This window comes from Sunxiuqinia dokdonensis (assembly GCF_001270965.1).
Lineage (GTDB): Bacteria > Bacteroidota > Bacteroidia > Bacteroidales > Prolixibacteraceae > Sunxiuqinia > Sunxiuqinia dokdonensis.
In genome coordinates this window covers 1-43,643 of the sequence record NZ_LGIA01000027.1, presented here as the reverse complement: position 1 = coordinate 43,643, position 43,643 = coordinate 1, and the positions used below count along the sequence as shown (strand labels likewise).

34 protein-coding genes are annotated in these 43,643 nt (G+C 45.0%); 11 read left to right on the top strand and 23 right to left on the bottom strand.

Annotated elements, in window-relative coordinates; genetic code table 11:
• Positions 1-120: 120 nt before the first annotated feature.
• Complete coding sequence (locus NC99_RS03445) at positions 121-708, top strand: 1-acyl-sn-glycerol-3-phosphate acyltransferase (protein WP_157624408.1); 588 nt, start codon at positions 121-123, stop codon at positions 706-708.
• A 33-nt stretch (positions 709-741) separates the two neighbouring features.
• Here the strand turns inward: NC99_RS03445 and NC99_RS03440 are convergent, their stop codons facing one another.
• Positions 742-1,863, bottom strand: coding sequence for a glycosyltransferase (locus tag NC99_RS03440; protein ID WP_053179893.1), 1,122 nt, complete (start codon positions 1,861-1,863; stop codon positions 742-744).
• A 71-nt stretch (positions 1,864-1,934) separates the two neighbouring features.
• On the opposite strand from NC99_RS03440, the gene murB reads away from it, so the two are divergent.
• Together murB and NC99_RS03430 are read left to right on the top strand one after the other, a co-directional pair.
• The gene (murB, locus tag NC99_RS03435; RefSeq protein ID WP_053179891.1) at positions 1,935-2,951 is read left to right on the top strand and encodes a UDP-N-acetylmuramate dehydrogenase; all 1,017 of its coding nucleotides are present in this window, start codon (positions 1,935-1,937) and stop codon (positions 2,949-2,951) included.
• Positions 2,952-3,339: 388 nt separating this feature from the next.
• Positions 3,340-4,203, top strand: coding sequence for an alpha/beta hydrolase (locus tag NC99_RS03430; protein WP_053179889.1), 864 nt, complete (start codon positions 3,340-3,342; stop codon positions 4,201-4,203).
• A gap of 24 nt (positions 4,204-4,227) precedes the next feature.
• Here the strand turns inward: NC99_RS03430 and mltG are convergent, their stop codons facing one another.
• Positions 4,228-5,289: an endolytic transglycosylase MltG gene (gene mltG, locus NC99_RS03425; RefSeq protein WP_053179887.1), complete on the bottom strand. Its 1,062-nt coding sequence runs from the start codon at positions 5,287-5,289 to the stop codon at positions 4,228-4,230.
• Positions 5,290-5,581: 292 nt separating this feature from the next.
• On the opposite strand from mltG, the gene NC99_RS03420 reads away from it, so the two are divergent.
• Positions 5,582-6,772 carry an FprA family A-type flavoprotein gene (locus NC99_RS03420; RefSeq protein WP_053179885.1) on the top strand — a complete coding sequence of 397 codons (1,191 nt, stop codon included), beginning with the start codon at positions 5,582-5,584 and terminating at the stop codon, positions 6,770-6,772.
• Between the two features lie 854 nt (positions 6,773-7,626).
• Here NC99_RS03420 and NC99_RS03410 read toward each other — a convergent pair.
• Positions 7,627-9,114, bottom strand: coding sequence for a UxaA family hydrolase (locus NC99_RS03410; protein WP_053179880.1), 1,488 nt, complete (start codon positions 9,112-9,114; stop codon positions 7,627-7,629).
• 17 nt (positions 9,115-9,131) lie between these two features.
• Positions 9,132-10,649, bottom strand: coding sequence for a tagaturonate reductase (locus NC99_RS03405; protein WP_082326284.1), 1,518 nt, complete (start codon positions 10,647-10,649; stop codon positions 9,132-9,134).
• 247 nt (positions 10,650-10,896) lie between these two features.
• Here NC99_RS03405 and NC99_RS03400 point away from each other — a divergent pair, with 247 nt between their 5' ends.
• The gene (locus NC99_RS03400) at positions 10,897-12,180 is read left to right on the top strand and encodes a DUF4493 domain-containing protein (RefSeq protein ID WP_053179878.1); all 1,284 of its coding nucleotides are present in this window, start codon (positions 10,897-10,899) and stop codon (positions 12,178-12,180) included.
• A gap of 252 nt (positions 12,181-12,432) precedes the next feature.
• Entirely contained in the window at positions 12,433-13,431 is a 999-nt protein-coding gene (locus NC99_RS03395) for a GDSL-type esterase/lipase family protein (RefSeq protein WP_082326282.1), read from the top strand.
• Between the two features lie 230 nt (positions 13,432-13,661).
• Here NC99_RS03395 and NC99_RS03390 read toward each other — a convergent pair whose 3' ends face one another.
• The 5 genes from NC99_RS03390 to NC99_RS03370 all read right to left on the bottom strand — a co-directional run bounded on the left by NC99_RS03390 (position 13,662) and on the right by NC99_RS03370 (position 20,594).
• Complete coding sequence (locus tag NC99_RS03390) at positions 13,662-15,686, bottom strand: transketolase family protein (RefSeq protein ID WP_053179876.1); 2,025 nt, start codon at positions 15,684-15,686, stop codon at positions 13,662-13,664.
• A 164-nt stretch (positions 15,687-15,850) separates the two neighbouring features.
• Positions 15,851-17,020: a phosphoglycerate dehydrogenase gene (locus tag NC99_RS03385; RefSeq protein WP_053179874.1), complete on the bottom strand. Its 1,170-nt coding sequence runs from the start codon at positions 17,018-17,020 to the stop codon at positions 15,851-15,853.
• Positions 17,021-17,200: 180 nt separating this feature from the next.
• On the bottom strand, positions 17,201-17,782 hold the full coding sequence (locus NC99_RS03380) for a DUF2179 domain-containing protein (protein ID WP_053179872.1): 582 nt from the start codon (positions 17,780-17,782) through the stop codon (positions 17,201-17,203).
• 77 nt (positions 17,783-17,859) lie between these two features.
• Entirely contained in the window at positions 17,860-19,434 is a 1,575-nt protein-coding gene (locus tag NC99_RS03375; RefSeq protein WP_053179870.1) for a peptide chain release factor 3, read from the bottom strand.
• A 56-nt stretch (positions 19,435-19,490) separates the two neighbouring features.
• The gene (locus NC99_RS03370) at positions 19,491-20,594 is read right to left on the bottom strand and encodes a gamma-glutamyl-gamma-aminobutyrate hydrolase family protein (RefSeq protein WP_082326281.1); all 1,104 of its coding nucleotides are present in this window, start codon (positions 20,592-20,594) and stop codon (positions 19,491-19,493) included.
• Between the two features lie 125 nt (positions 20,595-20,719).
• Between NC99_RS03370 and NC99_RS03365 the strand changes: the two genes are divergently transcribed.
• Entirely contained in the window at positions 20,720-22,135 is a 1,416-nt protein-coding gene (locus NC99_RS03365) for a glycoside hydrolase family 16 protein (RefSeq protein WP_053179865.1), read from the top strand.
• 13 nt (positions 22,136-22,148) lie between these two features.
• Here NC99_RS03365 and NC99_RS03360 read toward each other — a convergent pair whose 3' ends face one another.
• Together NC99_RS03360 and NC99_RS03355 are read right to left on the bottom strand one after the other, a co-directional pair.
• Positions 22,149-24,437: a patatin-like phospholipase family protein gene (locus NC99_RS03360; protein WP_053179863.1), complete on the bottom strand. Its 2,289-nt coding sequence runs from the start codon at positions 24,435-24,437 to the stop codon at positions 22,149-22,151.
• Positions 24,438-24,521: 84 nt separating this feature from the next.
• Positions 24,522-25,445, bottom strand: coding sequence for a YitT family protein (locus tag NC99_RS03355; protein WP_053179861.1), 924 nt, complete (start codon positions 25,443-25,445; stop codon positions 24,522-24,524).
• A 174-nt stretch (positions 25,446-25,619) separates the two neighbouring features.
• Here NC99_RS03355 and NC99_RS03350 point away from each other — a divergent pair, with 174 nt between their 5' ends.
• Positions 25,620-26,042, top strand: a complete 423-nt coding sequence (locus NC99_RS03350) for a hypothetical protein (protein WP_053179859.1) — start codon at positions 25,620-25,622, stop codon at positions 26,040-26,042.
• A 160-nt stretch (positions 26,043-26,202) separates the two neighbouring features.
• Here NC99_RS03350 and rplS read toward each other — a convergent pair whose 3' ends face one another.
• Together rplS and NC99_RS03340 are read right to left on the bottom strand one after the other, a co-directional pair.
• The gene (gene rplS, locus NC99_RS03345; protein ID WP_053179856.1) at positions 26,203-26,550 is read right to left on the bottom strand and encodes a 50S ribosomal protein L19; all 348 of its coding nucleotides are present in this window, start codon (positions 26,548-26,550) and stop codon (positions 26,203-26,205) included.
• Between the two features lie 108 nt (positions 26,551-26,658).
• Positions 26,659-28,341, bottom strand: a complete 1,683-nt coding sequence (locus NC99_RS03340) for a dipeptidase (protein WP_053179854.1) — start codon at positions 28,339-28,341, stop codon at positions 26,659-26,661.
• Between the two features lie 325 nt (positions 28,342-28,666).
• On the opposite strand from NC99_RS03340, the gene NC99_RS03335 reads away from it, so the two are divergent.
• Entirely contained in the window at positions 28,667-29,407 is a 741-nt protein-coding gene (locus tag NC99_RS03335) for a flavin reductase (RefSeq protein WP_053179852.1), read from the top strand.
• A gap of 92 nt (positions 29,408-29,499) precedes the next feature.
• On the opposite strand, the gene NC99_RS03330 is transcribed toward NC99_RS03335, so the two are convergent.
• Positions 29,500-30,996: an IMP dehydrogenase gene (locus tag NC99_RS03330; RefSeq protein ID WP_053179850.1), complete on the bottom strand. Its 1,497-nt coding sequence runs from the start codon at positions 30,994-30,996 to the stop codon at positions 29,500-29,502.
• A 167-nt stretch (positions 30,997-31,163) separates the two neighbouring features.
• On the opposite strand from NC99_RS03330, the gene NC99_RS03325 reads away from it, so the two are divergent.
• Positions 31,164-31,817, top strand: coding sequence for a hypothetical protein (locus NC99_RS03325; RefSeq protein WP_157624406.1), 654 nt, complete (start codon positions 31,164-31,166; stop codon positions 31,815-31,817).
• A 571-nt stretch (positions 31,818-32,388) separates the two neighbouring features.
• Here NC99_RS03325 and gnd read toward each other — a convergent pair.
• The 9 genes from gnd to NC99_RS03275 all read right to left on the bottom strand — a co-directional run bounded on the left by gnd (position 32,389) and on the right by NC99_RS03275 (position 42,609).
• Positions 32,389-33,843: a decarboxylating NADP(+)-dependent phosphogluconate dehydrogenase gene (gnd, locus tag NC99_RS03315; RefSeq protein ID WP_053179843.1), complete on the bottom strand. Its 1,455-nt coding sequence runs from the start codon at positions 33,841-33,843 to the stop codon at positions 32,389-32,391.
• Positions 33,844-33,940: 97 nt separating this feature from the next.
• Positions 33,941-35,092 carry a 4-phosphoerythronate dehydrogenase PdxB gene (gene pdxB / locus NC99_RS03310; RefSeq protein ID WP_053179841.1) on the bottom strand — a complete coding sequence of 384 codons (1,152 nt, stop codon included), beginning with the start codon at positions 35,090-35,092 and terminating at the stop codon, positions 33,941-33,943.
• Between the two features lie 429 nt (positions 35,093-35,521).
• On the bottom strand, positions 35,522-35,965 hold the full coding sequence (locus NC99_RS03305; protein WP_053179839.1) for a GxxExxY protein: 444 nt from the start codon (positions 35,963-35,965) through the stop codon (positions 35,522-35,524).
• Positions 35,966-36,545: 580 nt separating this feature from the next.
• Entirely contained in the window at positions 36,546-37,583 is a 1,038-nt protein-coding gene (locus tag NC99_RS03300) for a Gfo/Idh/MocA family protein (RefSeq protein ID WP_053179837.1), read from the bottom strand.
• A gap of 190 nt (positions 37,584-37,773) precedes the next feature.
• The gene (locus NC99_RS03295) at positions 37,774-39,063 is read right to left on the bottom strand and encodes a lactate racemase domain-containing protein (protein WP_053179835.1); all 1,290 of its coding nucleotides are present in this window, start codon (positions 39,061-39,063) and stop codon (positions 37,774-37,776) included.
• Between the two features lie 29 nt (positions 39,064-39,092).
• Complete coding sequence (locus NC99_RS03290; RefSeq protein ID WP_053179833.1) at positions 39,093-39,473, bottom strand: four helix bundle protein; 381 nt, start codon at positions 39,471-39,473, stop codon at positions 39,093-39,095.
• A 46-nt stretch (positions 39,474-39,519) separates the two neighbouring features.
• On the bottom strand, positions 39,520-40,602 hold the full coding sequence (locus NC99_RS03285; RefSeq protein ID WP_053179831.1) for a PfkB family carbohydrate kinase: 1,083 nt from the start codon (positions 40,600-40,602) through the stop codon (positions 39,520-39,522).
• 107 nt (positions 40,603-40,709) lie between these two features.
• The gene (locus NC99_RS03280) at positions 40,710-41,561 is read right to left on the bottom strand and encodes an SDR family oxidoreductase (protein ID WP_053179829.1); all 852 of its coding nucleotides are present in this window, start codon (positions 41,559-41,561) and stop codon (positions 40,710-40,712) included.
• Positions 41,548-42,609: a LacI family DNA-binding transcriptional regulator gene (locus tag NC99_RS03275; RefSeq protein WP_262509299.1), complete on the bottom strand. Its 1,062-nt coding sequence runs from the start codon at positions 42,607-42,609 to the stop codon at positions 41,548-41,550. The genes NC99_RS03280 and NC99_RS03275 overlap by 14 nt, the downstream gene beginning before the upstream one ends.
• A 166-nt stretch (positions 42,610-42,775) precedes the next feature.
• Here NC99_RS03275 and NC99_RS03270 point away from each other — a divergent pair, with 166 nt between their 5' ends.
• Positions 42,776-43,609, top strand: a complete 834-nt coding sequence (locus NC99_RS03270) for a tagaturonate epimerase family protein (protein WP_082326279.1) — start codon at positions 42,776-42,778, stop codon at positions 43,607-43,609.
• Positions 43,610-43,643: the final 34 nt, after the last annotated feature.

The following is a 43,643-nucleotide window of genomic DNA, read 5'->3' as shown; positions in this document are numbered from 1 at the left end:
ACTCAAATGCATAATCCGGGATAAAGATGAGCCAACGATGAGTCAACTAACTTTGTGCTTCTTGTACCTTTGTGGGAAAATAAGCTGTAGCTTGGATAGTTGTCAACAATTGTGGTTTTATTGCATAATTCATCATACGAACAGAAAGTGAAACATATTTGCCGGATTATTCTCAAACTCTGGGGCTGGAAAACGATCAATGGCGTAATGCCCCACAAGAAAGCCATCATTATTGGGGTGCCCCATACCAGCGCGTGGGATTTTGTGATTTCGTATTTGTATTATACATCGGTGGGCGGCGTGGCTCATGTGATGATCAAGAAAGAGTTTTTCTTTTGGCCGGCGGGTTTTTTTCTGCGGAAAATGGGCGCGCTGCCCATTGATCGGTCTAAAGGCGCAACTGTGGTTAAGCAGGTCATTAATGAAATGAATAGCAGAGAGGAGATGCACCTGGCCATCACGCCCGAAGGAACCCGGCAGTTGAATCCGCGCTGGAAAGCCGGATTTCACACGATTGCCAAAGCAACCGGCGCCACCGTTTATTTGGGCTTTTTTGATTTTGGAAGAAAGGAAATTGGTTGGCTCGAAACCCTGCCGCTTAGCGATGATCCGCAGCAAGATATCAATCGGATGAAAGCCTACTACCGGACGCGAGAAGTGAAGGGGAAATACCCGGACTTGTTTACCGCTGAAGAGTGCGGTGGATAATTGGTCATTGGATGATTGTCCAATCCCCAATGCTCATCGCGAATTACTTTTCAACGCCTCAAAAACATCAAACAGCACCTGTTCTTCGTTTTCCCAGCACAGCTCGTGCGCAGCCAGGCGCAGGTTTTCGTACCATTTCTCACGAAGCTCCCGATTGAATAGAGCTTCATGGAGTTGCCCGGTCATTTGCTGTGGTTCATGGCTTTCCAAAATCATCCCAATTTGGTATTGGTCAACAATCTTTTTCATTTCGGGTAAGTTGCTTACCAAAACCGGAACCTGCTGCTGGATGTAATCGAACAATTTATTGGGCAGTGCAAAGCGGTAGTTCAAACCCAGGTCTTCTTCAATCGATAGTCCTAAATCAGCCTGGGCGGTGATATATTTCATGTCTTCCATCGGAATTTTCCCCAGAAAAGTGATCCGGTCCGCCAAGTCCAAATCGGCGACCAATTGTTTTAAAGCCAGGGCAATGTCACCATCGCCGGCAATCAGGAGCCGTGTGTCATCAATATACTGCATGGCTTTGATGGCGAATTCCAGGCCCCGGCCGATGTTCAAAGCACCTTGGTATAAGATGGTTTTTCGGTCGTCGGTGGCCAGACTTTTTTCGTGTGGCACAATCATCAGTTCTTCGCGGTGTGGCAGGTTGCGCACCACCCGGAATGGGATCCCGTACTTTTTCTGGTAGCTGGCCGCAATCGATTCGGAAACCGTATAGGCATATTTCAATTTGGGCAAAATAGCCCGCTCAAGGCGTTGCCAAATCGCTCGTTTAAAAGGCCGGTCCATGAGCTCGGGAACTTCCGTAAAAAACTCATGACTGTCGTAAACCAAGGGTTTGCCTTTCAATTTCGAAGCCAGATAATTGGCCAGCAGACTGTCCAGGTCATTTGCCACAAGAATGTCGGCTTTCCGTATCCTGAGAAACAAAAAAAGCCGAAAATTATATTCGGCATAAAACAGGGGGCCTTTCTTGAAAAAAAGCTTCATCCGGTGAGTTCTGTACGGACGATGACCCAGCTTTTTGCTTTTCGGAAGCTTGCGACCAACCAGCAACACTTTGAAATCCATTTTCTGTAAGCTCAGGGCCACCTTATGCACCCGGCTGTCGGTCACCAGATCATTCGTAACAGATAGAATAACTTTTTTCAAGGCGGATTTTTACTTTTGTACAAAATAAACGAAATTGAAACAGCTTCTATTATCTTTGCCAAAAAAATTCTATGATCCGTTTTTTCGAAGATTTCTCCCTTAAAACCTACAATACCTTTGGCGTTGAAGCCAAGTCCCGCTATTTTTTTGAGTTTACTGAAATGGACGATTTAAGTGAATTTCTGCAAGGGAATCGTTCGTGGAAAGAGGAGAGCATCTTTTTGCTGGGAGGGGGAAGCAACCTGCTTTTTGTGAACAATTTTGATGGTTTGATCATTCATCCGAATGTGCCGGGAGTGCAGGTGGTTCGCGAAACACGGAACCAGGTTTGGCTCGAAGTGGGTGCTGGTGAAGATTGGGACCGCTTTGTGGATTACTGTGTGAAGTCGGAGTACTACGGACTCGAGAACCTATCGCTGATTCCCGGAACAGTTGGTGCCGCGCCTGTGCAGAATATTGGCGCCTATGGCGTAGAAGTGAAAGATTTTGTGGATACCGTCAATGGCTTCGACCTGGAAACCATGAGCACGTACTCCATTCCTGCCGAACAGTGCCGCTTTGCCTACCGGAACAGTATTTTTAAACAAGAATTGAAGAACCGCTTTATTGTGACTTCAGTTGTTTTTCGGCTGGAAAAGTTTCCGGAGTTCAAGCTTGATTACGGCACATTGAAAGCCGAAGTGGAGGCGCGTGGCGAGCTGCATCCCATGCATGTGCGCGAAGCCGTTGTGGCTATTCGCCAGGCAAAGTTGCCCGATCCGGCCGAGCTGGGCAATGCCGGAAGTTTCTTTAAAAATCCGGTTGTTGACAGTGAGCTGGCTGAAGGCCTGAAAGCGGAGTTTCCTACCATGCCAAGTTATCCGGCTGAAGAAGGGAAAACCAAGCTCGCCGCCGGTTGGTTGATCGAGCAATGCGGATGGAAGGGATTTCGCGAAGGCGACGCCGGAGTGCACAAACACCAGGCTTTGGTTTTGGTCAACTATGGGCAGACAACCGGGAAGGAGCTCTTTCTTCTTTCAGAAAAGATCAAGGCGTCGGTGGCCGAAAAATTTGGTGTCGAACTGGAGCCGGAAGCGAATATCCTGTAGAAGCTAGCTTGAAGGCTCCGGAGAGCGACACAGTTAATTGAACACTCTCACGGAATGCTGCAACACACTGGCGGAAAAGTCCACCACTCAGGCGGACAGCTCCACCACTCGGACGGAAAGCTTCGCAACTCACGCCGAAGCCTCCAATACTGAGGTAAAAACCTTCTCCATTCAGGCGGAAACCTCCCCCCCGAAGGCGGAAAGGTCCACCACGAAGGTGGAAACCTTCCCCACGCACCCGGAAAGCTTCTCCTCGAAGACGGAAACCTTCAACAGTCAGGCGGAAAAAGTTTTAGCTCGGGTTTCGCGGTTGTTTCGTGTTTCGAAAATGGTTTATTCTGTGCCGAAGTTGTATCTTTAGTTCCTCGAACCAACTAAATAAGTTATTATGAAGAAACTGTTCACCATCCTGACTCTAAGTATTCTCTCCGCTTCAGTGTTTTCCCAAACCGGAAAAGTCTTCGACAAGCTTACGATGAAAAGCGAAATCCTGAATATGGATCGCCATTTTGCCATTTATCTGCCGCCTGATTATGAAAGTTCGGAGCGCAGTTATCCGGTGTTGTACCTGCTGCATGGTGCGGGCGACGACCAAACCGGCTGGGTACAGTTTGGCGAGGTGCTGCGCATCACCGACGAAGCGATTCGAAATGGTTCGGCCACAGCAATGATCATCGTCATGCCCGATGCCAATACCGGTCGGCGGGGATATTTCAATGACATGAAAGGGGAGTGGCGCTACGAAGATTTCTTTTTTGATGAACTCATGCCGCATGTTGAAAAGAAATACCGCATAAAAAGCGAGAAGCGCTATCGGGCGATTGCCGGCTTATCGATGGGTGGCGGCGGCACCTTGATGTATGCATTGCATCACCCAGAGTTGTTCTCGTCGGCCTGTCCGTTGAGCGCCGCAACCGGCCCGCTCTCGAAAGCGGACGCCCGACGGTATTTTGAGCGTTGGGGCGACACCGGCGCTTCAGACGCCGAAGTGGAAGCGCATTACGCGCAACATAGTGCGCTGGCTTTGATTGAAAATATGCCGGATGAGCAGAAAAAAGCCGTGCGTTGGTTTATCGATTGCGGCGATGATGATTTTCTGTATGAAGGCAATTCGTTGCTTCACATTGCGATGCGGAAAAAAGAGATTCCCCACGAGTTTCGCGTCCGGCAGGGCGGCCATACCTGGACGTACTGGCGTGAGTCGTTACCCACGGTACTTTCGTTCGTTTCCGACGCTTTTCATCAGCATTAGCCAGGAGACCAATAATAGTTTCATTTATTTCCATATTTTATTTGCATTCAGTGCTTCCTGGTAGCGCCGGGCATTGATGTTGTGTTCGCGCAGGGTTTTGGCAAAATTGTGGTAACCATTGAATTCGTCGCTGGCGCACATGTACAGGTAGGCATGCTCTTCGGCGTTTAACACCGCTTCAATACTCGAAATTTCGGGGAAGTTGATTGGCCCCGGAGGCAATCCGGCGTAGATGTAGGTGTTGTAAGGCGAATCAATCTTCAAATGCACGTTAAGCACCCGCTTGATTCCGAAATCGCCCAAGGCAAATTTCACCGTCGGGTCGGCTTGCAGCAGCATGCCCCGTTTGATTCGGTTCAGATAAAGACCGGCTACGCGGGCTTTTTCGTCCGCTTTTATGGTTTCTTCCTGAACGATAGAGGCCACCGTTGACACTTCAATTGGTGTTAAGCCCAGCGATTCGGCTTTGGCCAGTCGTTCGTCATTCCAAAAGCGACGGTACTCCGATGCCATACGTTCTACAAATTGTTCCGGTGTGGTGGTCCAGTAAAATTCGTAGGTGTTTGGGATGAACATGGCGTGAAACGAATGTTGGTCGAAACCGTGTTGGCTGATGACAGTACTGTCATTCAGATACTGAAGCAGCTCCAGCGAGTCGGGCTCAATTCGTTGGGCAACCGATCCGGCCAGTTCATCGATAAAACGCAGGTTGTTAAAGGTGACTGTTACGGGCTCTTGATCGCCGGCCCGCAAGCGGTTCACAATCTGGTTGGTGTTCATCCCCTTTTCAAAAATATACTTTCCGGCTTTAATGCTGGCCGGGTACTTTTTCTTTTTCGCCACCCAGCGAAACGCCTTTTCATTCTCAATAATGTCGCGTGCATTCAGCGAATCCAGCACATCCTGGTAAGTGGCGTCCTTGGCAATGATAATACTTCCAGGGTGGTCAATATTTTCGTCGAAAATATATTGAAAAAGCTGGTAGCCGCGTAATCCGGCAATAATGAAGGCAATGGCAAAAAAAATGATCAGCCATTTGTTGAGCTTTGGAAAAAGGTGCAGGCGGTTATTGGCGTTTAAATTCATCTGTTTATTTTTTTCGATTTAAGTTTCTGAAATTCTTGTATGTTGCTGAATCTCATTGCATTTACTTTAGTAGCGGATGAGACTCCCAATAATCATAGGCCTGTGTGAGCAAAGTCTTGATCACGGTCGTTTCATGTTTTTTCAATTTGAGCTACAAAAATAAACTTTTCTGCGGTTTTAAAGCTGTGTGAGTTTTACCTTAATTTTTGAAGAATTGAAATCGGGACGGCATCGATCTAAACGAAAAACCGTATTTTCGTGACCGGAATTCATTCAAAAAAAATCGAAAATTATGCATCAGGTTAAACTTGCTGAAAATATTTACTACCTGGGTTATAACGACCGCAGAACCAATTTGTTTGAGAATATCTGGCCCATACCACATGGCGTTTCTTATAATTCCTATTTGATTGTGGATGAAAAAATTGCTTTGGTTGATACCGTGGAACGCCAGTTTATTGACGATTATCTCGACCAGATTGAGGAAATTATTGGCGACCGGCAAGTTGATTATTTGATCATCAATCACATGGAACCCGACCATTCGGGAGCAATCAAAGCCGTGAAAACCAAATATCCGAACATCACCTTGGTTGGAAATAAAAAGACCTTTGGTTTTGTGGAGAGTTTTTATTTCAAACCAGACAACACGCTGGAGGTTTACGATAACGACACCCTTGATCTTGGAAAGGTGAAGTTGCAGTTTCAGATGATTCCGATGGTGCACTGGCCCGAAACCATGGTCACTTACGATGAAACGCACAAAATTCTGTTTTCGGGCGATGCTTTTGGAAGCTACGGAACGCTGGACGGCGGTGTGTTTGACGACGAGATTAACCTCGATTTTTACGAAGTGGAAATCATGCGCTACTTCACTAACATTGTGGGGAAATATTGTCCGCATACGCAACGTGCCATTAAAAAGCTGGCACCGCTCGATATCCAGATGATTGCTGCGACTCACGGGCCGATCTGGCGAACTGATTTGGACTGGGTGTTGAGCCGCTATAACAAGTGGAGCACTTACGATACGGATAATGGGGTGATTATTGTCTATGGTTCGATGTATGGCAACACGCAGAAAATGGCCGAGGTGATTGCCCGTCAGCTAAGTGAACGCGGCATTAAAGACATTCGCGTGTACGACTCGTCAAAAACGCACGCTTCCTATATTATCAATGATATTTTCAAATACAAAGGTTTTATCGTTGGTAGTTGTGCCTACAACAATGCCATGTTCCCCAACGTGCAGACTTTGCTGACCACCATTGAGCACATGGGCATCAAAGATCATTACCTGGGCGTGTTCGGAAACTTTGCCTGGAACGGGGGTGGTGTGAAAAACCTGATGAAGTTTGCCGAAAGCATCAAGTGGGATTTGGTGTATGATCCGGTAGAAGAAAAAGGCGCGCTGAAAACGGATAAATACCAACAATGCATTGAGCTGGCCAATGCCATGGCTGATAAGTTGCTGGCGGAGTGAAGGTCCAGTGTTCAGTCTCAGTGATCAGTTTTCAGTGGTCATCCCGAACTTGTTTCGGGATCCCTAAGCGGGTGGAGCAGGAGTGAATAAACGATTTGAAATTGAAATGCCGTAGCATACAGAAGGTTCGACCCCTATCATCCGGGGTCGAATTTCTTTCAACCATCCGATATGCTATAAACATGCGATGCCTCGGGTATCCCGATCGATTGGTGATGGTTTTTAGTTCGTACGAAAGCATTGTTCTTACAAGCTATCAACTTAATATTTCCCGCCCAACCGAACTGTCAACACGCTCGATTTGATAGCAAAAATTTAGCTGTTCATCTCATTTATTGCTTCCGTTATGGCATTTACGGCTCTGGTAGGCTCATCTACCACTTCCGTTACGGCATTTACCTCTCTGGTTAACACGTTTACCACTCTGGTGATGGCATTTACCTCTCTGGTTAACACATCTACCGCTCTGGTAATGGCATTTACCGCTCTGGTAATCACATTTGCCGCCTCCGTTATCGCATTTACCTGAAATTTTTGTCCTGGAGAGCCATTTCCCCTAAAAAAGGATAAAAAGCGGGTTCTATCGATCAATTTTTGATCTGTGCGTGGCATTTTTCATCTCAGATAAGCATATTTCAGGCACAACCAAGCTAAAAAGGGTTTCGACGAGACAAAAACCGAAGAATTTCTGTTGTTTTTGCACAAAAACTCGAACTGATTCCTGCTATTGCGCTCTTTTGGAGCTTTCTGAATACGCGAGCCTTAAAAACAAAAACCCTCCGGCATGCCGAAGGGTTTTTTTACTACTACTACTCAATTACTACTAACGACCCCTTCACGAGGGGATATCTTAATTATAAGGTTATTCCGGTTTTAAAGATAGCAATTTCTTTGAACCCGCTAAGCTCATGTTTCAACTTTTTGCCCTCGGCAATGTTGACAATTTCGTTAAATAATTCGCTTGTAAGTTGTTCCATGGTGCAACCTTCAAGCAGTTTGCCGGCATTGAAATCGATCCAGTTTCTTTTCTTTTCGTAAAGCGCCGTATTGGTGGCAATTTTCATGGTGGGCACAAAGCTGCCAAAGGGGGTTCCACGTCCGGTGGTGAACAACACGATTTGACATCCGCTAAAACCAAGGGCCGATGCGGCTACCAGGTCGTTGCCGGGCGATGAGAGCAGGTTGAGTCCGTTTTTTTTCAGCGGCTCGGCATAATTCAAAACATCAACAATGGTGGCCGTTCCTCCTTTTTGGGTGCAGCCCAGCGATTTATCTTCGAGCGTGGTAATGCCGCCCTGCTTGTTGCCTGGCGAAGGATTTTCGTACACCGGCAAATCGTGTTTGATGTAATACTCTTTGAAATTGTTAATCAGGCTGACGGTTTTCTCAAACACCTCCTGGTTTTCGGCACGTTCCATCAATAAATGTTCAGCACCAAACATTTCAGGCACTTCCGTTAATATCGTGGTTCCGCCCTGCGCTACTAAAAAGTCGGAAAATGAGCCCACCAGCGGGTTGGCTGTAATGCCTGACAGCCCATCGGAGCCGCCACACTTTAGCCCAATTTTCAGTTCCGAAACCGGGCAGGCTGAGCGTTGGTCGTAGCGCATGGTTTCGTAAAGCTCCTCCAGCAGTTTCAGTCCGGCTTCCACTTCATCTTCTACTTCTTGCGCCACCAGAAACTTGATCCGCTTGTCATCGTAGTCGCCAATGAATTTTTTCAACTGGCTGATCTGGTTATTTTCGCAGCCCAGTCCCATCACCAATACGCCACCCGCGTTCGGATGATTGATCAGGTTGGCCAGGGCTTTTTGCGTGTTCTCATGGTCATCGCCCAACTGTGAACAACCGTAGCTGTGCCTGAAAACCTGCACATTGTCAATGTCGGTAGCGGGGTTGGCTGCCTTAAACTGACTAATAATCAAATCAGCCTGTCCGTTCACACAGCCAACGGTTGGCACAATCCACAATTCATTCCGAACGCCAACTTTTCCGTTTTCTCTTCGGAATCCCTGGAATGTCAGCGCCTGCTTTTCATGTTGAAGGGCATTCAACTTTTGGTTGAAGGAGTATTTCATGGTTCCCGAGAGGTTGGTCTTTGCGTTGTGCACATGTACCTGTTCGCCCGGCTGAATGTCTTGTGTGGCATGTCCGATTGGGACACCGTACTTAATTACATCTTCGCCTTGGGCAATTGGTCGAATGGCTATTTTATGCCCGCGCGGAACCTCAGCTAAAATCGTCAGTTGTTGATCGCCCACTTCCAGAATTTCTCCACCCAAAAAATCTTTGAGGGCAATCACCACATTGTCCAATACATGAATTTGAATATAATTGGTCATACTTTTTTTGTTTGCTGTTATTCTGTTGCGGCCATCGCTTGTTTGGCTTTTCCCTCAATCGTCATTTCCATCAGTGGGTTCGTGTCGCTCAGCACGGCTTTCACCGCTTTTTTCATGCCAACCTGCTGAATCAGGAACAGGTAGTGGCTAACGGTAATGGTCAGGTTTGGAATGTCATTCAGATTTTGCTTCCACACTTTGTCCAGGCTCAACACTTTTTCAACCAATTGGTAAATTGAAATCGGGCGCCCATCACAGGCTGCCCAAGCTTCCTTATAAAATTCAAGGATCCATTCGTCATCCTCAATGTTGTAGCTTTTGCCTTGCGTTTCGCCTTTGAAATACGCAATCATGGCGGCCAGCGAGAAAACGAGCTTTTGCGGAAGCATGTTGTGTGTTTTTACAAAGTTGAGCAGCGAGGGGAGGTTGCGTGTTTCCCATTTCGACATCGCATTGAGGGCGATGCTTTGCCATTGGTGACGAATGTAAGGATTTGAAAAACGCTCGAGGATTTTTCCGGCAAAATTTTTCAATTCTTTCTCCGAGCCATCCAGTACGGACAACACTTCGTCGTATACCAATTCTTTCATGAAGTTACCGGTTTCCAGGTTTTCATAGGCTTCGCGAACGGTTTCAATGCCGCTCAGATACGAAACGGCGTAGCTGCCGGTGTGGCATCCGTTGAGCACCTGCACTTTTTGCTCGCGGAAACGGGTCATGTCTTTCACAAATTTTACGTCCAGTCCGGCTTTGGTGGCGGGAAATTCATCGGCCACCCACTCGGGCGCCTCAATTACCCACAGGTGAAAATATTCGCCTACAACCACCAAATGATCTTCGTAGCCCAGTTCGGCTTGAATTTCTTGAATGTCGTCTTTTGGAAATCCTGGTACAATCCGGTCGACCAGGGTATTGCAGAAAGCGCAGGCTGTTTCGGTCCATTGCACGAATTCGTCGCCAAGATTCCAGTTTTTGGCGTGCTGCAACACGTATTTTTTCAGCATATCGCCATTGCGATCAATTAGCTCGCAGGTGAAAAAGATCAAGCCTTTGTCGTCAGCGCCTTCAAAAGCCTTGAAGCGCTCATAAAGCAGCGCCGTTACTTTGCCCGGGAAGGAGTTTTGTGGTTGCATATCCAGCGTATCGGCCGGATCGAAGGTGATGCCGGCTTCGGTCGTATTCGAAATCACAAACCGTAAATCCGGGTTGAGAATCGATTTCTTGTAAGAATCGAATTCCGTGTAAGGGTTGATTCCTTTATTCAGACATTGAATGAATTCGTATTCTTTGATAGGGGCACCGTTTTTAATCCCTTTCAGGTAAACATGGTATAGGCCATCTTGTTGGTTGATCAGGTCGATCATTCCTCCCGGAAGCGGTTGAACGACATCAATTCCAGTGTTAAAACCAATTTCATTGTTCATCTTTTGAATCATCCAGTCGGCAAAGGCTCTTAAGAAATTTCCTTCACCAAATTGCAGGATCCGCGTAGGATACTGCGCTGCATTTTTTACGTTTGATCTGTTCAGTTTCATATCTAATCTTTTCCAGTTTGACGTTTCCGTTGTCGTACACGGTATTCCTGTTTTAAAAAACCGTGTTCGTACACGATTTCGATCGGCGAAAGTATAATTAATTTTGAAATCGGCCTAATGAAACTTCTTTTTCAACATTAAATAACTATTAAGCAAACACTTGTTTAGAATGAATCTAAATTTTAGTTCCCTCTTGACTTGCTTTAATAAGAGTGATAATTTGTTTTGTAAAATAAATTTTAATCCCATGAATAATAATCAAAAGTTTGTATTCGCGATAACTATTATCGCCGTGTTCTTTTTATCAAGTGCTTGTAATACCCATGAGCCGATCCCCGAGAAGTCTACTGGGAAGTTAAAACTCAAGGTGGGCTTGTCAATCGTTGTAAACGATGTTGGCAATGCATTGAAATCTGCTACGGTAGAAGATCTCAAAGTTGAAGTCTTTAGTGTCGGAAGTACTGAGGCTGTTGTTTCTTTCGGCAGTGTCTCCGAAATTCCAGATGCGCTTGAATTGTCAGCGGGCGTTTATTATGCCACTGCGTTTTCGGAGAATAGTCCGCCTGCTGCATTCGAAAGCCCATATTATTATGGCGAATCAGAGCCCTTCACCATAACGGAAGGAGAGACAACCCAGGTTGGCATGGTTTGTTCGATGGCCAATATCATGGTAACTGTGGTGTACTCCGAGGAGGTAATCAGCTTTTTTACCGATTACAACACCACAGTGGGTAATGCTGAAGCAAACCTTGTGTTTGGCAAAGGGGAGGAACGGGCCGGTTATTTCAATGCGGGACCTTTAAACATTGAGTCAGTGCTTACATACGGCGATGGAGAAACCCCGCAAATGAAGACGATAAACGGTACAATTGCCAGTCCACAAGTAGGAAAGCATTACGAAATTCATGTGGACGCTTCGGTAATTGAAGGTCGTGGCGTTTTTGATATTTCCTTGAATGAGACTATCGAAAAAGAGGTTATTACGATTACTGATGGCCTGGATGATGATGTTCATGAATTAGGTGTTGGTGATCTGTTGCTTACAGAGATCATGTGTGATCCAGATAACTTACTTGATTCGCAAGGGGAGTGGGTTGAAGTGTTTAATAATTCTGGCTTCTTGATTAATCTAAAAGGTCTCACACTCCGGCGAGGTTCAAGCAGTACTTTTCATCAAATAGCAACTGATGTGATGCTCGCTCCCGGAGCCTACGCTGTTTTGGGCAAAACGGCATTAGCAACCGAACAGGTTGACTATGTATACGGTACTCTTGAATTTACAAATACGGGGGATTTTGAACTGCTCATTAGCACCTATGGGACAGATGGCACGGACGGCACTGTTATTTGTTCGGTTGACTTTGGAGCTGATGGGTTTCCATCCATCCCGGCTGGAAAATCCATCCAGCTTGATCCTGCGGTAAACAATGTTTCGGATGCCCAGATTGGATCGAACTGGTGCCGGGCAACGGTGGAATACTCAACGGGAGACCTTGGGACGCCTGGAGCTGCCAATTCAATTTGCGAATGACCTCTTAGTTTAATTTAAATGCCTGATCTGTGTTTTTACGCTAGCGTCGGTAGGTCAGAATAGCAGGCTGTGGTCATCCGATGAATCCTCAATCAGACGATTGGTTCGTTAGAAACGACATCGTGTTTTATGGGATGATTCATCGGATGACTTTTCTGTGTCAAACCAATTGGGGCAAGTTCATGAAATAGGTAATTTGAGAATTGATCAACAATGAATTATTTCCACTAGTTTTTATGAGTTGCCGTAGAATTGCTCGAGATTGCTAAAAATTATCGTTACTTTCGGGTGGTATTTGTCGCGCCAGCCTGGAAAGAAATTTACCAGCAGGATCAAATCAGAACGGAGCCCTTTGACGAAGCGTGCCAAATACACAATATGATCATTCACACATACCACGAGCTGGAAAATCAGTTGGTTGAATTGCCGCTGGCGACTGTTTCAGAGCGTGTCGAATTTATTCAACAATATCTAACAAAGCTAATGATGAGTTTATCAAGAAGAAAATTTTTTAGGCGTTCTGCTGTTCATGCTGCCGGCATCGCCAGTATTCCGATGATTTTATCGGCTACTTTACCCCAAAAAAAAGAGAAGAAAAAAGATCAGTCCTCAATTTTTCCGAATGGTGGAACAGTACTTTTTCAAGGTGATTCGATTACTGATGCCGGGCGGGAGAAGGAAAAGCAGTTGCCCAATGATGCCCGTTCGTTTGGAAATGGCTATGCCTTGATGGCCGGAGCCAGCTTGCTGGAGAAACTCGCCGACAAGACATTGACGATCTACAATCGAGGAATCAGCGGAAATAAGGTGTACCAATTGCGCGATCGCTGGCATGCAGATTGCCTGGATTTACAACCGGATGTGCTGAGTATTTTGATTGGTGTCAACGATTATTGGCATAAACGAAATGGGAACTACGATGGAACTCCAGAAGTGTATGAGTCGGATTTTAGGGCGCTGATTCAACACACCAGGGAAGTTTTGCCAAACGTGAAACTGGTGATTTGTGAGCCTTTTTCGGTGCCTGGCGGAACAGCCATTGGCGACGGCTGGATGGATGAGTTTGCTCCTTATCAGAAGGCGGCCAAAAATATTGCAGACCAGTTTGACACGTTTTACGTGCCTTATCAGCAAATTTTCGAAGAAGCCTTGAAACACGCTCCTGCAGCCTATTGGTGTCCCGATGGGGTACATCCATCCATGGCCGGAGCGCAATTGATGGCCAATGCCTGGCTGAAGGTGGTGAAGTAAACGGAGTTTAAAATTCTAAATTCCAAGTTTCAAATTCCAAAATCGGCAGAGGTATCCTGGAAATCTGATTGTTGATCAATCAAAAATTGAGCCTTTGCTTGATCGAAATTCCAAAGAATACAGCGGCTTGCTGCATATGTCTGGTTGCAAAGTGATAAGGATTTTGAAGACTTAGTCGCATAAAAAAGGCCGGATCGACCGGCCTTTTTTTATGAAATTATGAAGTGTGATTAAGCCAATAGCTTTTTCACCTGGTTGTAAACATTTTGTCCGTTGAAACCCAGTTTGTCATCCAGCACGGTGTAAGGTGCCGAAAATCCAAACGATTCCATTCCGAAAACCGTTCCATCGGCTCCAACCAACCCTTCGAGGGTCACGGGCAAACCAGCAGTTAAACCGAATTTTTTCACACCTGCGGGTAAAACTTCCGCTTGGTATTCGGCACTTTGTGAGCGGAATAATCCTTCGGAAGGCACCGAAACGATGCGGCATTTGATGTTGTCTTTAGCCAGCAATTCCCCTCCCGCAACCAGCGTAGCCACTTCCGAGCCACTGGCCAGCAGAATCACATCGGGTGTTCCTTTGGTATCGGTAACAATGTAGGCTCCTTTTTCTGATTTCAGGGCTTCAGCGTACCGGTCTTCTCCGGGAAGGTTCGGAATGTTTTGGCGCGATAAGATCAAAGCGGTTGGTGTTTTGATGTTTTCCAAAGCCAGTTTCCATGCTACGGTTGTTTCTTCCGAATCAGCCGGACGTAAAACCAGGGTTGAATTTTCGCCTTTGTGGTTTTTCAACTTCTCGAGCAAGCGGATTTGTGCTTCCTGCTCAACAGGCTGATGCGTGGGTCCATCTTCGCCAACACGGAAGGCATCGTGAGTCCATACAAATTTCACCGGCAACTCCATCAGGGCAGCCAAGCGAACGGCTGGTTTTTGGTAATCGCTAAATACGAAGAATGTTCCGCAAACCGGAATTACACCGCCGTGCAGGGCCATGCCATTCATGATGGCTGCCATGGTCAGCTCGCAAACGCCGGCTTGAAGGAAAGCGCCAGAAAAATCGCCTTTTGAAAAAGCGGTTGTTTTCTTCAGGAATCCGTCCGTTTTGTCTGAGTTGGAAAGGTCGGCCGAGGCCACAACCATATTTTCAACCTCATCGGCAAAAGCTGCCAATACGGTTGATGATGCTGCACGAGAAGCTACACCAGCTTTTTGCTCAATTTTTCCAAAGTCGAAATCAGGAACGTCTTTCGAGAAGAACTGCTTTAGTTTCTTGGCCAATTCAGGATTGGCTTTTTCCCATTCGGCTTGTTCCGCTTTTTTTACGGCAGCAGCAGCTGCGAGTTCTTTATTTCTTTTGGTGAAGAAATCTTCTACTTCAGGAAAAATTTGAAATGGATTTTCCGGATCACCGCCCAGGTTGGCCACAGTTTTGGCCAAATTACCACCAGCTTCTCCCAGCGGCATGCCGTGGGTTGAAACTTTACGCTCAAAACTTTCACCAGCATCGTTCAATGCACCTTTACCCATGATTGTTTTACCAATGATCAGGGTTGGCTTTTCTGTTTCCAGATTGGCGGCTTTTAAGGCTTCGCGGATGGCATCTTGGTTGTTTCCTTCAATGGTAATGACTTTCCATCCCCAGGCTTCGTATTTTTTCGCTGTGTCTTCAGTCGAAACTTTATCTGTCTCAGTCGAAAGCTGGATGTCGTTCGAATCATAGAACATGATCAGGTTATTCAATCCAAGGAAGCCGGCAATACGGCCTGCTCCCTGCGAAATTTCTTCCTGAATACCTCCATCCGAAATGAAGGCGTACGTTTTATGAGCCATCCATTCGCCAAAGCGAGCGACCAGGAAACGCTCTACGATGGCGGCACCAACAGCCATGGTATGTCCTTGTCCCAGTGGGCCCGAAGTGTTTTCGACGCCCCGTTCTACATCCAGTTCCGGATGTCCGGGGGTCACGCTTTCCCACTGACGGAAGTTTTTCAAATCTTCCATGTTGTATTTTCCGGTCAGCGATAAAATCGAATACAACATAGGCGACATGTGTCCCGGATCCAAAAAGAAGCGGTCGCGGTTGGGCCAGCTCATGTCGGTAGGGTCGTAATTTAGAAATTCAGAATAAAGGACACTTACAAAATCGGCACCGCCCATGGCACCACCAGGATGGCCGGATTTTGCTTTTTCAACCATTGCGGCAGAAAGAATGCGGACATTATCCGCAGCTTTTTCAATTAACTTGTTACTCATGATTTAGTTTTTTGCCAGAATTTAATTATCAAGTTTTATTGTGTTTTTTCAAACGTCTGCAAAAATAAAACTATTTGCGACGCAGCAAGAACAAAAACAAAGATACCGGACGGGGAAAGCAAAAAGCTTAACACGGACCGGTACCTTAGCAATGAGATGATGTTTTATTGAATGATTCGCACCATAATAACGCCGCTAATTGCCGCAATTTTATCGGCAAGCGCGGGGTCGGCTTGTTTGCGGTCAACATCAATAATGTTGTAGGCAATTTCAGCTTTGTTGCGGTTAAGCATGTTGGCAATGTTGTAGCCTTCGGTTGCCAGTAAGGTCGAAATCTGACTTACCATGTTCGGAATATTTTTGTTGGCTACAATAATCCGTGCACCTCCGGTGTGTTCCATTTCAGCCGCCGGGAAATTGACCGAGTTGATGATGTTTCCGTTCTCCAGAAACTCCCTCATTTGGTCAACGGCCATAATGGCGCAATTGGTTTCAGATTCAGCAGTTGATGCTCCGAGGTGGGGAATGGAAATGACTTTGTCCATCTTTAAGGTTCCTTCATCCGGAAAGTCCGTGACGTAGCGGGCTACCTTACCTGACTCAATGGCTGCGGCCAGATCGGTATTGTTCACCAGCCCTCCGCGGGCAAAGTTCAGCAGACGAACGCCATCTTTCATCATCTTGAACTTATCTTTGTTGATGAAATTTTTAGTTTCGTCGCTCAGTGGAATTTGCAAGGTCACATAGTCGGCATTGGCCAGCAATGACTCCATTCCTTCGGCGCGGCCAACATTTCGGCTCAGTTTCCAGGCGTGTTTTACCGAAATAAACGGGTCGTAACCCAACACTTTCATTCCGAGTGCCTGGGCTGCGTTGGCTACCAAAACGCCGATAGCGCCCAGCCCAATCACAGCCAGTGTTTTACCACGAATTTCCTGACCGGCAAAATTGTTTTTTCCAGCTTCAATTAATGCCGGAACCTGGTCTCCCTGGCCGATTAAGGTTTTGGCCCACTCAATTCCTCCGGCCACATCGCGCGAGGCCAGCAACAAACCGGCAATCGTTAGTTCTTTCACTGCGTGAGCATTGGCTCCGGGCGTATTGAAAACCACAACGCCTTGGTTGGTACACTTGTCAATTGGAATATTATTAACACCAGCTCCCGCACGGGCAATAGCTTTCAGGTTCCCTGGCAACTTCATGTCGTGCATTTTCATGCTTCGAACAATAATTCCATCGGGATTTGAAAACTCACTGGCAATTTCGTATCGATCCAAGGGAAAGTTTTTTAAACCCTCGGGATCAATCTTATTTAAGGTCTGAATCTTAAACATATGTATTTATTTTTGGTGAATTGATTTTCGCCTTTAATGAGAAGATAAAAAAGTCTGACAAAGATCAGAATTTTATTTAAGAATTGATATTTTTAGGTTTGCTTTTTTTATGATTTCGAATTGCGGAACCATTATTTGTATGAATTAGTTTGTGATAGCCATTTGTGGGCTGAAAACAATTCACTTACCTTTTCGCCAACGCAGGTTTGGCTTGAAATATCCGGATGCTGCCCGGCTGATGGATTTCACTTCTTCGATGGAGTAAAAAGCGTTGGGATTGTAGGTGCGCATGATTTCGAGCACCCGGTTGACTTCGTTGCGTTTGATGATGGTGTAAATGACGGCCACTTTTTCGTTGGCACCCTGCGCTTCGTGGTGGGTAATGCCATAACCACCGGCTTTGAGCTTAGCAATCAGGTTTTGGGCGTTTTGGCGGGTGATGATCTGGAGCTGAACAATGCCAACCGCCAGTTTTTCTTCAATAATTAAACCGATGTAATTGCCCGTGGCAAATCCGGCTCCATAAGCCACGTAAGCCACCCAGTTGTCAATATTTTGGATGATTTTGCTCATGGTAATCAGCCAGATGATGACTTCAAAAAAACCGAGTAGGGGAGCAATCAGTTTCTGCCCTTTTGAAACCATCACAATGCGCAAAGTGCCGATGGTCACATCGCTTATTCGGGCAAAGAAAATTAAAAGCGGCAAAATGAGATACGAAAACAAATTGCCTTCAAAAAAATCAGTGCTTAGAATTTCCATAGTCAGCGTATCAGGTTTTTCCAAAATCAGAAAAAGTACAATTCAAAGCAAACATCCGCCACAAACCGATTTGGCGATTAAAACTCACTGGTGAAATGAAACTTAATATCCTTAAACTCATCTTGAGCCATTTGCAAAATAAAGCTGGAATCGGCCATGAAAACATCGCGCCCACGTTTATCAACGGCCATCTTCTGGTGTTTTCGTTTCTTAAATTCGCTCAGGGTCTTTGGATTATTGCATTCAATCCAGCAGGCTTTGTGCATTGGTAAGTTCTCGAATCGGCATTTGGCGCCATATTCGTGCAACAAGCGATATTCAATGACTTCAAATTGAAGCTGGCCAACCGTTCCGATAATTTTGCGACCATTAAACTGGTTGGTAAACAGCTGCGCTACGCCTTCGTCCATCAGTTGGTCCACTCCTTTAGCTAGCTGTTTCGATTTCATGGGATCGGCATTTTCAATGTAGCGGAACATTTCGGGCGAGAAACTTGGCAGGCCCTTGAAATGAATATCTTCGCCCGACGTGATGGAATCGCCAATGACCAGGTTTCCTGAGTCGGGCACACCAATGATATCGCCAGGATAGGCTTCATCAACAATTTCGCGCTGCGAGGCCATGAATGCCGTTGGACTCGAAATCCGAATCGCTTTACCACTGCGAATGTGCTTGTATGGTTTGTTGCGTTCAAACTTTCCTGAGCAAATTTTTACAAAGGCAATCCGGCTGCGGTGGTTGGGATCGATGTTGGCATGAATCTTAAAAATGAAACCGCTAAACTCATTTTCTTCGGGCTTAACTTCGCGTTCTTCTGTCATGCTGGGTCTGGGCGAAGGAGCGATCTCCACAAAAGCGTCCAACAATTCCTGCACGCCAAAGCTGTATAAGGCACTGCCAAAAAACACAGGAGCCAAATTCCCTTTCAGGTATTCCTGGTGGTCAAATTCTGGATAAACGCCTTCTACCAACTCCAATTCTTCACGCAAAACATCGGCATCGTCGCCAATGTACTGTTCCAGTTCCGGACTGTTCACATCTTCAAAGTCAATGCCTGGATTGATCTCTTGAACGTTTGCCTCAAACAAGCGTAAGCTTTTGTTGTAGATGTTGTAAACGCCCTTAAAATCGGGACCATTGTTGATTGGCCAGCTTAGCGGGCGGGTTTTAATTTGCAGTTGGTTTTCAATTTCGTCCAGCAGTTCAAACGAATCTTGCGTTGGGCGGTCCATTTTGTTGATAAAAACAATGACCGGCGTTTTTCGCATCCGGCAAACATTCATCAATTTTTCGGTTTGGGCCTCCACTCCTTTGGCGGCATCAATGACGATGATTACGCTGTCTACTGCCGTTAATGTACGAAACGTGTCTTCCTGAAAATCCTGGTGTCCGGGCGTATCCAAAATGTTGACTTTGTAGTCGCGGTATTCAAATCCCATGACTGAGGTGGCGACCGAGATTCCCCGTTGACGCTCAATCTCCATGAAGTCGGATGTGGCTCCCTTCTTAATTTTATTGCTTTTTACGGCGCCTGCAACCCGGATGGCGCCACCAAAAAGCAGGAGTTTTTCCGTTAAAGTGGTTTTTCCCGCGTCGGGGTGACTTACAATACCAAAAGTTCTTCTTCGTTTAATCTCGTCTAAAAAGCCCATACAGTTTATTTGAGCTGCAAAAATAGAATTTTTTAGAGAATAAACCGGATTCGCACTTATTGAATGGATCGCGATATGTAGCGCCACAATCGCCTGTGAAATTTCTGGCCATCTTCGCCAATCCGGTCGAAATAGGTTTTTGGCTGATCCGAAGGCGAGAAGATCAACAAGTCGCCAGCTTCGTACAATGCCGGGGCTTCCGGATGAAACTGAACCGCAAAAACATTGGGATACTTTTTATGGCGAATACCTTCAATGACTTTCTTGTCCATTGACCAGGCTGTGATCTCCCAGCAATCGTTCAAATTCTCGATAGCCTGGTGATGTGAGCTTAGCACTGGCGGCGAAATCGCTGGACGCCATTTTACATCATTTCTGAAAAAGCCGTTTTCAACCAGCTCTAACTGATGAAAGTTTGAGGTCATCAATTGATCGCTTTCAAAAATTTCCTGCCAGTAATTGCGGTGAATTTGGTCTTTGTCGAGTTGCACAATTTCCGCCGGATCATCGATACCATAAATTTCCGAGGGGATGTCCTGTACCAGGCTTCCTCCGGTGGCTACATTCATACTTTGCATGCCCAGGCAAAATCCGGCAATAAAATATTTGGGGTTGCTTTCGAGCAAAGGGACAAAATCAGGGTTTTGCGGGCCGCCCAGCAGATGAAATAGCAGCGAAATTTCGAACAAGTGCCGGTATGGATCGGTCACCACGGCGTATTGATTTTCCTCGCCATATAGTTCCGGCTGAATATCAGGCCCTCCAAAAAAGAAGATCCCCAGGGTTTGCTGGAAAAGAATTTCGAAATTGGCCGAAAAATCATTTTCAGTGAAAATATTGTCGGGCCGCAGCATGCCTGTCAGGTGTTGCAGGTGAAAGCGGCTGAGCTCATTGTCACGAATATAGTCGATGGATTGATTGTAGTTGTAACTCTCAAAACTGTAATAAATGCCAACAATTTCGGTCTCACCAACAAAAAAAATATTGTTGTCGATGAGGTATTTCATGGTTTTGATGTTTTCAACGGTAGGGTGGGTTATGAGTATGTAGGTTTTTCCGGGTTCACCACCATTCTTGAAATAGTCTTGAGCCGCTGCTGGCAAATGAGCAAGAAAACATAAGAATAATAAGAAAAACGTAACGAATGTATTCCTTTTCATAAGGACAGAATTGTAGGTTTGACGTGATGAAATTAATATTTTTCTGACAGAAGCTAAAAAATGTTATCAACTAACTTTTTTATTGTTATTTTTAAATCGCATAAACCCGAAGAAAAACGCTTAACATGTCTCTAAAACTGTTTCTGCTAAATGCCTTTGGTGGTATTAAAGCCACGTCAAAAATCGAGTCTGAGAAAGAATCCCTTTGGAATGATTATCAAGTATTTTCAAAAGTTGAGCAGTCGGCTGAACTGAAGGAATTTTTGAATTTGGAACAGCAGGTGACTTCCGAATCGTTTAAAAAGCACAAGGCCGAACTGGCCGCTTTGAAGTTTAAAGGAAGCGCAGAAGAGCGCCAACTGAAGCAGTTTGAAAAGCTCAAACGAAATAAAAAGCTGCAAAAATATTATCAAACGGCCAGCTCGGCAGATTTGAAACGTTACGAAACCCTCAAGGAAGGAAATGAGCTGGATCGATATTTTGAGTTGGAAAAATTGATTCAGGAGGGATTGAATAAATCCGATGAAAAGGCCAAGGAGACGCAAGCCGAATTCAAACGGCTAAAGGCATCTGAATCCGTTCGTTTTTATCACCAGTATCCCAAATCGGCAGCTTTTAAAAATTACCTAAAAATGCAAAACTCCGAAGAAAAGCGAAGTTTTGAAGAATTGAAGGAAGCCGTTGAATCAGAAGGATTTAAAGACAAAAAGTCTTATCTGGAAGATCCGAAGAAGTGGGAGAAAACGCCCGAGTTTGAAGCCGAAAAAAGATACCTTGAACTAAAAAATACTGCTGAAATTTCGCTTTATCTGAAATATCAGAACTCCAATGCGCTGGATTTTCAAAAGCAATGGAAAATCGTATTTGAAGATCGGTTTGAAGCGGGCATGTTGGACAGTTCGAAATGGAGACCAATAAACTACTGGGCAGATAAAACTGTTGGAAAGAATTTTTCGCCGGCGGGTGATTTGCAGGCTTTTAGCGAAGGAAAAAACACACATCTGAAAGGATCGCGATTGCAGATTGAAGTGAAAAAGGAAAAGCAAACCACGCTGGTTTGGAATCCGGTTTTTGGATTTGTTGAGAATGAAATGCAGTATTCTTCCGATACGCTGACAACGGGCGGGCTGTTCGAATCGCAGTACGGCATTTTGGAAGCAAAAATAAAATACAACCCGGACAAGAGTTTTCAGGATGTGTTTTATCTGGCAGGAGAAGATAACTCCTTGCGTGTTAACTTGTTTGAAGGCGGTGCAAAAACGCAGTTCGGACTTAGTAAAACCGAAAGCGGAAAAGTACATCAAGACGCTTTTTCTTTAGCTGGTTTGTCGGCTGGTAAGCTTTATATTTTCAGCCTGGAATGGGACAAAGGCAAGATTAGCTGGAAAGTAAACGATAAGGAGCTTTTTTCGACGAACAACAAGGTGCCCGATTATCCCATGTTTATCAACCTGGCGTCACTCGTCATTCACGAAAGCAACGCCTTACCACATCACTTTGAAGTTGATTGGATTCGGTTTTATCAGAAACGCGTGTCTTAGTTGATGTTCGAAGTTAATAACCACGTTTGTTAAACAAAACATAGCCAAAGCTTAGTACCACGTAAAATTTGGTGTTTTCCTTTTCAAAATAATTGACCGTAAAACTCAACGGCCCGAGTCCGGTATGGTAAACCAATCCGCCCAGTCCCATCAATTTTAAGTCGGAATAGTTGTCCGGATGGTTCACTGCCTGGTAGTTATCGCCTCGGTTAATACTTGTAACCGGGACAAAAGCGTAGCCCTCCATTCTTAAATGAAACTGATCGCTGAGCTCGACAATGGATTTTAAGCCTGAAGCGAGGTACTTGTTGGCCCGGTAATTTTCAAGAAACATGGTTTGACTGAAAGGTGTTGGCGCAAAGGTGTTGGCGCGCAGCAAGGTGGCCGTATAGTTGTTCAGTAGTTTTTTATTGCTGTAAACGCCTTCCAGCGTCAAACCAAGGGTCGAGTGCCGGGTGATGGGGAAGTGGTTGTCGTATTTTCCTTTCAAAGTGAAAAACTTATGAGAGCCGGAAAAAGGCCTGTTAAGCGGTGAGTTTGATCCGGGCTGGTGTTTTTCATCCCCATAAGTATAAATGAAACTGAGTTCAGATGAAACACCCTCAGTTGCATACTGCTTAAAATTTTGCGAGTTGCGTTCAATGCTTATTTTGCTTGAAAAGGCATCAAAGCGGGTTTCTTCCGCATTATCATCGCGTTTGATTGATTCGTTGAAGTAGTAAGAATCCATGGCCGACGAAAAGCTTGTTCCAAGGGTAATTTTTCCGTGGGTTTTTACGGGGAAGCCTAGCTCAAAACGGACATTCGACTCATCTTGAATGATAAAAGGCGAGCTAACATCTTCGAAGAAAAACTCGTTGCTGGAGGTGAAAAAGTCCCAACGATTCAGGGTGAGATAGCCCGAAACATAAAACGGCAGATTGGTTGGAAAATCAATTCGCCCGCCTGCATTGATTGAGCTGTAAAAACGCCCGAAATAGATGTTGGTGCTGAGCGTGTAGGCCCGGTTGTCAAAAAACAGGTAGTCGAGGCTTAAAAAACCCTGGTTGATGGGCTTGGTTGAAACATTGCCACCAAACTTTATTTCCATGGCTTTATCTTTTCGTACCTTCAAGTGAAGGTCGAAATAGCCGGTTTCCCTGTTGTAGTAAGATACCGGACGTACGGATCGGAGTTGCGGATCGGCCACCAGCTTGAAGTATTCTTTGCGTAGTTGACTCAAGTCAATGACATCCGTTTTGTGCTTTACACTTTGAATAATGTACTTGCGCTGCATGGCATCGGTAACACCTTCAACCTGAATATTTTGAAACAAGAGTTCTGGTTTCCGGATATTAAACCCATGCCTTTTTGCATCCATTTCCTGCTGGCTTACCCGCCGGCTAATCAGCATTTTAATGCTGTCCATTTGTTCCAGACCCGTTTGATAGCCTGCATCCTCGAGCGACAGTACTTTGTTGAAATCGAGCAAGCTGACATTGAAAAACGAGGTTTCCAACAAAATTCCTTTATCCGATGGAACCTCATAATCGGTTTTTTGCATGATCATGTTTTCCAATTGGGCCATCACGTCATCTTCGTCTGCACGCTTGGAGTTGTTGGCAACCTTGTGTCCGATCACGATGTCGGGTTTGAAGGCTTCAATCGTATTTTTCACCGGAAAATTATTGACGATGCCACCATCAAAGACCAAGGCACCATCAATTGAAATTGGCTTAAAATACAAGGGGAAAGTCATGGACGCACGAATGGCTTCGCCTAAATCGCCACTTCGAAGTTCCACTTCCTTGTTTTCGTAAACATCGGTGGCAATACATAGAAAAGGAACCATCAAATTGTCGAAATTATTACCACATACGGCATTGGTTGATGAAAACAATTCCATAAAGGCGAAGTCGATTTGTTCTTCGGGAATGATGTTGGTTGGCAACATGATCCGCAACCGATCTTCAGTTTTTCGCAGGTCAAGGTTTAGCCATGCTGGCGTTTGCTCCAGCTTTCTGAAATAGTAGCGATATTCTTCCTGTATCTTGCCGGTAGCCCAAAACTTAAATTGGTCTGACAAGAATAGTTCTTCCATTTGGTCGGGCGTGTAGCCGGCAGCGTAAAGACCCCCGACAATGGCTCCCATTGAGGTGCCGGAAATGTAGTCGATTGGGATGTTATGCTCTTCGAGGGCACGGATGATGCCAATGTGTGCCAATCCTTTAGCTCCGCCGCCGCTCAGAACGAGTCCCACCGATTGCGCATTGGAAAAAGTTGCAAAAAGCGACATCGAAAAGATCAGGAAAAAAGCTTTCATGGCAGTAATAATTCGAATGATTTTTGGCCTTCTAAATTACGAAATTGCCGCTAAATTCCTGAGTCCTGAAGAAATAAATGATCGTTAGGAGTCGATTTTCATTTTCAGGTTTTGAAATCCTTCGCCGAGTATTTCACTGGTATCCATGACGGTAATGAAAGCATCGGGGTCGATTTGACTGATGTATTGCTCCAAGATGGCCACTTCGCGCCGGCTTACAACGGTGTAAATGATTTCTTTTTCCTCACCACTGTACATGCCGGTTCCTTTAAAATAAGTGCCTCCGCGCTCCAGATCAACCAAGATTTTATGTTTGATTTCTTCGTGTTTGTTTGAAATGATCAGCAGCGCTTTGTTGTAGTTTGATCCTTCAATGGTGATGTCGATGGCACGACCGGTAATGTAGATAACCAGCCAGGAATAAAGGGGGATTTGCCAATCGCCAAAGGCCGCCAGCCCGAGTAATACGATGACCGAATCAACATAGATCAGCAGTTGCCCCAACTGCAAGCCAGTGTATTTGGCAATAATCATGGCGATAATATCGGAGCCGCCAGAGGTCGCGCGCGATTTGAAAATTAGTCCGAGTCCGAAGCCAATCAGCACGCCTCCAAATACGCATGAAAGCAACACGTCTTCAACCAAAGGTGCACTTCCATCTACCCGCAGATAGGTTATCAAATCCATAAAAACCGAGGAAAGGACGAAGCCGACAACCGTTTTTACACCAAAGCGCGGTCCCAGAATTTTTATGCCGGCAATGGTTAGCGGAATGTTTAGCACCAAACCAAACAAGCCAATTGGGATTCCATCGGGCCAAAACTCGAAAACTCCTTCCGTCAGGTAGTGCACGACAATGGCAATTCCATAAACACCGCCAGGAACAATTTTGTGAGGCGAAATAAAATAAACGAAACCCATGGCCAAAATGAACGCGCCAATGGTGATGAAGCTATACTCTTTGAACCACCGAAGGGTAAACAATTTTTCTTTTTGAAGGAATGCCATCGCTTTCTTTTTTTTCACAAATTAAGCGGAGTGCGGGCTGATATGCTGTGATTTTTATCAGTAAAAGCATCATTTCTATCGCGGATGAATTGATGCGGTTTTTTGGGTGAATCGGCCCGATGTTTGGTGCTTTATAGTATTTGTAAAGATGATAACACTTAAAATTGACAAACAATGACAGCAATGGAAAAACAATTCAGCACCCCAAACTTATTGGTCGTTTTTTACCCGGAGAATTCGGTGCTGGCCGTTTGGTTTTCCGAATCATGTGGTAATTTGATGGAGGTAGATTTGAAGGAAGAACGGAAGCAAATTGAACGGGCAGTAGCGGAGCACAAGCCTTCTTATCTGCTGGCCGATTTGTCGGCTTGTACTTACTACACCTCGGGTGATCACATCCGGTGGTATGAAAATACGCTATTTCAGCGGTTCAAAAACTTGCCTGTGAAAAAAATCGGATTGGTGGTTCCACACAATCTTTTTGTGCATGCTACGATTGAAGCTGCTCGTATGTCGATGGAGAATCCGCACTCGGTTGTGCAATATTTCATGAGCCGCGAGAAAGCTTTCAGCTGGCTCGACAGCCAACCTTCATGATGGATCGGCGTGGAGTAATGGCAACAACTGTAGATGGGCTTTCCCAGGAAATACCTTATGTAAAAAACAATTTTAAAGCGGTTTGTATAGGAGAGATATCTGGAGGGGAAATGAAAAAAGGCCCTCGTTTGAAGGCCTTTTAATATCGTGAGTTCTAATCTTAGAATCTTTTTTCTTTGATTCTTGCTTTTTTACCAGTACGCTGACGTTGGTAAAAAATACGTGCACGACGCACACTACCTGTTTTGTTAATGTCAATTCCGTCAATAAAAGGCGAAGTCATTGGGAAAATACGCTCTACTCCAATATTTCCAGACATTTTGCGAACAGTAAAAGTCTTGTTTGTTCCGGCACCTTTCACCTGGATCACTACACCGCGGAAGTCCTGAATCCGTTCTTTGTTTCCTTCCTTAATTTTGTAGTGTACCGTGATGGTATCACCTGCGCTAAATTTTGGTAGGTTGTTTTCAACCTCAAAAGCTTTTTCGGCTACTTTAATTAAATCCATCGTTATAAATTTTTAGGGCAATGTTACACAGCTTCAGTGTAAGAGATTGCATAATTTGGCGCAAAATTAGCAATATTTGCGGTCTTACAAAACATTTATGTTTTATTTTTAGTGTGTAGCACCTTCAATTACTTTGAAGTGATCGCCGGTGCTTTTGATGATGGCCTCGTACCACCATTCAGGGTAGCCCGGAAAATCCGGTGACGCTGGCAGCCCATATTCGTTTCTCAGAAATTGGCCGTTTTCTTCTTTTTTCACATTGCCGTCCATGTATTTGACAATGAGGTAGTGCGACAATTCTTTCCAGTCATCCGTCATATTATTGGCTTCATTCACGGAGTATTGGGTTAGAAACTCGCGGGCTTTGGCCGGGCCTTGCTTTTCGTGCAGTAGTTTGGCTGCCTGATCAATGGCCGGTGTGAAAGCAATAAACTTGCCTTCAATTTCGGCCTGACGCTCGCGGATGTGTTCAATCATGGCATCGTAACGTAGGTAGGCAAAATTGGTCACGGTATTGAAAATCCAAAAAGCTGAGGTTTCGGAATAATTCAGCAGGTCGCCATTGCCAACGGCAAAGCATTCAGGAATTTCGGTAATCCCGCAATACATGGGTGCATAGCAGGTGCTGTAAGTATCATCAACACCAAACCAAAGAATCCCGCCAATGACATCGGGTAGCCACGAGCGGCTTTGCGAAACGAATGAAAAGCCGGTTTGCTGAGTTGAAATAGCCCGTTCGTTACAGTATTCAACCGAATCAACTTCCCAAGTCAATCCTCTCCAACGGTAAGGCAATCTGTGTGGACCTGCTCCAAGATCTTGGGTCATATCCAGTTCGGTACCTTCAAAGTGGTCGCGCATCATTTCCATCACATCTTTAACCGAAAGCTTTTTGTCGGGCTTAATCCACAGCGGCATACGGTTGGTGGCAAAATTGTTTGTTGTGTCGTATTCAACCAGGCCTTTGGCATAGTTGATATATTGATCCATGCCATCGGCAACTTTGTTAAATCCGGCCCACACGCGCGCTTCGCAAAAACGGGCACCTCCAAAATCAACCGGTGCATAGACATCGGAAAAACTAAAGTCCTTGTTGATTCCTTCATACCAACCTTTTTCGCGGGCAAAAGAAATGACATCTTTCGAGTACATGCAATTTTGTGAGTCGTTGAGTGGGAAGGTGGTAATCCGGGCCTGGTTGGCGTGACCGCTGATGTAACCGTCGGGAACGCGGACAGCAACCCACACCGCGCCTTTCTCTCCTTCGCCTTTGCCAATCATTTCCAGAATCCAAACTTCATTTGGATCTGCAATTGAAAACGATTCGCCAGAGCTGTAGTAGCCGTATTTTTCAACCAGATCGGTCATGACTTCGATGGCTTCGCGGGCCGTTTTTGCACGCTGAAGTGCCACGTACATTAAGCTTCCGTAGTCCATGATGGCACCCGATTGGCTACCAAGTTCCTCGCGTCCGCCAAAGGTTGTTTCGCCTATGGCCAACTGAAATTCATTCATGTTTCCAACAACACTGTAGGTGTGTGCCACTTCGGGGATCACGCCCAGAAACTTACCGGTGTCCCACTCATGAATTTCCCGGGTCGCTCCGTCGGGGTGGTCGGCAGCGGGTTGAAAATACAGTTCGCCGTATAGGTTGTGTGAGTCGGCGGCATAGGTAATCATTGTCGATCCGTCAACTGACGCCCCTTTGGTAACCAGAAAATTGGTACAAGCCCAGCTGTAAACTGAGCCAATTAAAATAAAAAAGGCAATGGCACTTAGTCTTTTTCTCATTATCATGTTGTTTTAAAATTGTCTTTTTGGGATTTAAAATCAAGGCTCCTAAAAAAGCGAAAAAAAGGCTGAATTAAAAATGAACAAACTCAGAAACGAACCGATTTGTGAATTTTTCATGCGCGTTGGAAGACTGCATATTCGAATATCAGCCCGAGTTTCGGTCATTCTCACCTCTTTCTGTTTCATTTAACGGGTTATTTTTTGTGAAAGTCTTTCAAAATTCCCCAAATTTAGACACTCAAAATGAATTAAACAGAAATTGCGCTTTCGATCGCAACGGTTTTTGTTGATAATAAATGTATGAGAATAAAATTTTAGCAGGATGAAGTACAAAGCTTTTCATAAGATGTCATACGGTATGTATCTTGTAGCCACCGAGTTGAATGGGGAAAAATCGGGTTACATTGCCAATACCGCTTTTCAGGTGACCAATTCTCCCGAACAGGTGGCCATTTCGTGCCATAAAGATAACCAGACGACCAATGTGATTCGTGAGGCCGGTGCATTTTCGGTTTCCATTCTGAAGCAGGACTTAGACGTGAAATTGATCGGAAACTTTGGCTTTATGTCGGGCACCGATCTGGATAAGTTTCAGGATGTAAAAACGCAGGCAGCCAAAACCGGCATGCCCATCGTATTGGATGAATGTGTGGCCTGGCTGGATTGCGAAGTTCGTCAAATGGTTGATGTCGGCTCGCATTGGCTGATTATTGGTGAGGTGGTGGACAGCGATGTGGTTTTGGACGAAGAGCCGTTGACTTACAAGGTTTATCGGGAGAAGTATAAAATGTTTTCACCCAAAAATTCGCCAACTTATATTGAACGCGACACTTTAGACAAGGAAGAAGCCGAAATAAAAAAAGCAGAATCAGTGCATACAGCCGAAGCAGAGAGCAAATCCGAGGCTGAACCGCATGTTTGCCTGATTTGTGGCTATACTTATGATCCCGAAGTGGGTGATCCAAGTATGGGGATTCCTCCGGGAACCCCGTTCGAAGATTTGCCTGACGATTATAAATGTCCGATTTGTAACGCGGCAAAAGAATACTTTAAGAAAGTATAACTCAAACTGTTTTCGCGTTTTAGGGTTTCAAAGTACAAAAAAATCCCAGCTCTTCGAGAGCCGGGATTTTTAATGTCGTTTTTTAGTATGACCTACATGTTGGCATCTTTCAAAATCACGTCGTGTGCACCGCCTTCGACAATGCTGGTTGCTGACACCAATGTGATTTTGGCTTCCTCTTTCAATTGCTGAATCGAAGTGGAACCACAACTGCACATGGTCGATTTCATTTTGCCGATGGTAATGTCGAGGTTGTCTTTCAGCTTTCCGGCGTACGGAACATAGCTGTCTACGCCTTCTTCAAACTTCAGCCCGGTGCTTCCGCCCATGTCGTAACGTTGCCAGTTGCGTGCCCGGTTCGACCCTTCGCCCCAGTACTCTTTCACGTAGCGGTTGTTGACCATCAGCTTGCGCGTTGGGCTTTCGTCAAAGCGGGCAAAATAGCGGCCCATCATCAAAAAGTCGGCGCCCATGGCCAGGGCCAGCACCATGTGGTAGTCCTGCACAATGCCACCATCGGAGCAGATTGGGATGTACGTTCCTGTTTTCTCAAAGTACTCGTCGCGTGCTTGGGCCACTTCGATGATGGAGGTAGCCTGTCCGCGGCCAATGCCTTTTTGCTCGCGGGTAATGCAAATCGATCCGCCGCCGATTCCAACTTTAATAAAATCAGCCCCGGCTTCGGCCAGGTATAAAAAGCCGTCTTTGTCAACGACGTTTCCGCCGCCAATTTTTACCTCGCCATTGAATTCCTTTTTGACATACTCAATGGTTTCGCGTTGCCAGGCCGAAAAGCCGTCAGACGAATCTACGCAAAGCACATCGGCGCCAGCGGCCACCAAAGCAGGCACACGTTCTTTATAGTCGCGACTGTTGATTCCGGCGCCAACCATCAGCTTTTTGTTGGCATCCGACAATTCGTTCGGGTATTCTTTGTGGCTTTCGTAGTCTTTTCGAAAAACGAAATATTGCAGGTTTTGATGTTGATCAATGATCGGCAGGCTGTTCAGTTTATGATCCCAAATGACATCGTTGGCCTCGTTGAGTGTCATTCCAAGCTGGCCGGTAATCATCTTATCAAAGGGAGTCATGAAATCTTTCACCTTCTTATCCAATGGATCTCTGCTTACGCGGAAATCGCGTCCGGTAACAATGCCCAATAGTTTTCCGTTGGGCGAGCCATCTTCGGTAACTCCCAAGGTGGAGTGTCCTGTTTTTTCAATCAGTTCAATCACATCGGCCAGCGCATGTTCAGGCGTCAGGTTCGAGTCGCTGACAACAAATCCAGCCTTGAATTTTTTAACTTTCCGAACCATCTCGGCTTGGGTGTCGATCGGTTGCGAACCAAAAATAAAGGAAAGTCCGCCGTTGCGTGCCAGGGCAATAGCCATGCTATCGTCGGATACAGACTGCATGATGGCCGAAACAAACGGAACATTCAGCTCCATACTTGGTTTTTCACCCTTCTTAAAACTTACCAAAGGCGCTCTTAATGAGACGTTGTCAGGTAAACATGTTTTGTCGGTTAGTCCGGGGATCAGCAGATATTCACTAAAGGTTCTGGAAACTTCGTTTGAGTACTTGGCCATAATCTATCAGCTTTTGGATTAAAAAATTGCGCAAAACTACGATATTTTTACAAAGAACCGGAGCTTTTATTTTAAAAACAAAAAGAAAATGACCGATATACAATAAATTCAAAAAAAATATTTTTTACCTTGAACCAAAATTGTTAAACGAAAAAAAAACTAACCTCATGTTTAGATTAACTGATGATGACTCTAATCCAAGAGTAGAGGATGCTGCCGAACGGCACATGCGCCTTTGTGATCAACTCCCCGGAGGCGATAAGTACAAGCAACTCATCCTTCCTTTTTTTGATGAATTTCTGCTTAAAAAGCAGGTGAAGAAAGCGGCCCGGAGCGCGGTAAATACGGCATTGGATGCAACCCGACTGGCTGATCGTTTTCTGGATGATGTGATCCGTAAAGTACACGGGCGGTCGAAAGAATACGACAATGAGCACCTGGGAAGCAACACGCAGGTATTTCTGTTTCCCAACGGAAATATTACATCGCTGGTTGCCGCGCCTATGGCCGAATCGCCCGCTAAAGCACATGAAGTGTCGGTTAAGCTCGTTTCCCTGGGAGCCGAACATACGCTTTATCCGCTGGCAGCCGAAATAGACGCTGCGGTTGACCGGTACAACGAAAAACTGGTCTCACAAGACGAAGCTGCCATTGCCGACGGCAATGCCAAAACGGCCTTGTATATTGCTAAGACAGCTTTGGTGAAGCAGTACAACGATAATTTTCATTTGGCCGCTGTCGATTTCGATAAAGAGTATGCCGAACGCCTGTATCCAAAGCTGTCGGCTTCCAAGCCGCAAGCTGACGAACCAAAACCTTAGCTTGTTCTTTTTGATATCTTAATATCTTAAGAAAAATCCACCTGTTGTGATCCTGAACGGGCAGTTGAAGGACCAGGTGGATTTTTTTTGCCACGAGATACAAACCCCAAATCACTGAATGGAGCGCGGAAGAGAAAGAAAACCGCTGGAAAAGCCCCATGAGCCGTATCAACGCTTAAAATCGTGACCTGGGAATTCCCACCTGCCCAAAAAAACGTTTTTTGCACCAGCCGGGAATTCGCATGAGCCCCCAAGAAGCGTTTTTTGACTAGATTGGAACACTCAGGTACCCAAAAAAAAGTTTTTTCGCCTTCATGGGTTTTCCCAGATACCCAAAAAAATCTTTTTTTGCATGAATGGGAATTCCCATGTACCCAAAAAAACCTTTGTGGGCCTGCATGGGCTTTCGGATGTACCCCAAAAAACCTTTTAAAGGGTTGTCGGGAATTTCCAAGTGAGGATTTTAACGTTTGTATGGGCTCCTGGTGACCGATCAGGTGAAAAGCAAAGAGCCAGCTCCTGGAATGCAGAAGCTGGCTCTTTTTGTTTCTCTTTCGTGATCGAAAGGCTTTTATACTTCGTAAGTTGACGAAGCCGTATCGCCGCCGCGGCCGGTCCAGTTGGTGTGGAAAAACTGGCCGCGTGGTTTGTCAAGGCGTTCGTAAGTGTGTGCTCCGAAATAGTCGCGCTGGGCCTGCAACAAGTTGGCTGGCAAACGTTCGCTGCGGAACCCATCGAAATAGCAAAGGGCTGATGTGAGTGCGGGCACCGGAATTCCATTGGAAAGGGCTGTAGCACAAACACGTCGCCAGCCTACTTGAGCTGCCTCTACTTTTTCCTTAAAATAAGGATCAAGCAGTAAGTTTGCCAAGTCTGGATTCTTGTCGAATGCGGTTTTGATATCGGCTAAGAAAACGGAACGGATAATACAACCGCCGCGCCACATCAGGGCAATACCGCCATAATTCAGGTTCCATCCATATTCTTTAGCGGCTTCCATCATCAGGTTATAACCTTGGGCATAGGAAATGATTTTTGCTCCGAATAAAGCGTTTTTCAAGTCGTCAATCATTTGAGCCTTGTCGCCTTCAAATTGGGCAGCCGGCCCGTTGATTACTTTTGATGCTTCCACGCGCAGGTCTTTTTGTGCCGAAAGGCAACGGGCAAAAACAGATTCGCCAATCAGGGTCAATGGAATTCCAAGGTCGAGGGCTGAAACACCCGTCCATTTTCCGGTGCCTTTTTGTCCGGCAGTGTCCAGAATTTTTTCAACCAGCGGTTCGCCATCTTCGTCCTTAAATCCAAGAATATCGCGGGTAATCTCAATCAGGTAGGAGTCCAGTACATCGTTGTTCCATGCTTTGAAAACTTCGTGCATCTCGTCTGCACTCATGCCCAGCATTTCTTTCATCAGTTGGTAGGCTTCGCAAATAATTTGCATGTCGCCGTACTCAATTCCATTGTGAACCATTTTTACAAAATGCCCGGCGCCATCTTCGCCAACCCAGTCGCAACAAGGTTCGCCGTCTTCCACCTTGGCTGCAACGGCTTGGAAAATCTCTTTCACGGCCGGCCATGCAGCAGGCGATCCACCTGGCATCATCGAAGGGCCTTTCAGCGCACCTTCTTCACCACCCGAAACACCGGTTCCAATGTAAAGCAGGCCTTTGCTTTCCACGTATTTCGTACGGCGAATGGTGTCAGGAAAATGTGAGTTTCCGCCATCAATAATGATATCGCCTTTTTCCAAATGAGGAATAATTAATTCGATAAAATCATCGACCGGTTTACCGGCTTTAACGAGCATCATGACTTTGCGTGGCTTCTCAAGCGAGGCGCAAAGTTCTTCGATTGAATGTGCGCCGATGAAATTTTTACCAGCTCCACGTCCGTTTACAAACTTGTCGACTTTATCAACGGTACGGTTGAATACGGCTACTGTGTAGCCTTTGCTCTCCATGTTTAAAACCAGGTTTTCGCCCATCACGGCCAACCCAATTAAACCAATGTCTGCTAATTTTTTCATTTTTTTTATTCTTTTAAATAGTTGTTATTTGTTGTTGCTTATTTTGTTTTTATTCAATAGTCATTTAGTCCTAGGGGTCACTAACAATGAATGGCCATCAATGACTATCAATGACCATGATTGACTGTTTTATTCTAAATCCTAACTTCTTTAATTTCTCCAATGTTTCTTTTGCAATATTTTCATATTGAATCGTGAAAACCGGAAACTCTCTTCTTACCGGATAATCACCCCTCAATTTTTCGAATTGATCCGGACTTTGCCGCAATCGTTTATCATCTTGGCGAATGTCGTAAGTGAACAAAATGGCTTCACGGATGATCTCTTCTTCTGTGCGGTTTAAACCGTTTAAATGCAGAATAGTTTGCTTCGGCAGGTCAATTCCTTGCGGTTGCCAATCATCAATGCCCAGTTTGAAAAACCGGCTGATGGCCTGCACGCTCATCGTGGTTCCGTTGGCTTTACCATCTTTCGAATAGCCTGCAATGTGTGGTGTCGCTAGATCAACCAGCTGAAGCAGGTTACGGTCAATATTCGGTTCGCGTTCCCAGCAATCCAGCACCAAGCCCGAGATTTGTCCTCGCTGAATCGCGGTTTCTGCGGCAAAGGTGTCGACGACTTCGCCACGGCAGCTGTTGAGAACGATTGGTTGCCGCTCGAGCGCATTGAAAAACAGGGTGTCGGCCATGTGGAAGGTTGCATCTTCGCCATGCATGGTTAGTGGTACATGAAAGGTGATGATATCGGACTTGGAAATAATTTGCTGAAAACTGACAAACTGTTCCGGTCCTTCCGCCCGTTCTCGTGGCGGGTCATTTAGCAAGACATTCATGCCCAGCAATTCACAAACCTTGGCCACTTTTGAACCCACCTGTCCGACGCCAACAATGCCGATCGTTTTTCCTTTTAATCCAAATCCTTTTTTTTCAGCCAGAACAAACAGCGCTGAAAGCACATATTGCTCTACCGACTTGCTGTTGCAGCCGGGGGCGTTGGTCCATTCAATTCCGGCTTGTTTGCAGTAGTCGGTGTCGATGTGGTCGTAGCCAATGGTGGCTGTAGCAATAAACTTCACAGAAGAATCTTTCAGCAGGTCTTCGTTGCAAATGGTTCGGGTGCGGGTTACAATGGCATCAGCGTCTTTCACCACTTCCGGGGTGGTTTTCGATCCCGGCAAATAGACTACTTCACCAAAAGGTTCGAGCGCTCCCTTGATGTATGGTATTTTATCGTCAATTATAAACTTCATTGTTTTTGTTTTGTCATAATTTTAACTCGTTAAAAGAGTTTGTTTCACAAATCTTTTTTTGAAACCACATAGTCACATAGTACACATAGATTTTTGTGTCGTGTCAGTTCTACTTTTCTACCGTGTTTTTCCATCCATTTCTACTTATTAAAGGAACTTATTCCTCATTCATCTTTTTCCTCTGTGTTCTATGTGCCTACTGTGGTTTTCATTGAATTTTAACTTGTTAAAAGAGTTTGTTTCACAAATCTTTTTAGCAACCACATAGGTCTCATAGGTTTTTGTTTTTCTGTCACTTCTATTTTCTTTTTACTGGTTTCATTTCCTTAAAGGGCTCATTTTCTATTTTGAATTGGCATCGTTTTATTTTTTTATGTGTTCTATGTGCCTATTGTGGTTTTTCATTGAATTTTAACTTGTTAAACGAATCTATTCCTTCGGTAACTTCCTGTAATATTCAGTCACAAACGTCCGCTGTCCTTCCTGAAAAATATTCGTGCAATTGAAATTAATCAAAAGTCCTTTTGGTTTTTTTAACAGTTTCAAGTAGGTCAATAATTGAGCTTCATGGATAGCAGAAAAGAACTCGACGGTTTTCAATTCGACGATAATCAAATCATTTACCAGCAAATCGAAACGCAATTCACAATCAAGATGAAGTCCCCGAAAATTAAGAGGAATCGTTTTTTGTCTTTCTACTCTAAAACCATTTTCAATAAGCAAATGAGTAAGACATTTTTCATAGATACTTTCCAGTAATCCCGGGCCGAGCTCCTTATGAACCTCGATGGCACATCCCAATATTTGATAAGTCAGATCATTGATATAATTTTGACTATCTCTGTGTTCTATGTGTCTACCTTGGCTCCTCATTGAATTTTAATTTAAAAATGAACTTATTTCATAACTTTTTTCAAACTACAACGCTCCAGCTTTTATGTGTCCTATGTGTCTACTGTGGTTTTCTTGAATTTTAACTTGTTAAAAGAATTTGTTTCACAAATCTTTTTTTTTAACCACATAGTCACATAGTACACATAGATTTTTGTGTCGTGTCAGTTCTACTTTTCTACCGTGTTTTTCCATCCATTTCTACTTATTAAAGAAACTTATTTCTCATTCTTCTTTTTCCTATGTGTTCTATGTGCCTACTGTGGTTTTCATTGAATTTTAACTTGTTAAAAGAGTTTGTTTCACAAATCTTTTTAGCAACCACATAGTCACATAGGTCACATAGATGATTGTTTCAGTTCTGAGTATTTTCCTTTGGTATTCATCAATTTTCAACTTTCTAAAGAACTTATTTATTCATTTTTTTTAAAACTCCACGTAGCCCCGCAATGATAGATTTTTCATTTTTTCTCTGTGTTCTATGTGCCTATTGTGGTTTTTTATTGAATTTTAACTTGTTAAAACAAAATAGTCTTTGCTGGACTTGTGAATACAAAATTTATTAGAATCGACAGCTGCCTTTTTCCCTTTTGTTTTCAGAACTTCTGCCTTTGTAATAGTTCTTTACCATTTCATCGAGTACTGCATTTGTTCGTGCGGCTGATTCGCCGGTGCTAACACATTCTCCTTCTCCGCGTAAGGTTTGAACAACCTGTTCGACAAGGTTATGCGAAATGTTTTCAGGATTCTGAAAGCTAAAACTGATGGTTCCTTTATCGGTCGTTAAAAGCAAGTCTTCATGTCTAAAACTCGGAAGATTCAGTTTTCCCTTAGTCCCAATGATTTCCAGATCGTCTTTGGTCGCCGATTCGTCGGCAACAAAACACCAATGGCCTGTTCCAGTCACTCCGTTTTCGAATGCGAAGGTCCCGGTTACAGTATCTTCAGCTTCGTACAAACCAGCTTGGTTGACCGCAATGCCGTGAACTTCGGTAACCGGGCCAAAAAGGAAGTCGAGGAAATCAAACTGGTGGGAGGCCAGATCGAAAAAGTGACCACCTCCGGCAACTTTCGGATCAACCCGCCAGTTATTTGTTTCCGGATCTTGCTTTTGCTCAGTGGCGTTTTTGATGAGCGTAACTGCCACACTTAGCGGCTGTCCAATAATGCCCGAGTCAATAAGTTCCTTCATTTTTAAGAAGGCTGGCAATGTACGCCGGTAGTAGGCTACAAAAAGCGGCATCCCGGTTTCTTTCGACACTTTAATCATTTCGCGGCATTCCGCATAGTTCAGCGCCATGGGTTTTTCCACATAGGCTGGCTTTCCGGCCCGCATAGCCTGAATAGCGTATTTGGCATGCGTGTCGGGTGGCGTGGCAATGTAAATGGCGTTGATTTCCGGATCGTTGATCAGGTCGTCTGCCACGTGATAACACCTTGGCACGCCGTGCCGTCTGGCATAGTCGGCCGCTTTTTCTTTGTTGCGACGCATAACCGCCACCAGCCTGGAGTGTTCCGTTTTTTGAAAAGCTGGTCCGCTTTTCACTTCGGTTACATCTCCACAACCAATGATGCCCCAATTAACTTCTGTAAGTTTCATTGAAAATTCCAAGTTTCAAGTTCAAAATTCCAAACGTTCTCACCACCGGCCTCCCGATAAACCGGGACAGGTTCTCAAAAGGGAGGGGGCAGGATCGTGCAGTTTCATCTTGTTTTTTTATATCAGACACATGGCTTGCAGCCCTCTTTCTTCCCTCCTTCAGAGGGATTGGGGCGCTTTTTGAAGGGCGTCAATACTTAAACCGTTCTTTAAAAGCCCACAAGCCAATCGCCGGGTTCGAGATGTAGAAAATTTCTTCACCATTAGGCAGCGTGTTGTAGCCATCTTTTAGTTTTTTCGGATTGTATCGTGCTGTGATTTCATCGATATCGGCATAGTGAAAACCAACGCTTTCGATTTCTTCTTTAGTCAGATTACCAGGTTTTTTCCCGGGACAGTAGGTAATACTGAACCGGCCTTCGGAAGAACCATGAATCAGGTGAGCTGCAGCACTTAAATTATGCCTCAGTTCCTCGTTTTCATCGCAGGCTTTCAGCGTGGCTGGCGTCCCAAAGTAGCCGTATTTCCGAATGAGTCGGTCAATCTCTTTGTCCTCGCCAAATTCTTTTAGCGCTGGTGCCAAGACAATGAGTTCACCACCGTCGTCAATAGCCATTCGGGTGCGGTAAACCGATTTATTTCCCAGCCAGGTTGACTTAAATTCCGTTGGGTCGAGCCAAACCACAACCTTCTTCAGCGGTTTGTCCAACATTTCAAAATTAACTTGGAGCGAAAGTCTAGCGGCTTTGTCAAAGACTTCATAATCATCGCCGATAAATAGTCCGCGGGCTTTTACTTTGCCATCGGTTTTGTCGAGCCCAACGACGGTTTGCACATATAGAATAGGCATGTGATTGGTGAAATTATCCGATGCGTAATTGAAAATCTTACGAACCGGGGTGTCGGCATGACCCATCATTCGCTCCATGCCATAAGCTGCTCCAATAAAATGACTTTTATTGATTCCTTCCACGCCACCTGTTCCCACAAACACGTTTTTGTTATAATTGGCCATACCCACCACTTCGTGTGGAACGACCTGCCCAATGGATAAAATCAGGTCGAAATTGCCCGACAGCAACAGCTTGTTGACTTGCGCCGGCCAGGGAAATTCTACAGCACCTTCAGATACTTCCTTAACAAACTCGGCCGGGACTTCGCCTACGTTGACCACATCGTTCCGCCAGTCGTGCTCGCGGATCAGTGATTTGGGCAAAGTCCCAAACATGTGGGCAATTTGCTCTTCGGTCATGGGCGTGTGTGTGCCCAAGGCGGGCAGCACATCCGTCAGCTTGTCGCCATAGTACTGCCAGGTGAATTCGGTCAACTCACCCGAACGGCTGGGTAGTCGTGTATAATCCGGCGGAATGGCCAGCACCTTGTTGATACCTTTCAGCTGATCAAAAGCAGCATATAAGCCTTTTTTGAGGTCTTCAGCTGTTAATTCCATATCTGGTGATCCTATTTCGTAATATAACATAGATTTACAATTTTAAAATTGACCATTTACTATTTAGTGGAATTATTCTTATTCGAAGCGAGTTTCTTTTTCATCGTATTAATTGAACTCACAATGATTTTAAATAACTCCTGGTTTTCAGTCATCAAATCATTTAATAATTCTGCTTTAACCAAACCTGATTCAACAATAAGTTCCAGCCAGTAAAGCGTTTCATCGAGTTCTTCTTCAACCATTTTTAGTTTGTTCAGGAAATCTTTGTCTGACTTACCTAAGCAGGCGGCCCGATAGTTTGCGCCCGGAGACGTGCCTGAACGGATAATTTGATTGGCAAGGGTTTTACCTGTCAAGCCGTTTGGCAAGCTCTCGGCCAGCTTAATGATTCGCAAGGCAAAAACCTTCAAACGTTTTTTTAGATCATCAGCGTTCATAACTGGAACAAATTGTAAATGGTAAATAGAAAAATGGTCAATGAATTTATCGTTTTACCCTCGCATTTCCTTCCCAGATGCTCCAAACCATGTCTTCATCGGCTGGTTGGGCATAGTCAGTCAGGAAAGTTGTTGCCATAGCGCCGGTTGCCCAGCCAAATTTTGGCCATTTTTCAGGCGGCCAGCCTATCAATATTCCATATAATAATCCGCCAACAAAACCATCACCGCCACCGATGCGGTCGAGAACATTAATGGTTCGTGGTTCAATGACCTGCCAGTTATTTTCGCCTTCAAGCATGATGGCGCCCCACAGGTGCTCATTCACGCTGACAACCTCACGCAAGGTGGTGGCAAACACAGAGGCGTTGGGGAAGGTTTCCTTCACACGGCCAATCATACCTTTAAAGCCATCAATCTCGGCTTCAATGCCTTTGCCTCCGGCTTCGGGCCCTTTAATTCCCAGACAAAGTTGGAAATCTTCTTCGTTACCAATCAATATATCTGATACGGACGCAATCTCGGTAAAGTTGTCACGCAGCTCCTGCTCCCGGCCTTTCCAGAAGGAAGCCCGGTAATTTAAATCGAAGGAAATCCGTGTGCCGTGCTTTTTCGCTGCCCGGGCAATTTCGAGACAGAAGGTACTGGTTTCGGGCGAAAGAGCCGCAATCAGTCCTGAGAGGTGCACGATCTGTACGCCTTCTTCTCCGAAAATACGCTCCAGATCAAAATCCTTGACATTCAAGGTGCGGCCCACTTCGCCAGCCCGGTCGTTTTGTACCCGGGGACCACGCGATCCGTAGCCACTGTCGGCAATGTTAAACTGGTGGCGGTATCCCCACGGATCGCCTTGAGCCACTTCAGGACCTTCGTAATCCATGTGGCGGCTTTTCAGGTTGCTTTTTATGAATTGTGCAATGGGGCTTCCTTTAACAAAAGTGGTCAGCACTTTTACGGGAAGGCCAAGGTACGACGAAATACTGGCTACATTGGTTTCTGCACTGGTTGCCTGCATTTTAAATGTGTCGCTGCTGTGTACTGGTTGTCCGTTAATTGGGGTAATACGTACCCCCATGCTTGTTGGTACCAACAAGGAATACTTGCAATTTTTCTTTAATTCGAAGCTCATATTTTTGATAATTAGATTACTAGATGTTAGATGATTAGTCATTAGATGATTGGTCATTGGAAGATTAGAGCCGACAAATAACCAATGACTAGTGACCAATTACTAAATTACACCCCTCCAAATGCGCTGTATCCTCCATCAACAGGAAGTACGATTCCCGTGATGAAACTGGAGATGTCAGAGATCAGGAACAAGGTTGCTCCTTGCAAGTCTTCGGGTTCACCAAATTTTCCCATGGGTGTGTTATCCACAATTTTTTGCCCGCGAGGGGAGAAGTTTCCCGTTTTTTCGTCGGTTACCAAAAAGCGGTTTTGGTTGGTAATGAAAAAGCCCGGAGCAATGGCGTTAACACGAATTCCGGTTTTTGCAAGATGCACCGAAAGCCACTCAGTAAAATTATTAACCGATGCTTTGGCAGCCGAATAGGCCGGAATCTTGGTGAGGGGCTTGTACGAATTCATGGACGAAATATTCAAGACCACGCCTTTTTTTGCTTTCAACATGTCTTTGGTGAACACCATTGATGGAAGTAGGGTTCCGGTGAAATTCAAGGCGAAAACTTTGTCGAATCCGTCCATTTCAAGTCCATAGAAGGTATCTTCCAAATTGTCGAGATTTTCTTCCAGTATTTGTTCTACTTTGGTTGTAGCAGATGGATGGTTGCCTCCGGCTCCATTGATTAGGATTTCAACGGGACCAAGTTTTTCCTTAATTTCTTCATTGGCTTTTTCCAGCGATTCCCGGTCCAGAACATTCCCTTCAACCCCGATCACCTGTGCGTTAAACTCGGCTGCGATTTCGGCTGCAACTTGTTCTGCCCGATCTTTCTGAATATCGGCAATCGCAATTTTAACCCCGACTGATGCCATGGCTTTCACCATTTCCAGCCCGATAACACCGGCACCGCCTGTAATGACACAAACTTTACCGCTTAAATCTTTAAAACTAATTGGTTCCATAATTATTCGTATTAAATTCCTGGTAGAAATCCAGGTTTTCTTTGGTTACAATATCAATTGATGTGTAGTTTTCTAAAGCTACTGTTTTCTTCAGAATGAGATGTTGAAACAGGGTAATAATGGACTGGTGCCCTTGTTCTTCGGGACGCTGACAAATCAGAAAGTCAACAATATCTTTACGTAGATAATTCCGGTTGGTTGGAATCAGGTCGTGCCCAATGAGCCGAATGTTTTGAATATTATGCTTTTCCAGATATTCGGCCACTTTGTAGACTTGCGAATTGGTTACAAAAATTCCTTTGACATTTCCGGCTTTCTTGATCCCGGCTTCAATCGGAGCAAAGTAATCATCGCTGGTGGGGTCATTGATTTCGATGGTCGTAATGTTTCTTTTTGAAGGGTTTGCCTTTTGTTTAAAATAATCGTAAAAGCCCATCTCACGCTGCACCAAGTGGTTCTGGTTGTCCATCTCCTTGGCAAAATGAATGACCAAAACGGAAGCATCAGCGGGCACCGAAAAGTCAAGCAGCTTGGCAGCCAGCCTGCCGCTCTGAAATGAGTTCTGACCAATGTAGCTGATTTTGCTGCTGCAATCATTGATGTTCGAATCAATGAACACAAACGGAATTTCGCGCTCTTCCAGTTTCTTGATAAAGGCTTTGGATTCGCGTGAAAAGAAGGGTGCTAATACAACACCATCGTGCTGTTGGTCTAACAGTTCCGTGGCTTTATCTTTGAAAAAAGAAGCATCCGTTTGTTTGAATTGGTAGATTGTTATTTCTACGCCATATTGCTGAATCTCATCAAATGCCTGTCTGATTCCGATCAAGGGTTTGCTCCAGTAGGCTTCTTCCGATTGAGGCTCGGGAATCAGTACGCCTAGCGAGTAAACTTTTTTTGAAGCCAAGGTGCTGGCCAGAATATTGGGCTGATAATCGAGCTCCTCGATGATTTGCATGATCTTGTCACGCGTGGCAGGCGAAACCTCACCACGTTTATGAATCACCCGGTCAACGGTGCCGATTGAGACATTTGCTTTCTCAGCAATGTCCTTAATTCGTATTCTTCTTATGGGTTTGATAGCTTCTTAATTTTAGTTCAACAAATCTCAGGTCAACAAAGCTATGGAATTTTTTTTAGACTCGTGTGCGAACACGGAAAAAACTATTCTATAACATTTTTCGATCGAAATTTGATTTTTTCTATGGATTTGAATGAGAAATGTTCTACTTTCGTGTGCGAACACGGAAACAGCCGTGTCCAAACTTAATTTGAAATGTATTCATAAAATTAAAAAAATATCTATCATGGAATTAAGCAAATATAGTTTTGGAGTAGGCGACCGTTTCTCCCATCAGGGGGAGGCCCAGTTGCGTGCAATTATTAAAGCGAACAAAGCAGGAGTCGATGTCAGCCCAGTCTGGAATAAGTCGAATCGGGAACATGGGATCGTGAAAACAAAGCCGGAGCATGTCCGGACCGAAGCCGATGCAGCAGTAAAAGCATTGGGTTGGGACAAACTGTATTTTGTTGATGCCGATCATATTAATCTGACCACGGTAGCACCTTTTGTGGAGTCTTCTGATTTTTTCACTTTGGATGTTGCAGCGTTCATCGGAGACGAGAGCTCCAAAGAAGCCATCGAAAGCTTTTTGGCATCGTGCGAAAAATACAAAGGCGCCCTTCAGATTCCAGGAATTGCGGAGCCAATCCCGGTCGATGACAAATTACTGATTGAGATTGCCGTTAAGTTTTTAGCAGCAACCGAGCAAGCAGCCAACATCTATCAATACCTGGTTGAGAAAAAAGGGAAAGGTAATTTTATTACCGAAGTATCGATGGATGAAGTGGAAAGCCCGCAAACACCGGTTGACCTGTTTTTTATTCTGAAAATGTTGGCCGACAAAGGCGTGCCTGCACAAACCATTGCCCCAAAATTTACCGGACGCTTTAATAAAGGAGTGGACTACGTTGGTGATTTGAAACAATTTGCCAAAGAGTTTGAAGAAGATGTGCTGGTGATTGATAATTTATCGTTTCCTGAGTGAACACTCAATTTCAAATCAGCGGGCAAGCCAAATT

Bases quoted from the DNA above. Each gene is read 5' to 3' on its own strand.
- NC99_RS03300 (WP_053179837.1), bottom strand. From the start codon at position 37,583: ATGAAACTTACAGAAGTTAATTGGGGCATCATTGGTTGTGGAGATGTA.
- NC99_RS03420 (WP_053179885.1), top strand. From the start codon at position 5,582: ATGCATCAGGTTAAACTTGCTGAAAATATTTACTACCTGGGTTATAAC.
- NC99_RS03360 (WP_053179863.1), bottom strand. From the start codon at position 24,437: ATGAAAGCTTTTTTCCTGATCTTTTCGATGTCGCTTTTTGCAACTTTT.
- NC99_RS03375 (WP_053179870.1), bottom strand. From the start codon at position 19,434: ATGGGCTTTTTAGACGAGATTAAACGAAGAAGAACTTTTGGTATTGTA.
- NC99_RS03295 (WP_053179835.1), bottom strand. From the start codon at position 39,063: ATGTTATATTACGAAATAGGATCACCAGATATGGAATTAACAGCTGAA.
- NC99_RS03285 (WP_053179831.1), bottom strand. From the start codon at position 40,602: ATGAGCTTCGAATTAAAGAAAAATTGCAAGTATTCCTTGTTGGTACCA.
- gnd (WP_053179843.1), bottom strand. From the start codon at position 33,843: ATGAAAAAATTAGCAGACATTGGTTTAATTGGGTTGGCCGTGATGGGC.
- NC99_RS03380 (WP_053179872.1), bottom strand. From the start codon at position 17,782: ATGGAAATTCTAAGCACTGATTTTTTTGAAGGCAATTTGTTTTCGTAT.
- NC99_RS03370 (WP_082326281.1), bottom strand. From the start codon at position 20,594: ATGAAAAGGAATACATTCGTTACGTTTTTCTTATTATTCTTATGTTTT.
- NC99_RS03405 (WP_082326284.1), bottom strand. From the start codon at position 10,649: ATGAAACTGAACAGATCAAACGTAAAAAATGCAGCGCAGTATCCTACG.
- pdxB (WP_053179841.1), bottom strand. From the start codon at position 35,092: ATGAAGTTTATAATTGACGATAAAATACCATACATCAAGGGAGCGCTC.
- NC99_RS03325 (WP_157624406.1), top strand. From the start codon at position 31,164: ATGTTTAGATTAACTGATGATGACTCTAATCCAAGAGTAGAGGATGCT.
- murB (WP_053179891.1), top strand. From the start codon at position 1,935: ATGATCCGTTTTTTCGAAGATTTCTCCCTTAAAACCTACAATACCTTT.
- NC99_RS03305 (WP_053179839.1), bottom strand. From the start codon at position 35,965: ATGAGGAGCCAAGGTAGACACATAGAACACAGAGATAGTCAAAATTAT.
- NC99_RS03385 (WP_053179874.1), bottom strand. From the start codon at position 17,020: ATGTTTAAGATTCAGACCTTAAATAAGATTGATCCCGAGGGTTTAAAA.
- NC99_RS03340 (WP_053179854.1), bottom strand. From the start codon at position 28,341: ATGAGAAAAAGACTAAGTGCCATTGCCTTTTTTATTTTAATTGGCTCA.
- NC99_RS03290 (WP_053179833.1), bottom strand. From the start codon at position 39,473: ATGAACGCTGATGATCTAAAAAAACGTTTGAAGGTTTTTGCCTTGCGA.
- NC99_RS03280 (WP_053179829.1), bottom strand. From the start codon at position 41,561: ATGGAACCAATTAGTTTTAAAGATTTAAGCGGTAAAGTTTGTGTCATT.
- NC99_RS03270 (WP_082326279.1), top strand. From the start codon at position 42,776: ATGAGAAATGTTCTACTTTCGTGTGCGAACACGGAAACAGCCGTGTCC.
- NC99_RS03390 (WP_053179876.1), bottom strand. From the start codon at position 15,686: ATGAGTAACAAGTTAATTGAAAAAGCTGCGGATAATGTCCGCATTCTT.
- NC99_RS03335 (WP_053179852.1), top strand. From the start codon at position 28,667: ATGAAGTACAAAGCTTTTCATAAGATGTCATACGGTATGTATCTTGTA.
- NC99_RS03430 (WP_053179889.1), top strand. From the start codon at position 3,340: ATGAAGAAACTGTTCACCATCCTGACTCTAAGTATTCTCTCCGCTTCA.
- NC99_RS03355 (WP_053179861.1), bottom strand. From the start codon at position 25,445: ATGGCATTCCTTCAAAAAGAAAAATTGTTTACCCTTCGGTGGTTCAAA.
- NC99_RS03350 (WP_053179859.1), top strand. From the start codon at position 25,620: ATGACAGCAATGGAAAAACAATTCAGCACCCCAAACTTATTGGTCGTT.
- rplS (WP_053179856.1), bottom strand. From the start codon at position 26,550: ATGGATTTAATTAAAGTAGCCGAAAAAGCTTTTGAGGTTGAAAACAAC.
- NC99_RS03330 (WP_053179850.1), bottom strand. From the start codon at position 30,996: ATGGCCAAGTACTCAAACGAAGTTTCCAGAACCTTTAGTGAATATCTG.
- NC99_RS03400 (WP_053179878.1), top strand. From the start codon at position 10,897: ATGAATAATAATCAAAAGTTTGTATTCGCGATAACTATTATCGCCGTG.
- mltG (WP_053179887.1), bottom strand. From the start codon at position 5,289: ATGAATTTAAACGCCAATAACCGCCTGCACCTTTTTCCAAAGCTCAAC.
- NC99_RS03410 (WP_053179880.1), bottom strand. From the start codon at position 9,114: ATGACCAATTATATTCAAATTCATGTATTGGACAATGTGGTGATTGCC.
- NC99_RS03365 (WP_053179865.1), top strand. From the start codon at position 20,720: ATGTCTCTAAAACTGTTTCTGCTAAATGCCTTTGGTGGTATTAAAGCC.